Origin of the sequence: Saccharococcus thermophilus (assembly GCF_011761475.1) — a bacterium.
Classification (GTDB): Bacteria; Bacillota; Bacilli; order Bacillales; family Anoxybacillaceae; genus Saccharococcus; species Saccharococcus thermophilus.
In genome coordinates this window covers 517800-575069 of record NZ_JAASRS010000001.1, presented here as the reverse complement: position 1 = coordinate 575069, position 57270 = coordinate 517800, and the positions used below count along the sequence as shown (strand labels likewise).

Annotated in this window: 59 protein-coding genes, 1 tRNA gene, 1 other RNA gene, 3 pseudogenes and 1 riboswitch (2 of these 65 running past the window's edge); of the genes and pseudogenes, 8 read left to right on the top strand and 56 right to left on the bottom strand. The window is 44.9% G+C overall.

Going from position 1 to position 57270, the window contains the following annotated elements:
- From BDD39_RS03080 to BDD39_RS03040, 9 genes are all read right to left on the bottom strand, one after another.
- A protein-coding gene (locus BDD39_RS03080; protein ID WP_166912236.1) for a 5'-nucleotidase C-terminal domain-containing protein crosses the window boundary here: on the bottom strand, positions 1-1071 show its 5' portion. It extends 303 nt beyond the left edge of the window; the window shows 1071 of its 1374 coding nt (coding positions 1-1071); the start codon lies at positions 1069-1071; its stop codon lies beyond the left edge, outside the window.
- Positions 1072-1101: 30 nt separating this feature from the next.
- Positions 1102-1920 carry a sulfite exporter TauE/SafE family protein gene (locus tag BDD39_RS03075; protein ID WP_166908015.1) on the bottom strand — a complete coding sequence of 273 codons (819 nt, stop codon included), beginning with the start codon at positions 1918-1920 and terminating at the stop codon, positions 1102-1104.
- A 16-nt stretch (positions 1921-1936) separates the two neighbouring features.
- Positions 1937-2785 (bottom strand): DUF72 domain-containing protein, encoded by an 849-nt coding sequence (locus BDD39_RS03070; RefSeq protein ID WP_166908013.1) that lies wholly within the window; start codon positions 2783-2785, stop codon positions 1937-1939.
- Positions 2786-2917: 132 nt separating this feature from the next.
- The gene (gene sufB, locus BDD39_RS03065) at positions 2918-4315 is read right to left on the bottom strand and encodes a Fe-S cluster assembly protein SufB (protein ID WP_166908011.1); all 1398 of its coding nucleotides are present in this window, start codon (positions 4313-4315) and stop codon (positions 2918-2920) included.
- Between the two features lie 30 nt (positions 4316-4345).
- Positions 4346-4780, bottom strand: a complete 435-nt coding sequence (sufU, locus tag BDD39_RS03060) for a Fe-S cluster assembly sulfur transfer protein SufU (protein WP_166908009.1) — start codon at positions 4778-4780, stop codon at positions 4346-4348.
- Positions 4770-5990, bottom strand: a complete 1221-nt coding sequence (locus tag BDD39_RS03055) for a cysteine desulfurase (RefSeq protein WP_166908007.1) — start codon at positions 5988-5990, stop codon at positions 4770-4772. The genes sufU and BDD39_RS03055 overlap by 11 nt, the downstream gene beginning before the upstream one ends.
- Entirely contained in the window at positions 5987-7300 is a 1314-nt protein-coding gene (sufD, locus tag BDD39_RS03050; protein WP_166908005.1) for a Fe-S cluster assembly protein SufD, read from the bottom strand. The genes BDD39_RS03055 and sufD overlap by 4 nt, the downstream gene beginning before the upstream one ends.
- Positions 7301-7318: 18 nt before the next feature.
- A complete protein-coding gene (gene sufC / locus BDD39_RS03045) occupies positions 7319-8098 on the bottom strand; it encodes a Fe-S cluster assembly ATPase SufC (protein WP_166908004.1) in 780 nt (259 codons plus the stop codon).
- Positions 8099-8335: 237 nt separating this feature from the next.
- Positions 8336-8698: a carboxymuconolactone decarboxylase family protein gene (locus BDD39_RS03040; RefSeq protein WP_166908003.1), complete on the bottom strand. Its 363-nt coding sequence runs from the start codon at positions 8696-8698 to the stop codon at positions 8336-8338.
- Between the two features lie 100 nt (positions 8699-8798).
- Between BDD39_RS03040 and BDD39_RS03035 the strand changes: the two genes are divergently transcribed.
- Positions 8799-8990 carry a hypothetical protein gene (locus BDD39_RS03035; RefSeq protein ID WP_166908001.1) on the top strand — a complete coding sequence of 64 codons (192 nt, stop codon included), beginning with the start codon at positions 8799-8801 and terminating at the stop codon, positions 8988-8990.
- A gap of 25 nt (positions 8991-9015) precedes the next feature.
- Here the strand turns inward: BDD39_RS03035 and BDD39_RS03030 are convergent, their stop codons facing one another.
- The 13 genes and pseudogenes from BDD39_RS03030 to BDD39_RS02970 form a co-directional block, all read right to left on the bottom strand.
- Positions 9016-9855: a MetQ/NlpA family ABC transporter substrate-binding protein gene (locus BDD39_RS03030; RefSeq protein WP_166907999.1), complete on the bottom strand. Its 840-nt coding sequence runs from the start codon at positions 9853-9855 to the stop codon at positions 9016-9018.
- A gap of 18 nt (positions 9856-9873) precedes the next feature.
- A complete protein-coding gene (locus BDD39_RS03025; RefSeq protein ID WP_166907997.1) occupies positions 9874-10542 on the bottom strand; it encodes a methionine ABC transporter permease in 669 nt (222 codons plus the stop codon).
- Positions 10532-11560, bottom strand: a complete 1029-nt coding sequence (locus tag BDD39_RS03020) for a methionine ABC transporter ATP-binding protein (protein WP_166907995.1) — start codon at positions 11558-11560, stop codon at positions 10532-10534. Before BDD39_RS03020 ends, BDD39_RS03025 begins: the two co-directional genes overlap by 11 nt.
- A 97-nt stretch (positions 11561-11657) precedes the next feature.
- Positions 11658-11766: riboswitch (SAM riboswitch) on the bottom strand.
- Positions 11767-11883: 117 nt separating this feature from the next.
- Positions 11884-12057: pseudogene (locus BDD39_RS03015) on the bottom strand (PLP-dependent transferase); the annotation flags it as partial.
- Between the two features lie 184 nt (positions 12058-12241).
- A complete protein-coding gene (locus BDD39_RS03010) occupies positions 12242-12589 on the bottom strand; it encodes an SCP2 sterol-binding domain-containing protein (protein WP_208404323.1) in 348 nt (115 codons plus the stop codon).
- A 206-nt stretch (positions 12590-12795) separates the two neighbouring features.
- A complete protein-coding gene (locus tag BDD39_RS03005) occupies positions 12796-13128 on the bottom strand; it encodes a thioredoxin family protein (protein WP_166907991.1) in 333 nt (110 codons plus the stop codon).
- Between the two features lie 7 nt (positions 13129-13135).
- The gene (locus BDD39_RS03000; RefSeq protein ID WP_166907988.1) at positions 13136-13486 is read right to left on the bottom strand and encodes a toprim domain-containing protein; all 351 of its coding nucleotides are present in this window, start codon (positions 13484-13486) and stop codon (positions 13136-13138) included.
- A 148-nt stretch (positions 13487-13634) separates the two neighbouring features.
- Positions 13635-13880, bottom strand: a complete 246-nt coding sequence (locus BDD39_RS02995; RefSeq protein ID WP_166907986.1) for a YusG family protein — start codon at positions 13878-13880, stop codon at positions 13635-13637.
- Positions 13881-13952: 72 nt separating this feature from the next.
- Positions 13953-14336 carry a glycine cleavage system protein GcvH gene (gene gcvH / locus BDD39_RS02990; RefSeq protein ID WP_166907984.1) on the bottom strand — a complete coding sequence of 128 codons (384 nt, stop codon included), beginning with the start codon at positions 14334-14336 and terminating at the stop codon, positions 13953-13955.
- Positions 14337-14414: 78 nt separating this feature from the next.
- Positions 14415-14774, bottom strand: a complete 360-nt coding sequence (locus tag BDD39_RS02985; RefSeq protein ID WP_166907982.1) for an arsenate reductase family protein — start codon at positions 14772-14774, stop codon at positions 14415-14417.
- 55 nt (positions 14775-14829) lie between these two features.
- Entirely contained in the window at positions 14830-16614 is a 1785-nt protein-coding gene (locus BDD39_RS02980) for an acyl-CoA dehydrogenase family protein (RefSeq protein WP_166907980.1), read from the bottom strand.
- A 64-nt stretch (positions 16615-16678) separates the two neighbouring features.
- A complete protein-coding gene (locus BDD39_RS02975; protein WP_166907978.1) occupies positions 16679-17851 on the bottom strand; it encodes an acetyl-CoA C-acetyltransferase in 1173 nt (390 codons plus the stop codon).
- Between the two features lie 48 nt (positions 17852-17899).
- Complete coding sequence (locus BDD39_RS02970) at positions 17900-20284, bottom strand: 3-hydroxyacyl-CoA dehydrogenase/enoyl-CoA hydratase family protein (RefSeq protein ID WP_166907976.1); 2385 nt, start codon at positions 20282-20284, stop codon at positions 17900-17902.
- Positions 20285-20470: 186 nt separating this feature from the next.
- Between BDD39_RS02970 and BDD39_RS02965 the strand changes: the two genes are divergently transcribed.
- Positions 20471-20620, top strand: coding sequence for a YuzL family protein (locus BDD39_RS02965; protein WP_166907974.1), 150 nt, complete (start codon positions 20471-20473; stop codon positions 20618-20620).
- Positions 20621-20747: 127 nt separating this feature from the next.
- Here the strand turns inward: BDD39_RS02965 and BDD39_RS02960 are convergent, their stop codons facing one another.
- Complete coding sequence (locus BDD39_RS02960) at positions 20748-21665, bottom strand: proline dehydrogenase family protein (RefSeq protein ID WP_166907973.1); 918 nt, start codon at positions 21663-21665, stop codon at positions 20748-20750.
- Positions 21666-21824: 159 nt separating this feature from the next.
- On the opposite strand from BDD39_RS02960, the gene BDD39_RS02955 reads away from it, so the two are divergent.
- Both BDD39_RS02955 and BDD39_RS02950 read left to right on the top strand, forming a co-directional pair.
- Positions 21825-22094: a hypothetical protein gene (locus BDD39_RS02955; RefSeq protein WP_166907970.1), complete on the top strand. Its 270-nt coding sequence runs from the start codon at positions 21825-21827 to the stop codon at positions 22092-22094.
- An 18-nt stretch (positions 22095-22112) separates the two neighbouring features.
- On the top strand, positions 22113-22445 hold the full coding sequence (locus BDD39_RS02950) for a spore coat protein (RefSeq protein ID WP_166907968.1): 333 nt from the start codon (positions 22113-22115) through the stop codon (positions 22443-22445).
- Between the two features lie 44 nt (positions 22446-22489).
- On the opposite strand, the gene BDD39_RS02945 is transcribed toward BDD39_RS02950, so the two are convergent.
- The 6 genes from BDD39_RS02945 to BDD39_RS02920 all read right to left on the bottom strand — a co-directional run bounded on the left by BDD39_RS02945 (position 22490) and on the right by BDD39_RS02920 (position 26512).
- Complete coding sequence (locus BDD39_RS02945) at positions 22490-22744, bottom strand: DUF2573 family protein (RefSeq protein WP_166907966.1); 255 nt, start codon at positions 22742-22744, stop codon at positions 22490-22492.
- A gap of 416 nt (positions 22745-23160) precedes the next feature.
- Positions 23161-23313 (bottom strand): hypothetical protein, encoded by a 153-nt coding sequence (locus BDD39_RS02940; RefSeq protein ID WP_166907964.1) that lies wholly within the window; start codon positions 23311-23313, stop codon positions 23161-23163.
- 178 nt (positions 23314-23491) lie between these two features.
- Complete coding sequence (locus BDD39_RS02935) at positions 23492-23737, bottom strand: hypothetical protein (protein WP_166907963.1); 246 nt, start codon at positions 23735-23737, stop codon at positions 23492-23494.
- 135 nt (positions 23738-23872) lie between these two features.
- On the bottom strand, positions 23873-25240 hold the full coding sequence (gene bioA, locus BDD39_RS02930; RefSeq protein ID WP_166907961.1) for an adenosylmethionine--8-amino-7-oxononanoate transaminase: 1368 nt from the start codon (positions 25238-25240) through the stop codon (positions 23873-23875).
- Complete coding sequence (bioD, locus tag BDD39_RS02925) at positions 25230-25949, bottom strand: dethiobiotin synthase (RefSeq protein ID WP_166907959.1); 720 nt, start codon at positions 25947-25949, stop codon at positions 25230-25232. The genes bioA and bioD overlap by 11 nt, the downstream gene beginning before the upstream one ends.
- Positions 25949-26512 (bottom strand): biotin transporter BioY, encoded by a 564-nt coding sequence (locus tag BDD39_RS02920; protein ID WP_166907957.1) that lies wholly within the window; start codon positions 26510-26512, stop codon positions 25949-25951. The genes bioD and BDD39_RS02920 overlap by 1 nt, the downstream gene beginning before the upstream one ends.
- Before the next feature lie 560 nt (positions 26513-27072).
- Between BDD39_RS02920 and BDD39_RS02915 the strand changes: the two genes are divergently transcribed.
- A complete protein-coding gene (locus tag BDD39_RS02915; protein ID WP_166907955.1) occupies positions 27073-27636 on the top strand; it encodes an FAD-dependent oxidoreductase in 564 nt (187 codons plus the stop codon).
- A 32-nt stretch (positions 27637-27668) separates the two neighbouring features.
- Here BDD39_RS02915 and BDD39_RS02910 read toward each other — a convergent pair whose 3' ends face one another.
- Positions 27669-28139, bottom strand: a complete 471-nt coding sequence (locus BDD39_RS02910) for a flavin reductase family protein (RefSeq protein WP_166907953.1) — start codon at positions 28137-28139, stop codon at positions 27669-27671.
- 488 nt (positions 28140-28627) lie between these two features.
- On the opposite strand from BDD39_RS02910, the gene katA reads away from it, so the two are divergent.
- Both katA and BDD39_RS02895 read left to right on the top strand, forming a co-directional pair.
- Positions 28628-30094, top strand: coding sequence for a catalase KatA (gene katA, locus BDD39_RS02900; protein ID WP_166907951.1), 1467 nt, complete (start codon positions 28628-28630; stop codon positions 30092-30094).
- A 124-nt stretch (positions 30095-30218) separates the two neighbouring features.
- Positions 30219-31616: pseudogene (locus tag BDD39_RS02895) on the top strand (IS1182 family transposase).
- Between the two features lie 61 nt (positions 31617-31677).
- Here BDD39_RS02895 and BDD39_RS02890 read toward each other — a convergent pair.
- The 17 genes and pseudogenes from BDD39_RS02890 to BDD39_RS02810 all read right to left on the bottom strand — a co-directional run bounded on the left by BDD39_RS02890 (position 31678) and on the right by BDD39_RS02810 (position 49179).
- Positions 31678-32241 (bottom strand): 3D domain-containing protein, encoded by a 564-nt coding sequence (locus BDD39_RS02890; RefSeq protein ID WP_166907949.1) that lies wholly within the window; start codon positions 32239-32241, stop codon positions 31678-31680.
- Between the two features lie 262 nt (positions 32242-32503).
- Complete coding sequence (locus tag BDD39_RS02885) at positions 32504-33670, bottom strand: IS256 family transposase (RefSeq protein ID WP_166907797.1); 1167 nt, start codon at positions 33668-33670, stop codon at positions 32504-32506.
- A 314-nt stretch (positions 33671-33984) separates the two neighbouring features.
- Positions 33985-34336: a transfer-messenger RNA gene (gene ssrA, locus BDD39_RS02880) on the bottom strand.
- A 106-nt stretch (positions 34337-34442) separates the two neighbouring features.
- Positions 34443-34910: an SsrA-binding protein SmpB gene (gene smpB / locus BDD39_RS02875; protein WP_062678964.1), complete on the bottom strand. Its 468-nt coding sequence runs from the start codon at positions 34908-34910 to the stop codon at positions 34443-34445.
- 87 nt (positions 34911-34997) lie between these two features.
- The gene (gene rnr / locus BDD39_RS02870; protein WP_166907947.1) at positions 34998-37277 is read right to left on the bottom strand and encodes a ribonuclease R; all 2280 of its coding nucleotides are present in this window, start codon (positions 37275-37277) and stop codon (positions 34998-35000) included.
- 21 nt (positions 37278-37298) lie between these two features.
- On the bottom strand, positions 37299-38039 hold the full coding sequence (locus BDD39_RS02865; protein WP_166907946.1) for an alpha/beta hydrolase: 741 nt from the start codon (positions 38037-38039) through the stop codon (positions 37299-37301).
- Positions 38040-38119: 80 nt separating this feature from the next.
- Entirely contained in the window at positions 38120-38353 is a 234-nt protein-coding gene (gene secG / locus BDD39_RS02860) for a preprotein translocase subunit SecG (protein ID WP_166907944.1), read from the bottom strand.
- Positions 38354-38520: 167 nt separating this feature from the next.
- On the bottom strand, positions 38521-40026 hold the full coding sequence (locus BDD39_RS02855) for a carboxylesterase/lipase family protein (protein ID WP_166912234.1): 1506 nt from the start codon (positions 40024-40026) through the stop codon (positions 38521-38523).
- Positions 40027-40208: 182 nt separating this feature from the next.
- A complete protein-coding gene (gene eno / locus BDD39_RS02850; protein ID WP_166907942.1) occupies positions 40209-41501 on the bottom strand; it encodes a phosphopyruvate hydratase in 1293 nt (430 codons plus the stop codon).
- A 19-nt stretch (positions 41502-41520) separates the two neighbouring features.
- Entirely contained in the window at positions 41521-43059 is a 1539-nt protein-coding gene (gene gpmI / locus BDD39_RS02845) for a 2,3-bisphosphoglycerate-independent phosphoglycerate mutase (protein ID WP_166907939.1), read from the bottom strand.
- The gene (gene tpiA, locus BDD39_RS02840) at positions 43052-43813 is read right to left on the bottom strand and encodes a triose-phosphate isomerase (protein ID WP_166907937.1); all 762 of its coding nucleotides are present in this window, start codon (positions 43811-43813) and stop codon (positions 43052-43054) included. The genes gpmI and tpiA overlap by 8 nt, the downstream gene beginning before the upstream one ends.
- A gap of 38 nt (positions 43814-43851) precedes the next feature.
- A complete protein-coding gene (locus BDD39_RS02835) occupies positions 43852-45036 on the bottom strand; it encodes a phosphoglycerate kinase (RefSeq protein WP_166907935.1) in 1185 nt (394 codons plus the stop codon).
- A gap of 123 nt (positions 45037-45159) precedes the next feature.
- Positions 45160-46167, bottom strand: coding sequence for a type I glyceraldehyde-3-phosphate dehydrogenase (gap, locus tag BDD39_RS02830; protein ID WP_166907933.1), 1008 nt, complete (start codon positions 46165-46167; stop codon positions 45160-45162).
- A gap of 45 nt (positions 46168-46212) precedes the next feature.
- Positions 46213-47231, bottom strand: a pseudogene (locus BDD39_RS02825) (sugar-binding transcriptional regulator).
- A gap of 126 nt (positions 47232-47357) precedes the next feature.
- A complete protein-coding gene (locus BDD39_RS02820; RefSeq protein WP_166907931.1) occupies positions 47358-47603 on the bottom strand; it encodes a glutaredoxin family protein in 246 nt (81 codons plus the stop codon).
- Positions 47604-47618: 15 nt separating this feature from the next.
- Positions 47619-48929, bottom strand: a complete 1311-nt coding sequence (gene rpoN, locus BDD39_RS02815; protein WP_166907929.1) for an RNA polymerase factor sigma-54 — start codon at positions 48927-48929, stop codon at positions 47619-47621.
- A 178-nt stretch (positions 48930-49107) separates the two neighbouring features.
- Positions 49108-49179 (bottom strand) — tRNA-Arg (locus BDD39_RS02810).
- 239 nt (positions 49180-49418) lie between these two features.
- Here BDD39_RS02810 and clpP point away from each other — a divergent pair.
- Positions 49419-50009 (top strand): ATP-dependent Clp endopeptidase proteolytic subunit ClpP, encoded by a 591-nt coding sequence (clpP, locus tag BDD39_RS02805; protein WP_166907927.1) that lies wholly within the window; start codon positions 49419-49421, stop codon positions 50007-50009.
- Positions 50010-50052: 43 nt separating this feature from the next.
- On the opposite strand, the gene BDD39_RS02800 is transcribed toward clpP, so the two are convergent.
- From BDD39_RS02800 to hisF, 9 genes are all read right to left on the bottom strand, one after another.
- Positions 50053-50310: an HPr family phosphocarrier protein gene (locus BDD39_RS02800; protein WP_166907925.1), complete on the bottom strand. Its 258-nt coding sequence runs from the start codon at positions 50308-50310 to the stop codon at positions 50053-50055.
- Between the two features lie 22 nt (positions 50311-50332).
- Positions 50333-51295, bottom strand: coding sequence for a DNA-binding protein WhiA (whiA, locus tag BDD39_RS02795; protein ID WP_166907923.1), 963 nt, complete (start codon positions 51293-51295; stop codon positions 50333-50335).
- Between the two features lie 33 nt (positions 51296-51328).
- Complete coding sequence (locus BDD39_RS02790; RefSeq protein ID WP_166907921.1) at positions 51329-52300, bottom strand: gluconeogenesis factor YvcK family protein; 972 nt, start codon at positions 52298-52300, stop codon at positions 51329-51331.
- Positions 52297-53193 carry an RNase adapter RapZ gene (gene rapZ, locus BDD39_RS02785; protein WP_166907918.1) on the bottom strand — a complete coding sequence of 299 codons (897 nt, stop codon included), beginning with the start codon at positions 53191-53193 and terminating at the stop codon, positions 52297-52299. Before rapZ ends, BDD39_RS02790 begins: the two co-directional genes overlap by 4 nt.
- 19 nt (positions 53194-53212) lie before the next feature.
- Entirely contained in the window at positions 53213-53671 is a 459-nt protein-coding gene (locus tag BDD39_RS02780; RefSeq protein WP_166907916.1) for an NUDIX hydrolase, read from the bottom strand.
- 345 nt (positions 53672-54016) lie between these two features.
- Positions 54017-54964 (bottom strand): thioredoxin-disulfide reductase, encoded by a 948-nt coding sequence (gene trxB, locus BDD39_RS02775; protein ID WP_166907914.1) that lies wholly within the window; start codon positions 54962-54964, stop codon positions 54017-54019.
- A gap of 75 nt (positions 54965-55039) precedes the next feature.
- Positions 55040-56521, bottom strand: a complete 1482-nt coding sequence (locus BDD39_RS02770) for a tetratricopeptide repeat protein (protein WP_166907912.1) — start codon at positions 56519-56521, stop codon at positions 55040-55042.
- Positions 56522-56623: 102 nt separating this feature from the next.
- The gene (gene hisIE, locus BDD39_RS02765) at positions 56624-57256 is read right to left on the bottom strand and encodes a bifunctional phosphoribosyl-AMP cyclohydrolase/phosphoribosyl-ATP diphosphatase HisIE (protein ID WP_166907910.1); all 633 of its coding nucleotides are present in this window, start codon (positions 57254-57256) and stop codon (positions 56624-56626) included.
- Positions 57253-57270, bottom strand: partial view of an imidazole glycerol phosphate synthase subunit HisF gene (gene hisF, locus BDD39_RS02760; RefSeq protein WP_166907908.1) — the final stretch only. Its footprint extends 741 nt past the window's final position; 18 of the gene's 759 nt are visible here — the last part of the coding sequence; its start codon lies off the right edge, out of view — the gene reads right to left on this strand; its stop codon occupies positions 57253-57255. The genes hisIE and hisF overlap by 4 nt, the downstream gene beginning before the upstream one ends.

Sequence of the window (57270 nt, the reverse complement as noted above, 5' to 3'; positions counted from 1 at the left end):
ATTTGCTTGTAAAATAATCTCCTTTAATTCCGCGCCGCGCAGCTGGACTTTGCAAGGATTGATCGGATGCGGGCAAATGCGGTGCAAATCCTTTCTAGTGACTATTCCTTTCGGAAGCGGCTCTAACAGGACTCCCGCATTCACCATGCCAATTTCCGCATCGCACCATTCTTTTAACGCCGATGCGAGCAGCTTAGCAAACGGAGATGGCGAAAACCATTGCAACGGCAAATCTTCTTTTAGTTCTACAATTTGCTCCGCTTCGAGCTTTGCTAGGCTTTGCTGCTCCCATATCGATAAAGTGCGCTGCATTCGCTCCGAGTTTGGAAAACTCTCGGCATCAACTACCGTCGCTAACGCTTCATATGTACGGTCGCTTTCCTCGATTTCCAGCTTTACTACCCCAATATACTTTCCATATTTTCCTGCCCCACATAGTAACGTATCATGAATTCTTTTTCCTTCTGGAAACAAGTGGTGCGTATGGCCGCCTAGGATAATGTCAATGTCCAGCATGGTCTGTGCAATTTTTTCATCCTCATGAATGCCTAAATGCGACAATAAAATGACAAGATCCGCTTGTTTTTTTACTTCTGCCGCAATGCTCTCGAGCATTTCAAGCGGCGGTGCCACTTTCCAGCCAAGCAGCTCATAAGATTCGGCGAAATACGCTGTGACACCGATAACGCCGATGCGAAATGCATCGGAAATCGGAATAATCGAATAGGGGCGTACCCATGAAGGGCGCGTGCCGTCTTTGTGAAATAAATTGGCGACAAGCACGGGGAAACGAGCGTTTTCATACAGCGTATTTAAATCTTCGTAATCAAGGGTAATTCCTTCATTATTTCCGATTGTGACCGCATCATACTGAAGCGCATTCAGTAAATCGACATTCGCTTTTCCCTTTGTCGCCTCGGTAATCGGGTGAAAACGGTCAATAAAATCGCCGATGTCAAATAACAGCATCGCCTCATTCCGCTGTTGATGCTTTTGTCTTTGCTCGGACAAAAAATAGGAAATTCTTGGCCAATACTCAAAATGGCTATGCACATCATTCGTATGATATATATACTGTCCGTTTCAATGGACGTCCCCCTCTTATGAAAAGCTTTGGTAAATAAGGCGGATTCCTAAAAGAACAAGCACAATCCGCAAAACGATGACAACGGTTTTACTGCGCAGACGTTTATTAATAAAAGCGCCTGTTTTGGCTCCGAACCAAACCCCCGGGATTAAGGCGAGCGCAAATAGCCATTGCACATTTCCCATAAACACATGTGTAAGCGAGCTGACCATTGAGGATAAAAAGATCATAAACATCGAAGTCGCTACCGCTACATGAGGCGGGAAGAGAAACAATATAATCATCGCCGGCACCATTAGCGAACCGCCGCCAATGCCAAACATGCCGCCAAAAAAGCCAACGACAAAAGAGATGACAATAGCGACGAGCGGATGATACCCATACGTCACCGTTTCCCCTTCATTCGTTACATACGTGCGGGTAATAGGAAAAGCCTTCCGCTCTGAACGCGCCGCGTTCTTTTTATTGAAAGATAAAAAGAATGCTATAGACACTAAAAAAAGACCAAAATATAAAGAAAAATGCTGCAAGCTTAATGTGTTATTAACCCACGCGCCAATGATCGCCCCGGGACCGCTTCCGATAAAAAACAAAAGCCCGCTTTTATAATCGACCATTTTTTCTTTCATATACGACAAAGTCGAGGATAGACCATTGAAAATAATGACGACGAGCGAAGTGCCAACCGCCAATTGCGGAGTGACGTGCGGCAGCCAATGCATCGCTCCTAAAAATAGCAAAGAGGGAACAATAATGACGCCACCGCCTAAACCGACCAAACTTCCAATCGTGCCTGCTAAAAAGCCGACCATGACCAGCAATATATACTCCATTCTCTCATCCCCAATCCTAAAATAAATCGAGCTGGCGCGGGGCTAAATCCGTATATTCAATCCCGAGCAAACGGATCAATTGTTTCGCATTATCGGCCGCATCCCCGCCAGAGTTGTTGTTAAACAACACATAAATATCTTTCGTCTTCGCTTTTAACATCTCGATATGATTGACCCATTCGCGCAATTCTTCTTCCCGATACCGGTACAAATATCGGACCGCCCGCCAATTTTCCCCGCTTGTCGCCTTATTCCAGCCATGGATGTTGCGGCCATGAAAACGAATAAACGTTTTTTCCTCATCCGTCGGATAAAGCACGGTCGGAATCGATCCTTCTCCAGCTTGTGGTTCGTCACAAATGCTGTGGATCCATCCTTCCTCTTTCATAAATTGTAACGTCTTTGCATAAAAACGTGGGGAAAACCAGGAGCGGTGGCGAAATTCCAACGCTGCTGGAATATCTTTCATTTGCGCCTTGCACCAGCGCAAATACGCGACATGCTCGCGGCGGCAATCAAACCATGGCGGAAATTGAAACAATACCATCGCCAGTTTTCCCGACTGGATAAATGGATCAATCGAATCCAAAAACGCGGCAAACATTTCTTCCTTATTGGAATACGGAATCGGACCACGCTCATGTCCGGTCATTCCTTGATACGCTTTGACAACAAAACGAAAAGAATCGGGAGTTTCGCGAATCCACTTTTCGACATTTTGCCGCGGCTGAATGGCATAAAAATAGGAGTCGACTTCTACCGTAGGAAAATAGGCGGCATATTCTTGCAGTTTATCTTTCGCGGCAAGACCAGGCGGGTATAAGCTATCGTGGTCGCCCCAACCTGTCAACCCTATATAAATCATACGTATCACCTAGCATCATCATATCACAAATGACAAAAAAATGGAGAACCATTTGGTATGGATTATACATGCAGAAAAAATGGGAAAACCACCCATTCGCCATAGGCAAATGGATGGTTTTACAAAACGACATTAACCGATAGACCCTTCCATTTCGAACTTAATGAGCCGGTTCATTTCGACCGCATATTCCATCGGAAGCTCTCTTGTAAACGGCTCGATAAAGCCCATAACAATCATTTCTGTTGCTTCCTGTTCGGAAATACCGCGGCTCATAAGATAGAACAGCTGCTCTTCCGACACTTTCGATACTTTCGCTTCATGTTCGAGAGAAATATTGTCATTTAAAATTTCGTTATATGGGATCGTATCTGATGTCGATTGGTTATCAAGAATCAGCGTATCGCACTCGATGTTCGAACGCGAACCGGACGCTTTACGGCCAAAGTGCACCATTCCGCGATATGTCACTTTACCGCCTTGTTTCGAAATCGACTTCGATACGATCGTCGACGAGGTGTTTGGCGCAAGGTGAATCATTTTCGCCCCTGCGTCTTGATGCTGCCCCCTTCCGGCAATCGCAATCGATAAGGTCAAGCCGCGAGCTCCTTCTCCTTTTAAAATAACAGCTGGATATTTCATCGTTAATTTGGAACCAATGTTGCCATCGATCCATTCCATCGTTGCGTTTTCTTCACAAACCGCACGTTTCGTTACAAGGTTAAACACGTTGTTTGCCCAGTTTTGAATGGTCGTGTAACGGCAGTACGCACCTTTTTTGACAATAATTTCAACGACCGCGCTATGCAGTGAGTTTGTTGTGTAAATCGGCGCCGTACATCCTTCGACGTAATGAACGTGCGCCCCTTCATCAACGATAATCAGCGTGCGCTCAAATTGTCCCATATTTTCCGAGTTAATACGGAAATATGCTTGCAACGGCGTTTCCACTTTTACCCCTTTCGGAACGTAAATGAACGAACCGCCCGACCATACGGCCGAGTTTAGCGCAGCAAATTTATTGTCGGTAGGAGGAACGACTTTAGCAAAATATTCACGGAAAAGATCTTCGTTTTCTTTTAAAGCCGAGTCCGTGTCTTTAAAGATAACTCCTAGTTTTTCCAAATCTTCTTTCATATTGTGGTATACCACTTCGGATTCGTATTGCGCCGATACGCCGGCTAAATATTTTTGCTCGGCTTCAGGAATCCCCAGCTTATCAAATGTTGCTTTAATTTCCGCCGGCACTTCATCCCAAGAACGGCCCGATTTTTCCGTCGGTTTTACATAATACGTAATTTCGTCAAAATCTAGGCTTGATAAATCGCCGCCCCATTGCGGCATTGGTTTGCTATAGAAAATATCTAACGCCCTTAAGCGAAATTCCAGCATCCATTGCGGCTCGTTTTTCATACGGGAAATTTCTTCAACCACTTCCCGTGTCAACCCGCGCTGCGCGCGGAATACCGATACGTCTTTATCGACGAACCCATACTTATATTCGCCGATTTCTGGTGCTTTCTTCGCCATGCGGTTCACCCTCCTTTTTTCTCCTTACCATTAATGTTGATGCAAACCTTTTTCCATTGCCTTCCATGCTAACGTAGCGCATTTAATGCGGGCCGGAAACTTCGAAACGCCTTGCAACGCTTCAATATCGCCTAAATCGACCGAATCGTCATATTCTTTTCCCTGCATCATATCCGAAAAGATATGGGCTAGCTTTAACGCTTCTTCCACTGTTTTTCCTTTAATCGCCTGCGTCATCATCGATGCCGATGACATCGAAATCGAACATCCTTCGCCTTCAAACTTTACATCAGCGATTTTCCCATCTTCCACTTTCATCGTTAAATGAATGCGGTCACCGCAGGTCGGGTTATTCATATTGATATCGACGCTGTTTCCTTCTAGGACACCACGATTTCTCGGATTTTTATAATGATCCATAATGACTTGGCGATAAAGTTGATCTAAAGGATTATTAGAAGACATAGCCAAAATACTCCTTCGCTTTCTGTAATGCAGCAGCAAGCTGATCAATTTCTTCTTTTGTATTATAGAGATAAAAACTTGCCCGCGCTGTCGCGGTTACGTTCAGCCATTTCATTAACGGCTGCGCGCAATGGTGGCCGGCCCGGACGGCGATGCCTTCCGCATCAAGAACCGTTGCTACATCGTGCGGATGAACGCCATCTATATTAAATGTAACTAATCCGCCGCGTTGTTTCGGGCCGTAAATCGTAAGTCCTTTAACCGCGGACAATTGCTCTAACGCATATTGCGCCAGTTCATGCTCATAGGCAGCGATGTGATCGAGTCCGATATCTTCGAGAAAATCAATCGCCGCGCCTAAGCCGATCGCTCCAGCAATAATTGGAGTCCCACCTTCAAATTTCCAAGGGAGTTCTTTCCATGTTGAATCATACAGCTCAACAAAATCAATCATTTCTCCGCCAAATTCTACCGGCTCCATCCGCTCTAATAAATCTCTTTTACCATATAATACGCCAATTCCGGTCGGACCGCACATCTTATGCCCAGAAAACGCCAGAAAATCACAATCAAGATCTTGAACGTCAATTTTCATATGCGGAGCGCTTTGCGCGGCGTCGACCACAACAACCGCCCCATGTTGATGGGCGATTCGCGCAATGTCTTTGATTGGATTAATCGTTCCTAAGACGTTAGACACGTGGGCAACGGCAACGATTTTCGTGTTTGCGGTCACCGTTGCTTCCACATCTTTCATATCGATAGTTCCATCCGCTTGCAGTGGGATGTATTTTAATTTGGCCCCTGTCTGTTTCGCAACTTGCTGCCATGGAATCAAGTTGCTATGGTGTTCCATATACGTGATGACAATTTCATCGCCTTCCTGCAAATTGGCGCGGCCATAGCTGGCGGCAACGATATTTAACGCCGCTGTCGTCCCTCTTGTAAAGATCACTTCCTGGGTAGACTTAGCGTTAATAAATCGCCGCACTTTTTCCCGCGCCCCTTCATACGCATCTGTCGCCTTCGTGCCAAGCGTATGCACGCCGCGATGGACATTCGAATTATATTGGCGATAATATTGGTCCAACGCTTCAATGACAGGGAGCGGTTTTTGCGATGTCGCTGCATTATCAAGGTATACGAGCGGCTTGCCGTTGACTTCCTGATTTAAAATAGGAAATAGCTTCCGGATTTCTTTCGCATTCATGATTGAACTTTCCTTTCAATAACTTCAATCAATTGTTTTTTCACGCTTTCAATCGGGATCGCTTCTACAACGGGAGCTAAAAATCCATGAATAATCAGACGTTCTGCCTCATGTCTTGGAATGCCGCGGCTCATTAAATAGTATAACTGTATTGGATCCACTCTGCCGACTGATGCCGCATGGCCTGCCATCACATCATCTTCATCGATCAATAAAATCGGGTTGGCATCACCGCGCGCTTTTTCGCTTAGCATCAAGACGCGCGATTCTTGTTGGGCGTTCGATTTCGAAGCGCCATGCTCAATTTTGCCGATGCCGTTAAAGATCGATGTCGCGCTGTCTCTTACCACGCCGTGTTTTAAAATGTAGCCTTCCGTATGTTTTCCATAATGAACAACACTGGTTGTAAAGTTTTGCACTTGCTCGCCACGGCCGACAACAACGGTTTTTGTATCGCCAAACGAACCGTCGCCAATTAAGCGGGTGACGTTTTCGGAAACAGTATCCCCATCGTTCATTAAACCGAGCGCCCATTCAATGCGCCCATCACGCGCGGCAATGCCGCGACGATTGACATACGTTGTGACCCCTTTTGCCAAATTATCAACAGCGGCAAAAAACACGCGCGCATTTGTATTGGCAAACACTTCAGCGACAATATTGACAACCGCTTTGCTTGTTTCTTTCGTGGAAATATAGTTTTCCACATAAACGACGCGGCTATTATCTTCCGCAACGACAATGACATGATTAAACAAGGCGATATCATCGTTTTCTTGAATATACACCGCTTGAAGCGGAACATCAACCTCGACGTTTTTCGGCACGTAGACAAACACGCCCCCATTTAACAGCGCCGCGTGCAATGCTGTTAGACGATGTTCGTCTACTTTGACGCCGTCTTTCATCAAATATTTTTGCAATAGCTCTCCATGTTCGCGCGCCGCGGTGAAAATATCGGTGAAAATAACTCCTTTCGCTTTCAAGTCCTCCGATAAAGATAGATACGCAGGTGTATGGTCACGCTGCACATATAAGTTTTTCGTTTCCTCTCCTGCTTCAATCAGCGCTTTTACCGGCTCAGGCAGTTCGTCTAACGAAGCATATGGCGCACTTTCAACAACATGGTTGGCAAATTGGGTAAAATTCCATTTGTCGATTTTCGTTTTGTCCGGTTTCGGCAGCGGGAGCGCTTCTGCTTTGGCAAGAGCTTGTAAGCGAAGCTGCAACAGCCAGTCCGGTTCGCCGCGCTCGCTAGAAAATGCGCGCACATATTGTTGATCGAATGGTATTTTTGTTTCTGTCGTCATAACACGTCCTCCTAACGCTTACGCTTCTTGCTCAACCGTTTCGTCTTCAATGCCAAGTTCTTTTTTAATCCAGTCGTATCCTTCCGCTTCAAGACGTTGCGCTAGTTCTGGACCTCCGGATTTTACAATGCGTCCTTGCATCATCACATGCACATAATCAGGAGTAATATAGTTTAATAAACGTTGATAGTGCGTAATGATCAGACAGCCAAATTCGCTGCTGCGCATTTCATTAATGCCTTTGGCAACGATTTTCAACGCGTCAATGTCAAGGCCGGAGTCAATCTCGTCCAAAATCGCGATTTTCGGCTCCAGCATCATTAATTGGAGAATTTCGTTGCGTTTTTTCTCCCCGCCCGAGAATCCTTCGTTCAAATAACGATGCGCCATATCTGGATTCATTTCCAGGAATGCCATTTTTTCATCCAGCTTGCGGATAAATTTCATTAACGAAATTTCATTGCCTTCGCCAAGGCGGGCATTAATAGCGGCGCGAAGGAAGTCGGCGTTCGTTACCCCGCTAATTTCGCTTGGATATTGCATCGCCAAAAATAATCCGGCACGCGCTCTTTCATCGACTTCCATCTCCAACACGTTTTGCCCGTCTAACGTAATGCTTCCTTTTGTTACTTCATACTTTGGATGTCCCATAATCGCGGACGATAACGTCGATTTTCCTGTCCCGTTCGGACCCATGATTGCGTGAATTTCTCCGCCTTTTACTTCCAAATTCACGCCTTTTAAAATTTCTTTTCCTTCTACCGATACGTGAAGATCTTTAATTGTCAACACTGCCATGCAGAATACCTCCAATTTCCGCTAAAAATGTATATATCAGTATACCACTGACTTTCTTGCCTTCCATTCTCACTTTATTCTCATTACAATCTTATAACAAATGAAAAGTATTGGCAACCTTTTCACTATCATACCACTATATTGATAGTGAATTTTATCGCAATGCTTTTATTGTATACTAAAATACACTATTTGCGTTTAAAAATTAAGATAAAAAAGACTCCGATGTGGAGTCTTTTAATGGGTTTGGGATAATTCGCGAATGCATTCCTGCACTAGCGTTACCGCTTGGCTCACCGCCGCGCCGCCGGCAAATGCCGCCGCTACCCCGCACGCTTCTAAAATTTCTTGTTCCGAAGCCCCTTCGTCTAAACATCCTTTCGTATGATAAATCGTGCAATATTCATCTTGCGTGGCGAGGCTGATTCCGAGCGCGATAAGCTGTTTTTCTTTTTTCGTTAACGCACCTTCTTTAAAGCACGCTTCTGTGAAGGCATTAAAGCTGCCAGCAATGTCCGGCAGTTTTTGTGTAAACGTACCAATCCCCTCTTTATAATGGCGAAGAGCCGCTTCAACCGACGTATGTTGCTGCTGGTTCACTCCTCAACACCTCTTTCCATGTTATATCGGTGTTAGTATGCGTGAAGAAAAAGGAATTAAACCAAAGAATTTTAAATATAGACAAAATGGGAGGAAAACAATGGGAAAATGGATTCCCATGTTCCTCATGATAATAGTGATGGTCACGTTTTTCGTGTGTTGGGGATTAGCATGGTTGATCGGAGGAGGACCTGACGATTTCTTCGTTATCGGAATTGTCCTTTCCCTGCAATGTTCTTTAATCATTACGCTGTTGATCGCCATTCTCGAAAAGCTGCCAAAAAAGAAATAACAGAAGCGAATCGCTTCCGTTATTTTTATTGTGCCGCCGGAATGACAGCGCCATGATATTTTTTCTTAATAAAGTCTTGAATTTCTTTCGAGTGCAGCACTTCGACAAGCGTTTTAATTTCTTTGCGGTTTTCATCACCTTTGCGCACCGCAATAATATTGACATATGGGTTATTTTTCGGAGACTCGACAGCAATTGGGTCTTTGGCAGGATCTAAACCAGCATCTAGCGCATAGTTCGCGTTAATCACCACCGCATCGCCTTCGCCGTTTTTATAAATTTGCGGCAGCAATCCCGGATCCACATCGGTTTTAAATTTTAAATGTTTCGGATTCTCGACAATATCTTTCACCGTTGCTTTCGTTTTGTCCACGCCGTCTTTTAACTTAATCAATCCTTTTTCTTGCAGCATCGATAAAATGCGGCCATGGTCGGCAACCGAGTTGCTCATGATGATCGTTGCACCGTTTGGAAGTTCATCCAAGCTTTTATATTTTTTCGAGTAAATACCGATTGGCTCAATATGGACGCCGCCAGCGTTGACAAAATCATATCCGTATTCTTTTTTCTGTTCTTCTAAATACGGAATGTGTTGGAAATAGTTCGCGTCAATTTCTTTATCCGCCAACGCTTTGTTTGGCAATACATAATCTTGGAAAGTAATAATTTTCAAGTCAATGCCTTTTTCTTTTAAAATTGGTTTTGCTTTTTCTAAAATTTCCGCATGTGGCACATTGGAAGCTCCAACTACTAGCTTCGTCAATTTTCCATCTTTGTTGTCATTGGCGGCGTTGTTATTGCCTCCGCATGCTGCCAGCGCCAACACAAGCACCGCCGCAAATAAGGCACTAATCCATTTTTTCATATTGATTTTCCCCCTTTTTTATCGTTTATCTATTTTGGAAGTGACAAAGTCACCGATAAACTGAATGACAAAGACAATCACTAAAACTAAAACGGTAGCAACAAACGTGACATCATTATGATTGCGCTGGAATCCTTCCAAATAGGCTAAGTTTCCAAGACCGCCGGCACCGACAACCCCTGCCATCGCCGTATATCCCACTAAAGCAATCGCTGTTACGGTAATTCCGGACACAAGAGCAGGCAATGACTCCGGAAGAAGCACTTTCCAAATAATCGTTGCCGTTGATGCCCCCATCGCTTTTGCTGCTTCAATGACGCCTTTGTCAATTTCACGGAGCGCAATTTCTACCATTCTCGCGTAAAATGGCGCTGCTCCGATAATCAAAGCCGGCAATGCGGCGTTGGCGCCAAGAATCGTTCCGACAACGAATTTCGTAAACGGGATTAACAAAATAATTAGGATAATGAATGGGATGGAACGAAAGATGTTCACAAGAGCCGCGATGACCATATTTGCCAGACGGTTCTCCCACAGGTTTCCCTTTGACGTTAAAAATAAAAGCAATCCAAGAATCGTACCTAATATAAATGTTGCAACGACAGCAATTCCTGTCATATAAAGCGTTTCAACCGTAGCCGCCCAAATCATATCCCACTGTACATTCGGTAAGAGGCTAGCGAGCATTCGAGATCACCTCCACCGCCACTTGCTGCTTTCGAATGTAATCGATCGCGCGGGCAATTTCCTCTTTCTCTCCATCCATATGAACGAATAAGACACCATAAGAACCTTGATGGGTTTGCGAAATTTTCCCTTGCAAAATATTCGCATCGACGTGGAACTGGCGAACGACATTGGCGATGAGCGGCTGTTCGGCAGCTTCTCCGACAAACGTCAATTGGATAACCGTTCCGTTTGGGTATTTATCGAGCAGATGGATAATCGTTTCTTTTGTTTCCTCCGGTTCGATAACTTGTTGAACAAATCGTTTCGTAATCGCTTGTTTTGGTTGCCGAAATACTTGCAGCACTTCGCCTTGTTCGACAATTTTTCCGTTTTCCATCACCGCGACGCGGTCGCAAATTTTGCGAATCACATGCATCTCATGAGTAATTAATACAATCGTTAACCCTAGGCGTTTATTAATATCTACTAAAAGGTCCAAAATAGAATCGGTTGTTTGCGGATCTAACGCAGATGTCGCTTCATCGCATAATAACACTTTTGGATTATTTGCTAAAGCGCGCGCGATGCCAACACGCTGCTTTTGCCCGCCGCTCAGCTGCGACGGATAAGCGTGTTCTCTTCCTTGCAGCCCGACAAGCTGAATGAGCTCATCAACCCGCTTTTTCCGCTTTTCTTTCGGAATGCCGGCGATTTCCAACGGAAACGCGATATTTTCATGAACGGTTCTTGACCATAGCAAATTAAAATGCTGGAAAACCATTCCGATTTCTTGACGAGCCTTTCGCAATTCTTTTCCTTTAATATTAGCCATATCCCGTCCGGCGACAATGACTTTGCCGCTTGTCGGTTTTTCCAATCCGTTAAGAAGACGAATAAGCGAGCTTTTTCCCGCACCGCTATATCCGATAATTCCAAAAATTTCGCCTTCCTTAATTTGTAAAGAAACATGATCGACCGCAGTGACCGACCCGTTTGCCGCTTCATATATTTTTGTCACATCTTCCAATGTAATCATGCACATTTTCACCTTCCTTCATTTAGCAGGGCGGCTCATTCCAAAAAGAAAACCTTTCTGCTCGAGGAGAACAGAAAGGTAATCATTACCATTCCGTCTCTTATCTCTCAAAGCAGACGCTTTGTGTGAATTGGCACCATTTCAGCGTACGCGCTGACGGTTGCCGGGTTTCATTGGGCACATCCCTCCACCTCTCTTGATAAGAGCACATCACCACATTATTCAATTGCCAATCCTCAATGAATTACAAGTGTGATTGTATCACCCTATGTCGAAGCATGTCAATAAAAAATTTTCACGTCCATATTTCGGCAATCTTCTTTTTATAATGAAACGGAAATATTGGAAGTAATCCCTGTCGCAGCGGCAATGGCCTGCTCTAAATCTTCGATTAAGTCATTGATGTTTTCAATACCGACCGATAAGCGAACTAAATCCTCCGTCACTCCGGATGACTTGAGTTCTTCTTCATTTAGCTGCTGATGCGTCGTGCTTGCGAGAGTTTTTTCTACACCTTCGTGTAAACATTCGCTCTTGTTCTGCACGGCTTTCATGGACAAACGTCCTGTTAGTGTCGCTTCATCCAATGACTTCAATCACAAGTTCCATTTTTCTGAATATTTTAACACTGTTTATTGCACTTGTCAATTCTTTTTCACCGAAAAACAAGCCGGCAATCATTTAGCAAACGTAACGGTATGGCTTGGCTAAGTGAAGCAATGACTCAAGCAATAACATATGCCGAAAACTTCCCGAAATATGTAATTCCCGCAAACGAATTTGTTGCTGTAATTTTAACCTTCCGTTTAATAGAGATTCCAATACCTCTTTTGATCCGCGCACCGTTAATACCCGCCGCTCGTCTACTTCCACCGCTGGGCTGATTCGATGTTTGGAAATCGCTACGACTGCTGTTTCCGTTTCACACTCAAAGCGAATGTACAGTTCTTCCTCTGGTAAAATCGGCAATAGATGATTTAATGTTTGCATTCGTTCGGCAAGCTGTTTGACTAGTTCACGCATATTCATATTCCCCTCTCCCCCAGTTCTCTGCTGTTTCATTTATTTCCATATCCAACGGGAAGAATCCTTTACAAAAATCTCGACAAATAATCCGGGAAAAAGCAAAATTCTTGTCATTTCCCAAGAAATATGTCAAATGAAGTCAAAATAACGGTTGTTTACAACAAGAATCACGGAGGGAAGAGGAAATTCGTGCGAAAAGCGTTTCACCATTAGTCTCTCTTTCGATAATCATTTGGCAGCATCTCTTTGATGGTTTCATATAAATAAGGAACAGAATGAAACGCATACCACTTTTTAATGATATTGCCATGTTGAAATAAAAGAAGGCATGGAACACTTTCGATTTTCCATGCAGCCGCTCGCTTCGGTATATAATTAATATCCGTCTGGTAAAACGGAAGTAACGGAAACAATTCCTCGACTACTTCCAGCATTCGTTTGGCAAGCTGGCAAGTGCCGCACATCGGCGTATATAAATAAAGGCAAACAATCTCTTCGCTGCGAATGACCTCATCGATTTCGATCGGCTCTATTTTTTTCATTGCCTACTCACCTTTTCAATAAATAATTCATATGCACATCAAAATTCGCGCGCAATAATACTTGCGCAACATGCCAATTTGGCGCTGCCGCCACTTCGCGGTAAGCACGATCGATATAAATATGCTCCGCTTCCGGAAACTCGCGGCGAAACTGCTTGCGTAATTTTTCGCCCGCCTCATCGGCATCGACCAATATATAAACATCTTTATAATAAAGCTCGTCGATCAGCTCCTCCAGCCTGGCATCGCTAATCGTCCCATTGGTGCAAATAATTTCCACCGGTTCATTTAGAATATTGGCGATTTTTTGTTTATCAGAGCGTCCTTCAACAATAATCACTTTTTCGCTTTCCGTCATAAACCATCACCTGTAAATGTCGTTGTACTATTATTTATATGACAACGGCGACCATTGTTTCCGCCGTAGAGACAGGCGGGGCAAGCGCCGTTTTATGAACTACATCTCATAAAAACAAGAAGAAAGCAACGGCATCACACCGTTGCTTTTAGCACCAACCAGCCTCACCGTCGCAATCGACATATTTTTGATCTGGCTCAACGGTGACGGTCATATCCTTATAAATTTGTCCATTTTGCTGATCGTATCCATCTTTTAATTGCATTAAATGGCTTACTTGTGAAAGAGGAAGATGACCAATTTGCCTGTTCCCCTCATATAGCTCAATAGAATCACCATTGATTTTGCCAATCACGCGATCGGTGACTTTGACTTGTTTCGTTTCTAATGCCATAGGAGCACCCCTCTTTATCCATCTTGTTATGTATAGGGTGCCCATCCTTTGGATGATTCATTGCAGAAAGGTTTAACCTTCTTTTACCATCGCCTCATATTGTTCAGCTGTCAGCAAATTATCGACCTCGCTCATATCTTTCGGTTCAACGACAATCATCCATGCTTTTTCATACGGCGATTCATTGACATATTCTGGGTTATCGTTCAATTCTTCATTCACTTCGACGACTTTGCCGCTAATTGGCGCGTAAAGCTCAGATACCGTTTTGACCGACTCTACGCTGCCAAATGGTTCGTTGGCGGTAATTTCCGTTCCTACTTCCGGAAGTTCGACAAACACGATGTCTCCTAGTTCCGATTGCGCAAAATCCGTAATGCCGATGCGCACTTTGTCTCCTTCTACTTTTACCCACTCATGCTCTTCCGAATAGCGTAATTCCTTTGGCGTATTCACGTTTGTATCCCTCCATATTGACAAAATATGCTCTTTTTCATCATAACCAATTTTACCAAAAAACTCACTGAATTCGTCTTATTTGTTGAAAAATTTTTCATATTGTTCCTCTTGAAAACCTACGAGGACACGGGTTCCATCGGTTAAAATCGGCCGCTTGATCAGCATGCCATCAGAAGCAAGGATTTCTAGAAGCTCTTCCTCGGAAGCGGTATTCACTTTTTCTTTTAGCCCTAACTGCCGATATTTCATACCGCTTGTATTAAAAAATTTTTTCAACGGCAGCCCGCTTTTGTGATAAAGCTCTGTCAATTCTGATTTTGTCGGAGGATTTTCGACGATATGCACTGCTCGTACGTCTATTCCATGTTCGTCAAGCCATTTTTTTGCTTTTCGGCACGTGTTGCATTTTGGATACCAATAAAACGTTAACGCCATCTTCACCCATCCTTTATAAACAAAGTACCAGGACAAGGCCTGGTACTTTCCATTATTACACAATATAACGTTCTGCTTCAATGAGCGCGGCTGCGGCTTCACGTTTTTTCGCAATGATGTTGATTGGAATGTAGCGTGTCAACTTCCGCAAAGCCGCCAGCATCATGCGCAAGGCGTCGCCTTCTTCCACAGCAATGAGCGTTTCTTTTGCATGCGCTTCGATTTCATTAAACGCTTCTTGGCAGAAGATTTGCGTATAAAGGATTTTTTGTTTGTTTTTCTCTTCGCCAGAGTTTTTGATCGCTTTTTCCGTGCGAAGCAACGCCGATTCCATCGCATAAATATTGGCAACGATATCCGCAATATTGACTAAAATTTCTTGCTCTTCTTCGAGCTTCGGACCAAATTTTTGCGCTGCCAATCCTGCCACCATGAGCGCAATTTTTTTCGCGTTGCGCACTAAATATTTTTCTTGTTCAAGCACGCCGTCGCCGATTTCTTCTGGCGCGAGCATCATTAATTCTTCTTGCAGCTGCTTGGCTTTTTGCAAAAGCGGCAACTCGCCTTTCATCGCTTTTTTCAAATACATTCCCGGAACGAGCAGACGGTTGATTTCATTTGTCCCTTCAAAAATGCGGTTAATGCGGGAATCGCGATATGCGCGTTCAATTTCATATTCTTGCATAAATCCGTAGCCGCCGTGGATTTGTACGCCTTCGTCCACGATATAATCCAATGTTTCCGTCGCAAAGAATTTATTCAGCGAACATTCAATCGCATATTCGGCAATCGATTTGGCGATTTCCTTCCCGTCTTTTGCTTTTTCTTCGTCCAAAAGACTCATCCGTTCATCAAATAGGCCAACTGTACGATAAACAGAACTTTCGGTCGCATACAAGCGGGAAGCCATCGTCGCGAATTTTTCTTGCGTTAACGTAAATTGCGAAATTGGCCGTTTAAATTGCTGGCGCTGATTTGCGTATTGAAGCGTAATTTCGAGCGCTCGCTTCGCGCCGCCAACCGCGCCGACGCCAAGTTTATAACGTCCGATATTGAGAATGTTAAACGCAATCACATGTCCCTTGCCGACTTCGCCAAGCAAGTTTTCTTTCGGAACAGGAACATCTTGCAAAATCAGCGTCCGTGTCGACGAGCTTTTAATTCCCATTTTCTTTTCTTCCGCACCAGTCGATACGCCCGGGAAGTCACGTTCCACGATGAATGCGGAGAAATGTTCGCCGTCTACTTTCGCATACACGACAAAGATATCCGCAAATCCCGCGTTCGTAATCCATTGTTTTTCCCCGTTTAAAATATAATGAGTGCCCTCAGCGTTTAATTTCGCCGTCGTTTTTGCTCCTAATGCGTCGGAACCAGAACCAGGTTCTGTCAGCGCATAGGCGGCGATTTTTTCACCTGTCGCAAGCGCCGGCAAGTATTTTTTCTTTTGTTCTTCCGTTCCGAACAGAACGATTGGAAGCGACCCGATTCCGACATGGGCGCCGTGGGAAATCGAGAAACCGCCAGCGCGCGCCATTTTTTCCCCAATTAACGCGGAGCTGATTTTATCCAACCCTAATCCGCCGTACTCTTCCGGAATATCGGCGCTAAGCAATCCGAGCTCGCCCGCTTTTCTTAATAATTTTACAGAGCGGTCAAATTCATGATTTTCTAAATGTTCAAGTTGCGGAAGCACCTCATTGACGACGTAATCTTCCGTCGTTTTCGCAATCATTTTATGCTCGTCGGTAAAATCCTCCGGTGTAAACACGCGTTCGCAAGGAATATCTTCGACAAGGAAGCTGCCACCTTTAATCGCGTTTTCCAACGTTTTTGCCATTTTTGTACTCCTCCCCTTAGATTTATATGGTCAGGCGGCGAACTACGCCGCCCGCTAGATTCGATTAGATTAATTCAAATACTCCCGCTGCTCCCATACCGCCGCCAATACACATCGTCACAATGCCAAATTGCACGTTGCGACGGCGCATTTCATAAAGTAGCGACAATGTCAGTTTCGCTCCCGTGCAGCCGAGCGGATGGCCTAGTGCAATCGCTCCGCCGTTGACGTTGACTTTGTCTTCATCCAATCCAAGTTCACGAATGACTTGAATCGATTGCGAAGCAAACGCTTCGTTCAGCTCGATTAATCCGATGTCGGAAAGCTCCAGGCCAGCTAGTTTCAGCGCTTTCGGAATCGCTGCCACCGGACCGATTCCCATTACTTCCGGCGGCACTCCGGCAACGGCAAACGAACGGAATTTCCCCAGTGGTTTTAAGCCGAGCGATTCTGCTTTTTCGCGGTCCATCACCATCACCGCCGCCGCGCCATCGCTCATTTGCGACGCATTTCCGGCCGTTACCGTTCCATTAATGGAAAATGCCGGACGAAGCTTGGCTAGTGTTTCCATATTCGTGTCTGGACGGACTCCTTCGTCCTCCTCAAAAAGAATCGTCTTCTCGACTAGTTTGCTGTTTTCAATTTTGCGCACCGTCACTTCGACGGGAACAATTTCCTCTTTAAACTTACCTTCACGAATCGCTTTGGCCGCACGTTGATGGCTGCGCACCGCAAACGCATCCTGGTCTTCGCGGCTGACGCCGTATTTCATCGCGACTTGCTCTGCCGTATGTCCCATCGACATGTAGTATTCCGGCGCTTCTTCAGCCAGCTTGGCGTTTGGACGAATGACGTGCCCCATCATCGGCACCAAGCTCATCGATTCGACGCCGCCGGCGATCACCGTGTCGGAATGGCCAAGCATGATGCGCTCTGCCGCATACGCGATTGCTTGCAGTCCAGAAGAACAATAACGATTAATCGTAATCGCCGGAACCGTGTATGGAAGCCCGGCAAGCGCCCCGATGTTCCGCGCAATGTTCAAACCTTGCTCCGCTTCCGGCATCGCGCAGCCAATAATTAAGTCATCGATATTTCCTTCATAATTTCCTGCGCGTTTCAACGTTTCTTTCACAACAAGCGCTCCTAAATCATCCGGCCGTACATGGGCAAGCGTTCCTTTTTTCGCCTTTCCGACCGGTGTGCGCGCTCCAGCTACAATCACCGCTTCTCTCACGATCTTCCCCCCTGTTTTTCTCCAGCGTTTATTTCCAGGTCCCCTGCATTAGTTGCGGAGCGGTTTTCCTTTCACAAGCATATGCTGCATTCTCGCTTGTGTTTTCGGCTCGCCGATCAAGCTTAAAAACGCTTCCCGCTCTAGATCGAGCAAGTATTGTTCGTCTACTTCCGTTCCGTACGGAACTTTGCCGCCGGCAATGACATAGGCGAGTTTTTTCGCGATTTTTAAATCATGCTCGCTAATATAGCCGGAATGGAACATCGATTGTGCTCCTAAGAGCAGAGCCGCATATCCTGTTTCTCCGACGACCGGCACTTTTTTGCGCACCGGCGGGCGATAGCCTTGATCATACAAGGAAATGACCGCTTGTTTTGCTTCATAAATCAAATGGTCGCTGTTCATCGTAATGCCATCGCGCTGATTTAAAAAGTTTAGTTCGCGCGCCTCCGCAGCTGATCCGGATACTTTTGCCATCGCAATCGTTTCAAATACTTTATTGGCGATTTTTTGCAGATCAAAATCGACGCCGTTTGGCAGGCTGTTTAAATGCTTAATATACAGCTCTTTATTTCCGCCGCCGCCCGGGATGAGACCGACACCGACTTCCACCAGCCCCATATACGTTTCCGCTGCCGCTTGAATGTGCGTGGTGGCAAGGCATACTTCCGTACCGCCGCCGAGTGTCATCGCAAACGGCGCCGCCACAACTGGCTTCGGGCTGTATTTAATGTTCATCATCGCTTGCTGGAACTGACGGACAGCAAACTCAAGTTCAAAGTAGTTCTCATCTTGCGCTTCCATCAGCATCATCGCGAGATTAGCGCCGACACAGAAATTTTTTCCTTGGTTGCCGATGACAAGCCCTTTATAATTACGGTCCACTTCTTCCAACGCGTAATTAATCATTTGTACGATATCCGTGCCGATTGCGTTATTTGGCGAATGGAACTCTAATAAGGCGACGTCATCGCCAAGATCGATCAAGCTGGCGCCGCTGTTTTTCTTAATGACGCCTTTTTGCTCTTTTATGCGCTTAATATGAATGACTTTCGGATTCTCTTCAATAGGTTTATACTCTCCTCGATCGTAATAGAACACTTGCCCTTTTTCCGATTTATAAAAAGATGTAAATCCGTTGGCAAGCATATCAGTTACCCATGAAGGAATTTCCATGCCTTCGGCTTGCATTTTGCGAACCGATTGCTCAACGCCAATCGCGTCCCACATTTCAAATGGTCCAAGCTCCCAGCCGAATCCCCATTTCATCGCCCGGTCGATGGCTACGATGTCATCGGCAATTTCACCGAGCAATTTCGCCGAGTAAAGCAGAGCTGGGGCTGTAATGTTCCAAAGGAACGTTCCAGCGCGGTCATCGGCATATACAAGCGCTTTCAACTTGTTGGCAAGACCTTTTGCTTGCTTGCTCATTTCCACCGCTGGAGTCGTTAATTTTTTCCGTGGTTCATACTCCAGCGTTTCATAATTCAGCTCGTAAATCTCTTTTCCTTGTTTGACAAAAAAGCCTTGTCCGGATTTACTGCCAAGCCAGCCTTTTTCCAGCATCGCTTTCATAAAGTCCGGAACGCGGAACGCTTCTTTTTCTTCCCCCTCAACTTTTTCAAAAACGTTGTTGGCAACATGGATAAACGTATCCAAGCCAACGACATCGAGCGTACGGAACGTTGCGCTTTTTGGTCGGCCGATCAGCGGTCCGGTAATCGAATCCACTTCCCCGACGCTATATCCGCCTTTCATCATTTCTCTGACCGTGACTAATAAGCCGTAGGTGCCGATACGGTTGGCAATGAAGTTTGGCGTATCTTTCGCCATGACCACGCCTTTGCCGAGCACTTCTTCGCCAAATGTCTTCATGTAAGAAACGACTTGTGGATCGGTATCTTTTGTCGGAATAATTTCTAACAATTTCAAATAACGCGGCGGGTTAAAGAAATGCGTTCCTAAAAAGTGCTTTTTAAAGTCTTCCGAACGTCCTTCCGCCATCTCCTCAATGGAAATGCCGGAAGTGTTCGAGCTGACGATCGTTCCCGGTTTTCTTACTTCATCCACTCTTGCAAACACGCTTTTTTTAATGTCTAAATTTTCGACAACGACTTCGATAATCCAGTCTACTTCGGCGAGCCGGTGGAAATCGTCTTCGAAGTTGCCGGCTTCAATCAGCGACAAATTCGCCTTGGACATAAGCGGAGCCGGCTTTTGTTTCAACAGTTTTTGCAGCGCCTGATTGACAAGACGGTTGCGCACTTCTTTATGTTCAAGCGTTAAACCTTTCGCTTCCTCTTCCTTCGTCAACTCACGCGGCACAATATCAAGAAGCAATGTCGGTATGCCTACGTTCGCCAAATGGGCCGCGATTCCTGAGCCCATCACGCCGGATCCGAGCACCGCGGCGCGTCGAATGCGTTTCACCATTCCTCTTCCCCCTTACCCATATTGAATGAATCATCATTCATTTTATTGTGAAAAAAAATACGCCATGAAAATATTTCTATATTAAATATAAAGTATGTTAATAATTTTCGCAATATATAAACTTAACAATTTTTTCATTTATCATAACTTCTTTTTTTGGTGACGCTATAAAAAGGGGGTGATACGATGGCAAAAATGAAAAAAAATCCTTCGCAGCGCGGAATCAGCGCGGCAAGCGTCAAGGGCAACGCTGGCCCGACGGTGGAAAGGGACGGCGGCGGCAAACGCACGAGCCAGAATCAGCAATATAAACGGCATAATATGCAAGGAGAATAATCTTCTCGATACAGCGAAAAAAACGCATCACGGACTGAAACATGCCGTGATGCGTTTCTCTTTCTCTTCAGACAAGTTGGAATGACGCAACTTTATAATTATTCCTTTTTTAGCAATTATCGGAATCCTATTTGCGGAAAATTCCTTTTAACACAAAGGCAACGTTAGCCGGCCGCTCGGCGAGACGACGCATAAAGTAGCCGTACCAGTCCGTGCCGTACGGAACGTAAACGCGCATCGTATATCCTTCACGCACAAGCTGCTCTTGCCGCTCTGGACGAATCCCGTATAACATTTGGAATTCGAACTGGCTATTTGGAATATTATATTCTTTTACAAGTTGCTTTGTATACTCGATAATCGCATCATCATGAGTGGCAACTGCCGTATAGTTTCCATTTAATAAATGCATTTTAATGATTTTTTTGAAGTTTTCATCGACATCTTTTTTATCCGGAAACGCCACTTCCGGCGATTCTTTATATGCTCCTTTGACAAGGCGCAAATTCGGATGGTAATCTTTTAAATCTTCAATATCCGCCGCCGTACGGTATAGGTACGCTTGCAATACCGTTCCGACATTATCGTATTCCGTTTTCAGCTGTTTAAAAATATCGAGCGTTTTTTGGCAACGAGAATAATCTTCCATATCAATGGTCACAAACACACCATGTTCTTTCGCCGTCTCTAAAATGCGGCGCATGTTTTTCATCACAAGGTCATCGGAAATATCGAGACCCATCGATGTCATTTTTAACGATAATTGCGAATTCAGCTTTTCTCTACCGATCGCTTGGATCGCTTCGATGCAATGGTTCGCCATTTCGTTCGCTTCTTTTTCGTTATCTACGAATTCGCCTAAATAATCGACCGTAACAGCAAGTCCTTTTTTATTTAATTGTTTAATCACTTTGACAGCCTGTTCGATCGTTTCCCCTGCAACAAATCGGGAGGCACCAAAGCGCAATCCATATTTTTTCGCTAATTTGGTTAATGTCTTATTTTTCGATAAAAACAAAAAAAAGTCGCGCATCAACTGCTCCATCATTGTACCCCCTTATTCCGTAAACGCATTCATATTTTCATTGTAACATGTTTTCTTATTGTTGAATATCTTTTTTCGACAAAATTCTCGCTGTGTATAGTTTTCCACAAAATGAACAATCTACAATTGAAATATTCAATCTGGAAAGGAGCATGATGTATGCAACAACAAATGAACATGCAACAACAACAAACGGCCATGCCGCAACCGCCGCAAATGGTTTCAACAAAAGATGCGCTTTATTTCACGGATATGCTGTCGTGGAATTTGCTTGCGATGAAAAAAGCACATTTTTTTGCATCGCAATGCCAAGATAAAGAAGTCATAGCTGCGTTGGAAAAAGCAGGACAAATGCACCAGCGTCATTATCAAAAAATTTTAAGCCACCTACAACCAAATCCAAACCAGCCTAAAACGCCATTGCAATAACAATAGGGAGGAATGATCATGAACCAAAACCAAATTCAAAATCCAGAAACGCAAATACCAAAAACACCGCAAATGAATGATCGCGACTTTCTTAACGATATGTTAACAACAGAAAAATATATGACATCGGCTTATAGTGTATTTTTGCACGAGGCAAGCCATCAACAATTATATCAAGACATGCTGAACATTTTTACAGAAACCCAAAATTGCCAACGTGAACTTTACAATTTAATGTTTAAAAAAGGCTGGTACAAACTTGAAGCGGCGGACCAACAAAAATTGCAACAATCATATCAGCAATTCCAAGGATACACCAATCAATTCCCATATCAAAATACCGTTCAGTAATACTCGCTTTCCCTTTTGCAGCAAAAAAGCCATGATCACAGTCATCATGGCTTTTTCGCATTCGCACGCGCTTCATCATTCAATTTTTTGATTTCAGCGATGAGCTGCTTCATTTGTTCCTTTGCCTCTGGGTAAAGCTCATTCCAATGTTTCACAAGAGCCGGCATCGATTTTGCCACATGAGAATATAACACCCATGCTTTTACTTTTTCTTTTAACTCTTCATTCGTTTGACCAAGCAACAGCTCTGTATATTTGTCTATCAGCGCCTCAAACTGCCGGAAAAACGTTTCATCCATGCCCTTTCCTCCATACTTTTTTCAAACTTCTTACATTATAATAAAACGGGTGCATTCCTTCAAACAACAGGTGAAACAATTGCCCTGACAGAAAATGATATTCGTCACCGTAAATTCGCGATTATGTATGAAATTTCTCAGAGCTCCGACCTCCCAACTATAAAAATGATTGCCCCATTCAACATTAAAACCAAATAAATCGGCATGATACTCCCAACAATATTTGTAAAAAAATTGAAAAGTTAAGTTGTAATTGAAAGGACAAGTCAATATGCTCGTAAACAAAAACCCCTCCACATCAAATAGAAATGCTTCATGAAACCATGCCTGTGATAGACCGATTCGATGACATAAAAAGCTCATATTGCCATTTTTTCATTATAAAGCGTCCCGCATGCTACAGGGGACGCTTTTTGTTAAAACCAAAACACGCCATACGGATAATACGGAGGATATGGATAATACGGTCTTGGACGGAAGAAAAGCGGAAATGCTAGCGCACTGCCGAGCAATCCGCCTAGAAAGCCGCCTAACAACGGACCGCCGAAAAATGCTGGTGGATATACCATCACGATTCCCCCTTTACAAAATAGAACTGGACACCATTATGCTATGTTAATGAAGGACAAATGGTGCAAGGAATCAGCCTACTTTTTCATAAGTTTTTCATATGAATAATACGAATAGCCATCACTTTTGTAAAAAATTAAGGCCTGCCATGTAACCGGCAGGCTTAAGCAATGTTTATTACCACCATATTCCGCCATAAGGGAATCCGTAGCCATAGAAAGGATAGCCAAAACCGCCATAGAACGGGGCTGTTAGCGCGCCACCCAATAGTCCGCCTAAAAGGCCGCCAAAGAACGGGCTGCCAAAACCAAATCCCCATCCCCATGGGCGACCAAAACCAAATCCCCACGGACGGCCAAAACCAAATCCCCATGGGCGTCCAAATCCCCATAGTCTTGTATCTTGTAAGCTTATATCGTTCATGTTCGTCTCCCCTTTGTTGATTGTTTTGTTCCTTCCCTTTCAACATATGTAGGACAAACGCCAAGGGCATGGGCGATTGACCTTTTGGGCAAAAAAAAATAGGCACCTAGACTCGCTAGGCAGCAGTGAAAACAATTACCGAACGACTTTGGCCATTTCCGCGATCGAATCGAAGAGGATATGGACTGCTGTTTCCATCTGATCCTCTGTCATCGCTAACACTGGAATGAACGTGATCACCGGTCCGAGCGGACGAACAATCAATCCGCGCTTTCGAGCTTCTAGAATAATCCGATGTTCGATCATTTCTGAACGCGGAAAAATTTGTTTCGTGTTTCGATCTTGAACAATTTCAATTCCTACCATTAATCCTTTTTGACGAATATCCCCAACGATTGGAATTTCATAAAGCATTTCTAGCTTCTTTGCCAACATTTCTGCTTTTTTTCTTACGTTCTCTACAAGGTTCCGTTTTTCGATAAGCTCAATATTTTTTAAAGCGACAGAACAAGATAGTTGGTTCCCTGTATATGTATGCCCGTGATAAAACGTCTTATCTTCATCAACGTCTCCTAAAAACGCAGCATAGACGTCTTCTGTTGTCAATGTGGCGGCTAAAGGGAGATAACCTCCGGTAATGCCCTTTCCTAAGCAAACAATATCCGGATGAACATCTTCTTGTTCGCACGCAAACAGCGTTCCTGTTCTTCCAAACCCGACGGCGACCTCATCGCAAATAAGCAGCACACCATATTTCCGGCAAAGTGTTTCAACACCTTTTAAAAATCCTTTTGGATGTGTAATGATGCCCGCAGCCCCTTGAACAAGCGGCTCCACGATCATGCCGGCAATTTCCCCATGATGGTGTGCCAGCACATCTTCAAGCTGTTGTAAACAATAGCTGACAATCTCCTCTTCATCGCCGTATTCGTCCATGCGATACACATATGGAGAAGGAACTTCTATTCGTTCAAACAACAGCGGCTTAAAAATGCGATGGTATAAGTCCATTCCGCCGACACTCACAGCGCCGACCGTATCCCCATGATACGCTTCCTTTAAAGAAACAAATTTATTTTTTTTCGCATATTTAACTGGATCGATGTTTTTCCAATATTGGTACGCCATTTTTAACGCAATTTCCACCGCGGCGGCACCCGTGTCGGAATAAAACACTTTCGAAAGCCCCGGCCAAAGCTCAATCAGCTTTTTCGCCAATAAAATCGAAGGCACATTGGCCGACCCAAGCAAGGTCGAATGCGCGATCGTTTCGATTTGCATGTGCAACGCTTCATTTAGTTCAGGATCATTATGGCCGTGGACGTTTACCCATAATGAGGCATATCCGTCCAAATATTTGTTTCCATTGACATCAAATAAGTAGCTTCCGTTTCCTCGCTCAATAATCAGCGGATGTTCTTGCACATATGTTTTCATTTGAGTAAACGGGTGCCACACATACTCTTTATCCCATTGTTCTAGTTGTTCATAACTATACTTCAACGGACAGCACCTCCTGTAACAACTGCTTTTGCTCGTTTTTCTCTAACCAACGTTCCGCCAACGCCATCATCGTATGCTTCGTCACCTTCGCAAGGGATGGCAGTGTGGCGATGATCGGCAAATCTAACATTTTTTTTATTGTTTCAATATTATTAACATGAATGATGCTTTCGGCATTAAATTGATTAAAAATCAACCCAAGAACACGAATGCCTTGCTGCTGTGCGTAAGATACGGTTGTCACTGTATGATGGATCGCGCCAAGCCCTGCTAAGGAAACGATGATAATTGGAATGTTGTATTCTCTAATCAAATCGTTTGTCATATAAAACCCTTGTTCCTTCTCTATTAGCGGGACAGCCAAACCTCCCGCCCCCTCGACAAGAACGATATCGTATTGACGTTTCCATTGTTCAATTCTCTCCGCTATCAATGCCGGGTCAATAGTGGTATTCGTTAATGTTGCTGCTAGATGCGGCGAAACGGCAGGTTCCATATAATATAACCCTTCTGATTGCGGCAGTCCCACAACCTTCTCGTACCAATATTGATCGGCAAACGAAACTCCATCTTCCGCTAAGCCTGTTTGAATTGGTTTAAATACTTTGGTATTCAACCCCATCTTTTGGAAAACGAAAGCAAGGAAAGAGGTTGCCACCGTCTTACCAATCTCTGTTCCCGTTCCGGTTATAAATATTGCTTTTCCCATTAGGAAACCACCTCCTGTTTACGAATGACGATGTGAATACGCGGTAATATACGTGCAACAAGCACAGAACAAACAGCACATAACAATAGATCACCAGGTACAGGAAGCACAAAGCCAAACCACAACGTTTGTCCAATGGTAAGCGGCTTTTCCACAATCCATTTCATCGCTATGTATAACCAGGCGCATCCAAAGAAATAAACAACCAAAAGAGTAGATAAATTCGCCAGAAAAATAGTCACTGCCCTGCGAAATTGAAAGGCTTGCATCATCCACCCGTTGACATAGGCCCCCAAAACAAAACCGATCAAATAACCAAACGTCGGCTGAAACACATAGCTAGGTCCCCCTCCTTCCGCAAACACGGGTGCTCCTGCAAGACCGATAAGCACATAGACAAGCTGGCTCAGCATTCCCAGCTTCGGCCCTAATAAACATCCCGCTAGATAAACGGAAGCGATTTGTAATGTAAACGGCACATATGGAACCGGAATTTTGATAAACCCGCCAATGGCCGTAAGCGCGGCAAACATCGCTGCTAACAAAAGCGATTTCGTTTTCATCCCTTTCCCTCCAATCCCATATTTTTCTCTTATTTTGCCTGACAATCTATTAATTGTCAACCACATTTTATATATAGGTTTACATATAGATACATTTTCCTACGAATGGATCGAAATCACAGTAATAGGAATAGTTACAAAAAATAAAACAGCTAACCAAGATTTTTAGGTTAGCCGTCGAAATGATATGATTCAATCCTTTTTCTACTTCGTTTATCAATAACGCCAGAAATTTTGCTGGTCATGTTTATCTATGACTTTAGTGCCGTCTATTCCAATTCCCTTACTTATGTTGAACCATCTTCATTCCGCATTGACAAAGAATCGAATGTTTTAACCGGCGAATCGGCTGATGGCATTGTTCGCAAATAAGCGGTTTTTTCATTTTTGCTTCTCTCCTTATTTCCGTTTCTATATTCAATTATATATTTTATTTAATTAAAATGAATATAAAATTATAATTATTATAATTTAAATGAGCATCTTGATTGGATGAATTTTCTAATCGTGTTATAATAAATATTGTTTAAATATTCTAAACCATGGGGAGGATAAAAAAGATGTATGACATCGCGATTATCGGCGCAGGACCAGCGGGGGCTAGCGCGGCTATTTTTACGGCGAAAGCGGGAAAGAAGACGTTATTGATTGACAACGATAAAAGCATAACAAAACGCGCTTGGATCGAAAACCACTATGGGGTTATGGAAATAACAGGTCCGGATTTAGTTGAAATCGGAAAAAAACAAGCGACAAAATTCGGCGCGGAGCTAGTAAACGCCCAAGTAACAGATATAGAAAAATTGGAAAACGGATTCCGCATTCAAACGGACAATGATTCATTTGAAGCGAAGCATGTGATTTTAGCAACCGGAGTGGCAACCGATCTCGCCGCGAAAATCGGGGTCAACACCAAACCAGGAACGGAACCGCGCATTAAGACGATCATCGATGTAGACGCAAACGGAAAAACAAACATCGATGGCATTTGGGCGGCAGGAACGGTAGCCGGCGTCAGCGTACATACGATCATCACCGCCGGCGACGGAGCGAAAGTGGCCATTAACGTCATTAGCGAACTGAACGGCGAACGGTATGTTGACCATGATGTATTGAAAAAATAAAAACTGCCCCTTTCCGGGCAGTTTTTGCTTTCTTATTCTTTCGCGATGCTCCGATATTTGCCTTCAAAGAATAATAACGGATCTCCAGCTTCATCTTTCATCAAGATGTCCGTCACTTCACCGAAGTACAGTGTATGATCCCCTGCCACATAGGAGCTGTGCACGTTACATAAAATATTGGCCAGCGCGTCAGGCAAAATCGGATGCCCATCTACCCATTGGAAATCTACTTTTTTCTCTTCCTTTAATTGTCCGGCAAACAGACGGGAAAGATCTTCTTGCTCTCTTGCCAAAATGTTGACGGCAAATTTGCCCGTTTGCTTGACAATCGGATTCATCCGTGCCTTTTCTCCGATGGAAACGACTACTAACTTTGGATTCAAGGAAACAGACATAAAGGCGTTGGCCGTCATTCCTTTGACTTCCCCTTGGAATTCCGTAGTCACCACCGTGACGCCCGTCGCGAATTTCCCCATCGCGTTGCGAAACGTGCGATCGTCCATTTTTTCACTTCCTTTATTTTTAATTATTAAAACGAGATAATGACACGATACAGCAAGCACGAATGGAATGTTCTCCCACAACACAATATTAACATTATTCAATCTATTTTGTAAAAACAATTCCTAATATGCTCTTTACAGGAAAGGATTGAATGTTCGTTCACGCCTATTTAGCGACGTTATATCCCCCTATCGATTCGTATCATTATGAAATAATTTGCTTGCCAAACGATCAAGCAATGGAACGTTTCTAAATCGTATATGTATATGAAAGAGTTTGCGGATGTTCCCCCTAAAGCGTCCATCACTTTTAGAGATTTTTCATGAAAAATTTGGCGGTTAAATGAAAAAACTAATATTTTATGCTAATTATTTTCTTTTTATTATATATATTTATTTAAAATAATTATAAAAAAGTATTGAATTTTGTTTGATAAATGTTATCATTTATTAGTGAAAGGAAAATGGAAACGGAGGGAGAAGGAAGGATGGCAGAGCAAAAAAAATTGACGACTAGCTGGGGAGCTCCTGTTGGCGATAACCAAAACTCGATTACAGCCGGCTCTCCTGGCCCAACATTAATCCAAGATGTACATCTTCTTGAAAAATTAGCACACTTCAATAGAGAGAGAATTCCAGAACGCGTCGTTCACGCGAAAGGCGCAGGTGCACACGGCTATTTTGAAGTAACAAATGATATGTCCAAATACACGAAAGCGAAAGTATTTAACGGCGGCGGCAAACGCACGCCTGTGTTCGTCCGCTTCTCTACCGTTGCTGGCGAGCTTGGCTCCGCTGATACCGTTCGCGACCCGCGCGGTTTTGCCGTCAAATTTTATACGGAAGAAGGAAACTATGACATCGTCGGCAACAACACACCGATTTTCTTCATTCTCGACGCAATTAAATTCCCTGACTTTATCCATACACAAAAACGCGATCCACGCACGCACTTAAAAAACCCGACAGCGGTATGGGATTTCTGGTCTTTATCGCCGGAATCGCTGCACCAAGTAACGTATTTGTTCGGCGACCGCGGCATTCCGTTCACTTACCGTCATATGAACGGCTACGGCAGCCATACGTTCAAATGGGTGAATAAAGGCGGCGAAGCGGTTTGGGTGAAATATCATTTTAAAACCAACCAAGGCGTCAAAAACATGGACCCGGAACTGGCGGCAAAAATCGCTGGCGAAAATCCGGATTACCATACGGAAGATTTATTTAACGCGATTGAAAACGGCGATTATCCGTCCTGGACGTTATATGTGCAAATCATGCCGCTCGAAGACGCAAAAACGTACCGTTTCAATCCATTTGACGTCACAAAAGTTTGGTCGCATAAAGATTATCCGTTAATCGAAGTCGGCCGTATGGTATTAAACCGCAATCCGGAAAACTATTTTGCCGAAGTCGAACAGGCAACTTTCTCACCTGGAAATCTGGTTCCTGGCGTAGAACCATCGCCGGATAAGATGCTGCAAGCACGCTTGTTCGCCTATGCGGACGCACACCGCTACCGCGTCGGCGTCAATCATAACTTGCTGCCGATCAACCGTCCGCGCGTCGAAGTCAACAACTATCAACGCGATGGCTTTATGCGCTTTGACAATAACGGCGGCGGCTCGGTCTATTATGAACCGAACAGCTTCGGCGGACCAACGGAAGTGCCGGAGCATAAAACAACACCGTTCCCGGTGTCCGGCTTGGCGGAAAGCGTGCCATATGATGACGATGACCATTACACACAAGCCGGCGATTTGTACCGCCTCATGAGTGAGGAAGAAAAAGCCCGCTTAGTGAAAAACATCGTTGAATCGATGAAACAAGTCACGAAAGAAGATATTAAATTGCGGCAAATCCGCCACTTCTATAAAGCCGATCCTGACTACGGCCTCCGCGTCGCCGAAGGGCTTGGCTTAAGCGTCCCAGACGATGTGATTACAAAAGCATAATCAAAAAGGATAGACGTCGCAAACGTCTATCCTTTTCAGACTGTTGAAAAACGATTTTGTCAAGCGACAAAATCGTTTTTTTATGATATATGTTGAGAAAACAACTGATTGGGAGAAACCGCTTATGTACTACTACCAACCGAACTTAAAGATTCAACAAAATCGTCAAGCTTATGAATCCATGTATGATCCTAACCATATCTTGGTTCAAATCGACAAATTGATGGATTGGAATCATGTATATCAGTTACTTGAACCTTTTTATCCAAGTACCATTGGCCGCCCCACGATTGATCCGTTGATTTTTGTAAAAATCCTCATGATTTAATATCTGGAAGGGTTTCGATCCGTTCGGTTTACCTGTAAACAAATCCAGCAACACGCCACGTATCGCTGGTTTTTAGGCATTTCCCCCACCGATAAAGTCCCTTGCCACTCCAGCGTTTCCAAGTTTCTTCGCCATCGGGTCGATCCCGGTGTATGGGAAGCGTTATTTGATCATGTCCTTCAACGGATTCAAGAAGATGGGTTCTTGTCTCCAGAGACATGGGCAGCGGATGAAACAGAGTTAAAAGCCAATGCCAATAAACGGAAACGCATCCAAGTGATTCAGACGATGGTGGTGAAAGAAGACGAGGACGTGTTACAACTGGTCAATGAAAAACGACAACAGCATGGAAAAAAACCGTTGGCTCCCAAAGCAGAGAAGCTGGTAACCAAAAAGATAATATGTAGCGCCACAGATCCAGATGCTGGGCTATCGGTCAAACATGATCCGCGTGGTCTCTTTGCGTTCCACGATCATCGAATCGTTGACACCTTGCATAATTTTATTTTGGATGCTTACGTAACTGCCGCCACCGTGCCTGGTCATCGTATTTTAATGGAGCGAATCGAGCGTGTTCAACATCGAGTAGGATATTCTCCTAAAGAAATCGTGTTAGACGCTGGCTATTATAACGCCCGACTAGCAAGAGAATTAGAGAGAAAAGGGATTTCCGCGTATATGTCGTATCGACGCTTTCATCGAAAGGAACATCCCGATTGTCGTTCCGTGAAATTCCAGCAAGTCACAGACGATGTGTATACGTGTCCCTGTGGCGTAAAGTTCACCTATTCCACGTCCACCCGTTCTGGATATCATGAGTACAAGCCAGCAGTGAAAGGAAGTTGTGTGGGATGTCCTGCCGCAAAAGGCGCGAAGGATCGTGTATTTCGAGCTTCTGTTCATCAAGATATCTACGAACGAATGCGGAAACAACGATTATCGATGAGAGGAAAAGTGTTGCGATCGGTACGTCCATCGACGATGGAGCGAAGTTTCGCCGAAGGCAAAGAACTCCACGGTCTTCGTTTCACACGATACCGTGGAGTCCAGCAAGTACAAATTCAGGTTTGGATCACCGCCATAATCCAAAACCTCAAAAAGTGGACCAAATTGCGATCACTTCAACAATATGGTCTATATCTAACCTACCAAATGGAAGAGAAAAAGAAAAGAAAAAGTTCACACTCCTCGTGAACTTTTTCTTGACGTCCGACTTTTTCAACACTTTGAAGCCGGCATCATGCCGGCTTCTTGATTATTTATATACTGTAACTTTTACTGTTCTGACGCCCCATTGAATAGCTTTTGCTTTTGTAGGCATGAGTACGTCAATTTTGTAGCCTTTGATTCCGCCTCCTTTATCAGCTGCAACCGCATAGCCGTAACCTTCCACATAAACCTTTGAACCTAACGGAATTACCTTTGGATCAACGGCAATTGCTTTAATCGAAGGGTTTTTCTTTAAATTTAAGCCTGTAGCCGTTATTCCGCTGCAACCTTTGCAGTTTACTGTATAAGCATATGCCTTAACGGTGATTGTTTTGTACGCTGCTGTTTTGGCTGCCGCCTTTTTTACTGTCGTTTTCGCAGCCGCTTTGGTTACCGGTCCTGAAATCTTTAAAACCTGATTTGGTTTGATCAAATCGCTTTTAAGGTGATTCCAGCTTTTTAGCTGGCTGACAGTCACTTTATATTTTTTAGCTATGCCCCAAAGAGTGTCGCCACTTTTTACCTGATATGTACCAGCTGCCGATGCAGCTCCTGAAAATCCGAATGCTAGAAAGATTGATGAAGCAATATATAATAGTAATTTTTTCAAGATACTACTCCCCCCTTGCTTAAATTCATAACAATAGAATATCAATAAAATATAACAATTATGTTTCATAGAATTATTAATTATGTTACAAAATGAATACATGGTACCGTCAAGAATTTTGTGTAATATAATGGGGGTAGGGTTTCTCTGAAATGGATTTGGAATGAATAGGGAACTAGTTTCCTCCACACAGGAGACTGAATATTCAGTCTCCTGTGTGGAAAGGGAGAATCCCCCTATTTTGTTTATTTACAGTATTTGGTTAATGATAACGTTCTTCAAACATTCGCTCGAGGGCTTCCTGTGCTTCGGCAAATCCTCGCAACTTTCGCCCTGCCCATTTCTCATTAAAATCTTGAATGGTCAAATATACGATTTTTTCAGCGGCTTCTAAACTATTCAAACTGTTCATCGGCTTTAGACGTTTCCGAATCTCCTTGATCGTTCGTTCAATGGCATTCGTCGTGTAAATCACACTTCGAATACTGCTTGGATAATCCATAAATGTAAGGAGGACATCCAACTCATTGGCCCAAGATTGAACTTCTCTCGGATACTTGCTTGACCATTTCGACTCAAACTGTTGAAACATCTGTAACGCCATCTCCTTATTCGGCGCGCGATAAATCAGCCTGAGATCCTCGGCCACTTCAAATTGGTCTTTTTTCCGAACACGATGGAGCGTGTTACGGACTTTGTGAACGACACAACGCTGCACATCGGCTTTCGGATAAACCGCCTTAAAGGCTTCCTCCAACCCTGGTAGTCCATCGAATATGCCCAGAAGCACTTCCTTGGCGCCTCTTTGGTAGAGGTGTTGAAGAATTTCCTGCCATACATAGGCGCTTTCTTGTCCTCCCACAAAGAAATCAAGAATTTCGCGATATCCTTCTTCGTTCACCCCTAACACCACATAAATGACTTCTTTCTCCACGGTTTCGCGACGAAGTTTTACGTATAAACCATCCAAATATAAGACGGAATAACGCTTGTGCAGTGGACGAGTGTGCCATTTCTCGATGTCTTCCTTCACGACATCGGTAATACGGCTGATCGTCGCAGGAGAATAGGTGCTTCCTAGAATTCGTTCGATAAACTTGCCAATTTCCCGTGTACTCATGCCACTTTGGTACATCCTAATGATTGCTTCCTCCAGCCAGCCGGTGTGCCGTTGGTAAGGGGCAAACAACTGTGTTTGAAATTCTCCGTTTCGGTCTCTAGGGACCAAAAGACCTTCAATCCGGCCATATTGCGTATCTAGATTTCGTTGATAGTAGCCGTTTCTCATATTTGATGTTCCGGCCTGTTCTATTTCGAGGAAATTCTTGATTTCTTCCCGCATGATCAGTTCTAATTTTTCCTTTACAAACTGACGAATGACACTTTCCAGTTGATTTGCCCAGTCGACATTCGGTATACTTTTAGACATAGGTAGGGTTCTCCTTTCTCTGGAATGTTTGGGTTCAATCAGAGAATACCCTACCTTTTTTATTTTGATCTAGTAAAATGCTTTACACAAAATTTTATACATCATCGAATACATAATCGTATCATCCTACTAACTCTAAAAAAGTTGTGTGATCGATATGGAAAACCAAAGTTTATTCAAATATTAAAAAAGGTGCACTTCATATCAAGTGCCCCCCAACCATTGACATAGAAACCAATAAAAAACGGACTTGCCATATCGGCAAATCCGTTGATTTATTCTTTAAGCATATGATTATGAAGCATATGATTATGATATGGAGACGGTGGGAGTCGAACCCACGTCCAGAGATATCGCCACTTAAGCATCTACGAGCGTAGTCGGTATATTTGGTTTCGCTGCATCTTCCGCCTACCGACAGGCCTCCGAGCAGCTAGCCTGATAGTTCTCTTCCCTCGTCCTCAGGCGGCGGACTCGGGCGTATCCCACTCGTTATGAGCCCCTGAACCGCCACGTGGGCGATGGCGGGAGGAGCTAGCTGCGGTTATTAGGCAGCTAAAGCGTAGTTTTCTTTGCCAGTTATCTTTAGGTGACGTTTTTACGAGGACGTCCCCCTCGGCTCGCAGCTTAAGCTCGATCTATCCCTGTCGAATCCGTATCGTCCCCGTGTTGGAGAAACGATGACGAAATAAGCTTAAGCTTTGGATAACTGGCTGTTGACATTATTCATTATAGCATAATGCGCGGCAATTTCAATTGTGAAGTTTTGGAATTATATTTTTTGCCGTTCACGAAACGCCCGTTCGATTTCCCGTTGTGCTTCTCTTCGTTTCATATCTTCGCGCTTATCATATTTTTTCTTTCCTTTGCCGACACCTAACAATACTTTGGCAAAACCATTTTTTATATATAGCTTTAGCGGAACGAGCGTATAACCTTGTTCCTTGGTGTAGCCAATCAGCTTATTGATTTCACGACGATGAAGAAGAAGCTTTCTTGTCCGCAATGGGTCATGGTTATAGCGGTTCCCTTGTTCATACGGGCTAATATGCATATTATGAAGAAATACTTCCCCTTTTTCGACTTTGGCGAATGAATCTTTTAAGTTCACTTTTCCAGCGCGGATCGATTTAATTTCCGTTCCTTGCAGAACAATCCCTGCTTCATACGTTTCTTCGATAAAATAATCGTGATGCGCTTTTTTGTTTTGGGCAATCAGTTTCCCTTCACCTTTTGGCATACGCTGTTCTTCCTCCTCATATCGTGCAACTACCATTTTAACAAAAAACGTGAAGAAGGAAAAGTCTCCTGCTATCGAGACTTTTCCTTACCGTTTTTTCTTTTTCTTCTTTTTTGCCTTTAGCCGTGGGACGTCTTCGTAAAACTTCTTCGTTTTTCCATTTTGTTTATTCGCTTTTTTCTGCTTTTTCCCTTCGATCACGACAGGAGCGCTTTTTGCCTTTGGAGAGCGGCGCCCCTTCATGCCGACAATTTCAAAATCAACAATCCGCTCGTCCTTGTTCACGTTAATGACGCGGACGGTAATCTCGTCGCCGATACGGTATACTTTTCCCGTTCGTTCGCCAATCATGGCATAATGCCGCTCATCATAACGGTAATAATCGTCCGTTAAGTAGCTGACATGAACGAGCCCTTCGATCGTGTTCGGCAGCTCGACAAAGAGGCCGAAGTTCGTCACCGAACTGATAATTCCATCAAACTCCATGCCGATTTTATCTTCCATAAACTCCGTCTTCTTCAAATCGTCCGTTTCCCGCTCGGCTTCCACCGCGCGACGTTCCATATCGGATGCGTGCTCGGCGATATCCGGAAGCTTTTCCGCCCATTTTTGTTGCGTCTGTTCATCCATTTGCCCGTTGATCAAGTACGTGCGAATGAGACGATGCACGATCAAGTCCGGATAACGTCGGATTGGGGAAGTAAAGTGCGTATAAAAATCGGTTGATAATCCATAGTGGCCGAGACTTTCCGCATCATATCGCGCCTGTTTCATCGAACGAAGCATGACCGTCGAGATGACCATTTCTTCCGGCTCGCCGCGCACCGCCTCTAAAATTTCTTGGAGCGCGCGCGGATGAATTTGGTTTCCTGTTCCTTTTACGACGTAACCAAAATTTGTAATAAATTCAAGAAACCGCTGCAGCTTTTCCGGTTTTGGATCTTCGTGCACGCGATAAATAAACGGAACGTTCAGCCAGTGAAAATGTTCGGCGACCGTTTCGTTCGCCACAAGCATAAATTCTTCAATAAGCCGTTCCGCCACCGAACGTTCGCGCAGCACGACATCATACGGCTTCCCGTTTTCATCGACGAGCACTTTCGCTTCTTTGAAATCGAAATCAATCGCACCGCGCTTCATCCGTTTGTTGCGCAAAATTTCCGCCAGTTCCGCCATCAGTTCAAACATAGGCACAAGCGGCTCGTATTTTTTACGCAATGCTTCATCTTTATCGACGAGAATTTTGTTCACATCGGAATACGTCATCCGCTCGGTCGTGCGAATGACACTTGGAAAAATTTCATGGCTGACGACTTCGCCACGTTCGTTAATTTCCATTTCACACGAAAGCGTTAGGCGATCCACTTTCGGATTTAAGGAACAAATGCCGTTCGATAAACGGTGCGGAATCATCGGAATGACGCGGTCGACCAAATACACGCTTGTTCCGCGTTCGTACGCCTCCCGGTCAATCGGAGACCCTTCTTCCACATAATAGCTGACGTCAGCAATATGAACGCCAAGCTTGTAATTTCCGTTCTCGAGCTTGGTGACCGTTACAGCGTCGTCTAAGTCTTTCGCGTCTTCACCGTCGATCGTGACAATCATCTGATCGCGCAAATCACGGCGCCCTTGCAAGTCTTTCTCTGTAATCGTATCGGAAATACTATTGGCATGTTCGATAACTTCTTCCGGAAATTGCAAAGGAAGGCCGTGTTTATGGATGATCGATAAAATATCGACCCCAGGGTCATTTTTATGGCCGAGAATTTTAACAACTTCCCCTTCGGCGCTCATTCGCCCTTGCGGATACGAGGTGAGCCGCACTACCACTTTGTGGCCTTCCACAGCGCCGTTTGCCGCATGCTTCGGGATGAAAATATCGTTGACAATTTTTTTATCATCCGGGATGACAAATCCAAAATACTTGCTTTCTGTGTAGGTTCCGACCACTTCGGTAACGCCGCGCTCTAAAATGCGTACGATTGTTCCTTCCCGGCGCGCGCCTGACGAATCGGAATGCACGCGCACTAACACCGTATCGCCATGCATCGCGTTTTTCATTTCCGACGGTGGGATGAAGATATCATCCAGTGTCGGGTCTTCCGGCACGACAAACGCAAAGCCTTTCGCGTGCCCGGACACTTTCCCGCGCACTAAGTTCATTTTTTCCGGCACGCCGTAGCAGTTGCTTCTCGTCCGTACGACAAGGCCTTGCTCTTCCATCTCCACCAGCGTTTTGACAAACTCTTTAAATTGTGCGGCATCGGTAATGGCAAAGGCCGTTTCCAGCTCCTGGACGGTTAACGGTTTGTACGCCTCATCCCTCATAAACGTTAAAATTCGTTCCGCTAATGATGGATCCATCATTTCCCCTCCTTTCAACGGTTACCAATCTAACGACTCTAAAAACTCATAAATATCCCTATGCAGCTGTTCTTTTTCTTTGTCTAGCGTAATGACATGACCTGACTCTTCATACCATTTGATTTTTTTCACTGGTGATTCAACGCCGTTATAAATAATATTTGCACTATCCGTGTTAATCATGTCATCATTCCGAGCTTGCACGACAAATGTCGGCGCATAAATGAGATCGATATGATCACGGACGTCGGCAATCAGCTCCTGTAATGCTTTTAATGTGCGCATCGGTGTCTTTTTAAACTCTTCCATTTCTTTTTCAATTTGCTCTGCTGTTTTTCCTTCCCGCTTTTTATATTCGCGCGCATATTTCAATACGCCCTGGTACATCGTTTCCTCGCTTTTAATATACATCGGCGCGCACATCGGAATAATTCCCACTACAGGTACAGTGTAACCTAATTTCAAGGAAAATACGCCGCCAAGCGATAATCCTGCGACTGCAATTTTTTCGTACCCTTTATTTCTTAAAAATTCATAGGCGTTCATGACATCTTGCCACCAATCGTCCGGTCCGGTATGTACAAGCTCTTCCGGAGGCACACCGTGTCCTTTATAAATCGGCGCATGGCATGTATATCCTTTTGCCTCTAGAAAACGGCCCAACATTCTTACATCGGATGAGTTTCCAGTAAAACCGTGCAGCAATAACACGGCACGCTCCCCTGCTTCAAAGAAAAATGGCTTTGGTGGAACGATCTTCATGTTGCATAGCTCCTTTCTTGACTGCAAAATAGAAAAGGCAGCCCGAGTAGATCGATGGACCGCCTCCATTGTTTTTTCCATTAAAGTTGCGCGTACGTCACGGCAATCGTCAGCACAAAAAACAATACGGCCAATACTACGGTGATGCGCTGAAATACCGCATCCAACCCACGCGCTTTCTGCTTTCCAAATAGCTGCTCGGCGCCGCCGGTAATCGCACCGGAAAGTCCCGCGTTTCTTCCCGACTGCAACAAAACAATAGCAATAAGCGCAATCGAAACGATCACCAGCAATGTAACAAGCAATGTATGCATGCGTCCTCCTCCTTTAAACCACGCCCTACAATGCTTTCAGTGTACCATAAGTACAAAACTTTCACAATAGAGTCGGGAACAAACATTATTATAGCAAATTTGCATGAAATGAAAAAACAAGCCATCCTTCACGAAAACACGGGATGGCTCACAAGGTGGATGTACCTCTATTTTGCTATTGAGGTCTCCCAAACGGCTCTTTCTTTGCCAAATGGATTTTCCGCCACATGGCTGGATGCGTCGAAAATCATCACCGCCCGCTTCCCAAAATCATATGCTTGCCACTTTTCCGGCAGCGAATCATGATTCGGATCACCGCTACGGGCAAACGAAATCCACGCGTGATGCATTTGTTTAGAAATTCGTTCTCGATTTGGGCTATCGCCGGTAAAGTTCGCAATCCCTGGCTGGTGAAGGTTTGCAAATACAAATGGCAACTCCAGCGTATGGCACGCTTTTAATTTGCCGCCAAGCACTGGCGTTTCATAGTCAAAGCGGTACATCCAAACTTTGGCACCTTGTTCCACTTGATAATCGGCGGTACGCAACATGCCGTTAGTAAATACGCGGTAAGTCATAATGCGCAGCAACTTTTGCCAAGTTGGCTCCGATTCATCCCCTGCATGAAGATAATAATCTACTACTTGTTGCGGAACCGGGCCAACTTCTCTATAAATACGCTGCAACAGTTGTTGTTCGCTAAGCGTCGTCCATGTCGGGTCTGTTATCGCAAATAAATTGTACTCGTCTTTCGTGACGCCAATCAAGATCGGAATATCGCGGGCTGCCCCTTCTTTTAGCGCTTCGATCGGATGATGGGGTAGCGCTTTTCCGTCTACCACCGGTCCGTAAGACACTTGCGAGCCAAGCGACAGCGCTGCTTGAAGCAGCTGTTCTGCCGGAATCGTCAGCAATCGGTCACGATCTCCCGGACGGATGCCAGCTTGATGCAGTATCTTTTCTGCCATCACGCTCGCCTTGGCTGCAGAATTCAACAAAAGCGCGCCTGAACCGCTTTGTAAAATCGCTTTTTGAAATAACCCTTTTGCCTCAGGCATGGCTAACAATGTGCCGACGCTCGCTGCTCCTGCCGATTCGCCAAAAATCGTAACTTGTTTCGGGTCTCCTCCAAACGCCTCAATATTTTCCTGCACCCATCGCAATGCCGCTATTTGATCCAAAATACCGCAATTTCCGGAAGCAGCATAATCTTCACCAAATAAATCCACTAAATGGAGAAAGCCAAATACGTTCAGCCGGTAATTGATCGTCACGACAACGACATCACCGTGTTTCGCAAATTGGGTGCCGTCATACCATGGCATCGAGCCCGAACCAAATAAAAATGCTCCTCCGTGAATCCAGACCATGACAGGCCGTTTCTTGCCATCTGCTCCCGACGACCAAATGTTAAGGAACAAACAATCTTCGCTGCCAGATTCCGCAACACGCCCCAATCCCCCACCAAACAGCGCATCAGCTGGCTGCATCGCAACAGAACCAAACTTTGTCGCGTCGCGCACTCCCGTCCAAGGCTCAGGTGGCTGTGGCGGCTGAAAACGAAGTTCTCCTACTGGCGCTTTTGCGTACGGAACTCCTTTCCAACAGTAAACGCTTCCATTTTTGCTCCCTTGCAATTTTCCATAGCGTGTCTCGACTAACGTGTTGGCCATGCCCTCACCCCATTTCATTTTTTCACCCCCGCAAATGACTGAAAATGGTGATGAATAACCGATTATTTCTTGTTTCTGACACGATCTAGACAAAAAGGACCTAGCTAGACAGTCAGCTAAGCTAGGTCCTAAGCTTGTCGACAAGCTGAGAACTAACCTCTCACCGGTTAGGTCTTGCCACATTATTTTTTCAAGTTATAGAACGATTTGATACCGTTGTAAATCGCCGTGTCGCCAAGCTGATCTTCGATGCGGAGCAATTGATTGTATTTCGCGACGCGGTCGGTGCGGGAAGGAGCCCCTGTTTTGATTTGGCCGGCGTTTGTCGCTACCGCGATATCAGCGATCGTGCTGTCTTCCGTTTCACCAGAGCGGTGGGAAACAACCGCCGTATATCCAGCGCGTTTTGCCATCTCAATCGCATCGAACGTTTCGGTTAATGTACCGATTTGGTTTACTTTAATCAGAATCGAGTTGCCGACGCCTTTTTCAATTCCTTCGGCCAGTTTTTTCGTATTCGTTACAAACAAGTCGTCACCGACAAGCTGTACTTTTTTGCCAAGGCGCTCTGTTAATAGCTTGTGGCCTTCCCAGTCATTTTCATCTAAACCGTCTTCAATCGAAATAATTGGATATTTGGAAACAAGTTCTTCATACCATGCGACCATTTCTTCCGACGTTCTTACAACGCCTTCACCTTCAAGATGGTATTTGCCATCTTCTTTGTTGTAAAGCTCGGAAGATGCAACGTCCATCGCCAGCATGACTTCTTCGCCTGGTTTGTATCCCGCTTTTTCAATCGCTTCAATGATCGTTTGCAGCGCTTCTTCGTTGGATTTCAAGTTTGGCGCAAATCCGCCTTCGTCACCAACCGCCGTGTTGTAGCCTTTTGCTTTTAATACCGCTTTTAAGCTATGGAAAATTTCTGCTCCCATGCGAAGCGCTTCGCGGAAGCTTTTCGCGCCGACAGGCATAATCATAAATTCTTGGATGTCGACGTTGTTATCGGCATGTGCGCCGCCGTTTAAGATGTTCATCATCGGCACTGGCAATGTTTTTGCGTTAAATCCGCCAAGATATTGGTATAATGGCATGTCTAATTCATCTGCAGCTGCGCGCGCTACTGCCAAAGATACACCTAAAATAGCGTTTGCCCCTAATTTGCCTTTGTTTTCTGTGCCATCTAGTTCAATTAACGTTTTATCAATGCCGACTTGGTCTGTCACTTCAAAACCGATAATCGCTGGTGCGATGACTTCATTGACGTTTTCCACCGCTTTTAATACGCCTTTGCCAAGATAGCGGCTTTTATCGCCGTCGCGCAATTCCACTGCTTCGTATTCTCCTGTTGATGCACCGCTTGGTACTAATGCGCGGCCAAAGCCGCCATCTTCTGTATATACTTCGACTTCTACTGTCGGATTGCCGCGAGAGTCTAATACTTCACGTGCGTATACATCAATAATTGCAGACATGTTCACACTCTCCTTTTAATTATTTTTTTATAATTAACGTTTTTCCTGTCATTTCTTTCGGTTGAGGCAGGCCAAGCAAATCAAGCATCGTTGGTGCTAAATCGCCTAAAATGCCGTCCTTGCGGAGTTCGATTCCTTTTTTCGTTACGATGACCGGAACCGGGTTCGTCGTATGTGCCGTTTGCGGTTTGCCATCCGGCGTCAATACTTCATCCGCGTTTCCGTGGTCTGCCGTAATAATCGCGATGCCACCTTTGGCTAAAATCGCGTCGACGACTTTGCCAAGACATTCATCGACCGCTTCGACCGCTTTAATGGTCGGTTCCAGCTTGCCGGAGTGGCCGACCATGTCTGGGTTCGCATAGTTTAAAATGATTGCGTCATATTTATCTGCTTCAATTTCTTTGAGGAGCGCATCCGTTACTTCGTAAGCGCTCATTTCCGGTTTCAAGTCATATGTCGCAACTTTTGGTGAGTTGATTAAGATGCGGTCTTCACCTGGAAACTTCTCTTCCCGTCCACCGCTCATAAAGAACGTAACGTGCGGATATTTTTCCGTTTCCGCGATGCGAAGCTGGCGCAATCCATGTTGCGATAGGACTTCACCGAGCGTATTATCCAAATTCGTCGGTTTAAACGCGACATACCCTTTTACGGTTTCACTAAAGTGTGTTAAGCATACAAAGAACAAGTTTTTCGGATGTTTCGGACCGCGGTCGAACTCGCGGAAGTCTTCGTTCGTAAACGTATTGGAAATTTGAATCGCCCGGTCTGGACGGAAGTTGTAAAAAATGATTGCGTCTTCGTCTTTAATCGTCGCCACCGGCGAGCCGTCTTCGCGCACGATGACCGACGGAAGCACGAATTCATCGTAAATGCCATGTTGATAAGAGTCTTCAATGCACTCAAGCGGATCGCGATAGGTTGGTCCTTCCCCATATACCATCGCGCGGTACGCTTTTTCGACGCGCTCCCATCGTTTATCTCGGTCCATCGAATAATAACGGCCCGATAAGGTCGCAATTTCCCCGACGCCATACTCTTTTATTTTTTGTTGCAATTCTTTGATATATTTTGGCGCCGTTTGCGGTCCGACGTCGCGGCCATCTAAAAAGCCGTGGATATAGACGTTTTTGACGCCTTCTTTCGCCGCTAACCGCAATAGTGCATATAAATGGTTAATATGGCTATGCACGCCGCCGTCGGAGAGAAGGCCGAAAATGTGCAAATTCGTGCCTTTTTCTTTCACATGATTCATCGCCGCTAAAAACGTTTCATTGCGGTCAAACTCTCCTTCGCGAATCGCGATGTTGACGCGCGTTAAACTTTGATAGACAATGCGGCCGGCGCCGATGTTTAAATGGCCGACTTCCGAGTTGCCCATTTGTCCTTCCGGCAACCCGACCGCCTCGCCGCATGCAGTTAATGTAGCATGCGGATATTCATTCCAATACCGGTCAAAGTTTGGTTTTTTCGCTTGCGCAACCGCATTGCCATATGTTTCTTCGCGAAGCGCAAATCCGTCTAAAATAATTAACGCCACTGGTTTTTTACTCATGTTGTCCAGCCTCCACTAGTTGTAAAAATGATTTCGGATCGAGGCTTGCACCGCCGACAAGGGCGCCATCAATATGTTCTTGCGCTAAAAATTCGCGAATGTTTCCCGGTTTTACGCTGCCACCGTACTGAATGCGTACGGCTTGGGCCACTTCTTCTGAAAAAATGTCTGCAAGAATCGAACGGATATGACCGCATACTTCATTTGCATCTTCAGCGGTCGACGATTTGCCAGTGCCAATCGCCCAAATTGGTTCATAAGCAATGACCACTTGTTTTGCTTGTTCTACGGTTAAACCGGCAAGCGCTTTTTTTACTTGCACGCCAACAATGTCATTTGTTTTGCCGCTTTCCCGTTGTTCTAACGTTTCACCGCAGCAAACAATTGGAATAAGCCCATGTTTGAAAGCAGCAAGTACTTTTTTATTCACCGTTTCATCCGTTTCCGCAAACATTTCGCGGCGCTCGGAGTGACCGATAATCACGTAAGTAACACCGATATCTTTCAGCGCAACTGGGCTAATTTCGCCAGTAAACGCTCCTTTGTCTTCAAAATGCATATTTTGCGCGCCGATTTTTAAATCAGATCCTTGTACGTTTTGGACAAGCCGGTCCAAAAATAAAAATGGCGCACAAATGACAGAGTCTACTCGTTCCGCCGGTGGAACAAGCCGTTTTACTTCTTCCACGAAGCTTACTGCCTCCGGCAATGTTTTATGCATTTTCCAGTTTCCTGCGATAATGCGTTTTCTCATCATCTGTCCCTTCCTTTCTCAAGAAAGGAGTTAGCGCGTTATTTATCGTTTAACGCAACCACTCCAGGAAGTTGTTTTCCTTCCATAAATTCAAGCGATGCACCGCCGCCGGTAGAGATATGGTCCATTTTTTCGGCTAAGCCGAATTTTTCTACCGCCGCTGCGGAATCGCCGCCGCCGATGACCGAATATGTATCGACAGCATCCGCTAACGCTTGAGCTACTGCTTTCGTTCCTTCGGCAAAGGCATCCATTTCAAATACGCCCATTGGACCGTTCCATACAACCAACTTGGATTTCATAATGACATCGCGATATAGTTCGCGTGTTTTTGGACCGATATCAAGCGCTTCCCAATCGCTTGGAATCGCATCAATCGCAACGACTTTCGTATTGGCGTCTTTCGCAAACCGATCAGCTACGACGGCGTCAACCGGCATATAGAAGTTAACTCCTTTTTCTTTCGCTTTTTCCATAAACGATTTGGCCAGTTCAATTTTATCTTCTTCCAGCAGTGATTTGCCAATTTCATGGCCGAGCGCTTTCACAAACGTATACGCCAGTCCACCGCCGATAATAAGGTTGTCCACTTTATTAAGTAAGTTTTCAATAACGCCAATTTTATCTTTTACTTTCGCCCCGCCAATGATCGCCGTAAATGGACGATCTGGATTAGACAACGCTTTTCCTAACACTTCAATTTCTTTTTCCATTAAAAATCCGGCAACCGCTGGTAAGTAGTGTGCAATTCCTTCTGTAGAAGCATGTGCCCGATGGGCAGCACCAAACGCATCGTTCACATAAATGTCCGCTAATTCAGCAAAAGCTTTCGCCAGCTCCGAATCGTTTTTCTCTTCGCCCGGATAAAAGCGGACGTTTTCTAGAAGCAATACATCGCCTTCATTCATTTTCGAAATTGCTTCTTTTACTGCATCACCGTATGCTTCGTCTGTTTTTGTCACATTTTTTCCAAGCAGTTCACTTAAACGCCGAGCAACAGCATTTAAGCGTAATTCTTCGACGACTTTTCCTTTCGGGCGGCCAAGGTGGCTCGCTAAGATCACTTTTGCGCCTTGTTCCATTAAATAACGAATCGTCGGAAGCGCGGCGCGGATGCGCGTATCATCTGTAATTGCGCCATTTTCCATTGGCACGTTAAAGTCGACGCGGCAAAATACTCGTTTTCCTCTCACATCGACATCCCGAACCGTCTTTTTGTTCATGGCCCTATGCCCCCTTTTTGATGATATTGTTCCCACAAATGAAGAGGAGTGGGGATCATTTCCCCGCTCCCCCTCCACCATCCTATTATAGACTTGACCAGGTGCGAAAAACAACGGCTATCCTTATAGGCCTTTTGAAGCAATATATTCGGCAAGATCCACAACGCGATGGGAGTAGCCTGTTTCGTTATCGTACCAAGAAATGACTTTTACCATTTTTCCTTCTAGGACCATTGTGGAAAGCGCATCGATTGTCGAAGAAGCAGTGCTGCCGTTATAATCGCGAGATACTAGCGGATCTTCGCTGTAAGCTAGGATGCCTTTTAATTCGCCCTCCGCTGCTTCTTTCAATACTGCGTTGACTTCTTCAACGGTTACTTCTTTTTCAAGTTCCGCAACAAGGTCGACAACAGATACGTTTGGTGTCGGTACGCGCATTGCCATACCGTTTAGTTTGCCTTTTAGTTCAGGAAGTACAAGCGCAACCGCTTTTGCCGCACCAGTAGTTGTCGGAATAATCGACTCAGCAGCGGCGCGGGCACGGCGTAAATCTTTATGAGGCAAGTCTAAAATTTGTTGGTCGTTCGTATACGAGTGAACCGTTGTCATCATGCCGCGCACAATGCCAAATTTTTCATGAAGCACTTTCGCAAATGGCGCTAAGCAGTTTGTTGTACAAGAAGCGTTAGAAATAATGTGATGGTTGGCCGGATCGTATTTGTCTTGGTTTACACCCATAACGATCGTAATATCTTCGTTTTTCGCCGGCGCGGAAATGATGACTTTTTTCGCTCCAGCTTCTAAATGTTTTGCCGCATCTTCACGTTTCGTGAAGCGTCCTGTTGATTCAACGACAATGTCTACACCTAATTCGTTCCATGCTAATTGGGCTGGATCGCGCTCTGCTTTCACCACGATTTCTTTTCCATTGACAACGATATTATTACCGTTGACGGATACTTCGGCATCTAATTTTCCATGAACCGAGTCATATTTCAACAGATGTGCCAATGTATTGGCGTCCGTTAAGTCATTTACCGCCACTACTTCAATGTTTGGATTTTTTAATGCAGCCCGAAATACGTTACGGCCGATACGGCCAAAACCGTTAATACCAATTTTTACAGCCATGGATAGCTCCTCCTTAAAATATAATTTGTATATGATAAAGGGATATTACTCCCCTAACAACGCTTTTGCCGCACCTTCATCGGTAATTAAAATGGAGTGCGGGGCTCGTTTCATATACGCTTGAATTGCTTTCGCCTTCGACGCCCCTCCAGCGACCGCAATGACGTGCTCGACATGCGGGAGGTCTTCAAGCTGAATGCCGACCGTTTTCACTTTATGAACAACTTCTCCTGCTTCGTTAAAGTAATAGCCAAATGCTTCGGCAACCGCATGGCGTGCTTTTATTTTCTCCATATCCTCTTTTTTCGTTTTCCGGCGCTCTGCCATAGTGATAGCATCTCCAATTCCATGTACAACCATGCGGCACGACTTAATGAGTTCTAGCATTTCTTTCACAGTCGGCTCTTCAATTAACGATTCATACGCCTCGCGGCTGAGATGGTCAGGAACGTGAAGAAGCGGTAATTCCCTAGCGCTTTTTCCGCCATTTTCGCGCAAATGGTATTGGCCTGGTTTTCTACATTCTCCCCTAGACCGCCTCGTGCGGGAACAAATAAAAGATCGTTTAACTTCGCATCCGGCGTCATCATTTCGGCCACTGCAGCCATTGTGGTGCCTCCTGTTACCGCCACAATGTCGCCATTTTTCAACCGCTCTTTCATACAGATGACGCAAGCTCTTCCCATTTCTTTTTTTACCCAAGGAGAAAGGTCGCTATCCCCTGCCACAACGATGGCTTTTTCAATATGCAGCTTTTGTTTTAACGCTGCTTCTAAATCTTTTAGCCCTAGCACTTCCCTCATGACATCTTCGAGCGTACGTAGCAATTCCTTTCCTTCAGGCGTTAAGCTCGTGCCGATCGAGCCGACTGCCAACAAATTTTGCTCTTTTAAAAACTGCACCTCGGAACGAAGCACACGCTCGCTCATTCCCAAACTGTTTGCCAGCACCCGGCGACCGACTGGCTGCATGAGGGAAATATAGTGCAATATTTGATAGCGTTTTTGCATCACTTCCAGAAGATCGGGTAATAATTTTTTTTGCGCCTCAATTAACGATTGCATGACCCCTTCTCCTTAGCTATGGATATCACATGGACATTAATTGTCCCGGTGTGACTTATTATGTCCCACCATTGCAAAAAGAATTCCTCCCGCACAATTTCATTGTAACAGGAGGAATACGATTGTTCAACTTTTTCGCGCCTCTAGTAAGCGCTTTCTTATGACATCTTTTTGAACAAGGCCAAAATCTACTTCTTCCCCGTCGATCTCGACTACAGGAATCATTAATTGATATTTTTCCAGCAGCGTGTCATCTTGATAAATATCGATTTCATTGATTTGAAAGGAGAACTCGTTTTGTAGCTCTTGCAGGACTTGCTTCGCTTTGTCGCATAACGGGCAGTTCGTTTTGGAATATAAATTAATCTTCATTTGTTTGTCCCTTCCTTATCCATACTGTTTTCGCTTTGCCGATGATGGAATATGCAGCTGCTCGCGGTATTTGGCGACCGTTCTCCGCGAAACGACGATGCCGTATTGCTCCTGTAACAACTCAGCAAGCTTTTGGTCGGAGAGGGGCTGTTTTTTGTCTTCTGTCTCTATTAACTGCTTCATCACCATTTTTACTTTTACCGAAGAAGCCGCATCCTCCTCTGCATAAACAGGAGAAACAGAACTGGCAAAAAAGCGGCGCAGTTCCACGGTGCCAAACGGCGTTTGCACGTATTTATTTTTCACCGCACGGCTGACAGTAGATTCGTGAATGCCTAGCTCCTCGGCCACTTCACGCATCGTGAGGGGCTTTAACGCAGCAAACCCCGTTTCCAAACATGGCAGCTGCTTATTGACAATGACGGCCATAATATTTAACAACGTTTGTTTGCGTTGCTCTAAGCTTTTAACAAGCCATAAAAACTGCCGATATTTATCTTTGACAAAACCGTGAACTTGGCTATCGTAGGAATAGGAAATTCTCTGTTCATACTCCCGATTCCAGACTAATTCCGGATGCACATCGTCGTTAAAGAAAATGCGCCATTCTCCTTTTTCCGCGCCGCGTTCGATGATGATATCCGGAATGATAAAATGCGGCATCTCCTTTGTGTAATGAATGCCAGGACGCGGTTCAAGCGTGCGGATTAAATCCCATACGCGCTGCAACGAGGCGATATCGACCCCAAGCTGCTTCGCCAATGTTTTCCATGACTTTTCCGCAAATAAGGAAAAATGATGTTTGATGATTTGTTCAGCAAATTCATCCCGCTCTGGCAAACGTCGCAACTGCAAATATAAACATTCTTCCAAGCTGCGCGCTCCAACGCCAGCCGGCTCTAATGACTGAACGATTTCAAGCGCCTTTTCCGCTTCCTCCCTTGAAATAGCTAATCGATTAGCAATTTCTTCTAGATCGATCCGCAAATAGCCGTCTTCATCAAGGGAAGCGATGAGGTAACGCACGGCGCGTTCTTCCCGTTTTGCAAGCGAAAGCGCCGGCAACTGTGCCATTAAATGCGCCGAAAGCGTTTCGGAGCGCGCGCTCATATTTTCCAGCCACTGCTGTTTGTCTTTGTCCGATAAGCGGCGCCCGCTTCGCTTCCAACGATGATCACGAACCTCCAAAAAAGGATTATCGAGTGACTGTTCGTATAAAAAAGATTGCAGTTCCACGGCAGAGTACTGCAATAGTTCAATCGCCTGCGTCAGTTCTTTTGTCAGCGCCAGCTTCAACCGTTGCTCTTGCAATAATTCCGTCCTCATCATCCATCCCCCTTTTCTTTTATTGTACACTACTGCCCCCTCGGCATGGTATAGAAATAATTTAGCAACGCAGTGAGGGACATTTCCATGCCTGTTGTGGCCGAACATGACCTGTAGCAATATATATATTCCATAAACGCAAAAAACCTGCCGCTTTTCGCGGCAGGTTTTTTTCATACGCCCTCGGCAGGATTCGAACCCACGCTAAGAGAACCGGAATCTCTCGTGCTATCCACTACACTACGAGGGCATCATGTTCAGTTGCATGTTCAATTATAGTTGAAACTTCTCTAAATTGCAAGAGGAAAAATGCGTTTAAAAAATGGAAAAGAGGTTATGATGAAAAGAGGGATGTTTGACATCGTTCACGAATAATTATAAATGTAAGGTCAAAAGTAGTAAGGTCAAAGATGTTTCGTTTGACCTTCATTGACCATTCAGGTATGATAAAAATACATATGATTAGTCAATGGCAAAGGAGGAAACTTCATGTATTTAATCCCTACCGTTATCGAACAAACAAACCGCGGTGAACGTGCGTACGACATTTATTCCCGCTTATTAAAGGACCGTATCATTTTTCTCGGCACTCCGATTGATGATCAAGTAGCGAACTCAATCGTCTCGCAGCTGTTATTTTTAGCCGCGGAAGATCCGGAAAAAGACATTTCGCTTTATATTAACAGCCCAGGCGGTTCGATTACAGCCGGCTTAGCGATTTACGATACGATGCAATTTATTAAGCCGGACGTTTCGACGATCTGCATCGGCATGGCTGCGTCTATGGGCGCATTTTTGCTCGCCGGCGGCGCCAAAGGAAAACGATTCGCTTTGCCAAACAGCGAAATCATGATCCATCAACCGCTTGGCGGCGCCCAAGGTCAAGCAACTGAAATCGAAATTGCCGCTAAACGCATCCTTTTCTTGCGTGATAAATTAAATCGCATTCTCTCTGAAAATACGGGGCAACCGATTGAAGTGATTGAACGCGATACAGACCGCGACAACTTTATGACGGCGCAAAAAGCGCAAGAATACGGAATTATTGACCGCGTATTAACGCGCGCGGACGAAAAATAAAATAAAAGGGCTGCTTCGCCATCGTTGTGAAGCAGCCGCTTTTTTATTTTTCTTTTTGTACATAGCTGGCCAGCTTTTCAATCGCTGCCTTTTCGTCGGGACCGTCCGCAATCAACGTAATGACGGAACCGCTACTAATCGCTAGGCTCATTAGCCCCATAATGCTTTTGGCGTTTACCCGTTTTCCATCTTTTTCTAAAAAAATATCAGAAGAAAAGCGGTTCGCTTCTTGCACAAACAACGCAGCCGGGCGCGCTTGCAATCCCGTTTTTAATTTTACTTCTACTTGTTTCTCTATCATTCCCCATCTCCCCTTTTTATTTTTATAACGATTTATGAAAATCAACAGGCTTTCCAGCCCGCAGCCGGTCGGCAATTTCATCGATTTTGCGCAAGCGGTGGTTAATTCCCGATTTGCTGATCTTGCCCCCGGATACTAATTCGCCTAATTCTTTTAATGTTACATCTTGATACTTTATCCGCAATTCGGCAATTTCCCGCAGCTTATCCGGAAGGGAGCTTAATCCGATCGTTTCGTCAATGTAGCGAATATTTTCGACTTGACGGAGCGCGGCGCCAATCGTTTTATTGAGATTAGCGGTTTCGCAGTTGACAAGCCGGTTGACCGAATTTCTCATATCACGCACAATGCGAATATCTTCAAAGCGCAACAGCGCTTGATGGGCACCGATAATATTTAAAAACTCGGCAATTTTTTCTGCCTCTTTTAAATACGTAATAAACCCTTTTTTTCGTTCCAACGTTTTCGCATTCAGAAAAAAATGACTGTTCATTAATTCACATAATGAATTATTATGTTCTTCATAAAGGGAAAAAATCTCTAAATGGTACGAGGACGTCTCTGGATTGTTGACCGATCCGCCGGCAAGAAACGCCCCACGCAAATAAGAACGCTTACAGCACTTTTTTTTCACTAATTCTGGCGAAATCGCGTGAATTAGCGAAAAATCCTCCTTCAATATTTTCAAATCTTGTAACAGCTCATGCGCGCCATCAACAACGCGGACAATGTATACATTATTTTTTTTCAAACGCATTTTTTTGCGAACAAATAGTTCAACCGTGACGCTATACCCTTTCTTTAACAAGGTGTAAATTCTCCGCGCAATGGCAGCGTTTTCCGTTTGTACATCGACAATCATTTTCCGGTTGGAAAACGACAAGGAGCCGTTCATGCGGAGAAGGGCAGACAATTCCGCCTTTAAGCAGCACGGCTTGACTTCTAAATTGGTCAGCTCTTTTTTTGTCTCTGACGCAAACGACATCTATCGTCACCTCCATTAGTTCAACGCGCGCCATTAGGAAGAAGGAGGTGCTGTAATCAGCGAGAGAAGCAATGACGCCACTTTTTTCGTATCATGGCGGATGACCTGATCCTCGTAGCTGACGATATGATCGCGAATCACTTCTATTCCTAATTCCGCAAGCCGATCACTGTCATCTTGCACCGGTTCCGCCAACTCTTGTGCATAGCGCTGTTGAATGTCTTCCGGAATTTGGCCGCTATTGACAATAACCACATCAAGAAAAGAACATCCCATATGGTCATGCAGGGCTTTTACATGATCACTAACCGTATAATGCAGCGTTTCACCCGCTTGGGTCATAATGTTGCATACATACACTTTTTTCGCCTTTGCCTGGCAAACTTCTTGGCCAATTTTCGGCACGAGCAAGTTCGGCAAAATGCTCGTATATAAACTTCCCGGACCAACAACGATTAAATCTGCCTGACGAATCGCTTCGATCGTTTCTGGAAGCGGTTCAATATCTTCCGGAGTCAAAAACACTCTTTTAATTTTTTTTCCGGAATAAGGGATTTTTGACTCTCCGGAAACAATGGCACCGTCCTCCATCTCGGCATGAAGGACAACGCTTTTATTCGCTGCCGGCAGCACTTGCCCGTGTACGTTCAACACCTTGCTCATCTCACGGATCGCTTTGACAAAATCTCCCGTGATCGACGTCAGCGCTGCCAAAATTAAATTCCCCAATGAATGGCCTGACAATCCATTGCCGTTTTGAAACCGATGTTGGAACAATTCGACGATAAGTGGTTCGACATCCGATAGCGCCGCCAATACGTTGCGCACATCCCCCGGCGGCGGAATCCGCAATTCATCGCGCAATCTCCCTGAGCTGCCTCCATCATCGGCGACAGTGACGATCGCCGTAATATCAATATCATGATGTTTCAAACCGCGCAGTAATACAGGAAGTCCTGTGCCGCCGCCAATGATGACCATCTTCGGTTGCGTTTTCTCTTTCATTTATGCTTTTCCTTTCTCCTCTCCATGTCGCGATGGGACACAATCGTTTTATAATCAGCGGAAAAATGACGGGCGATATATTCAGCGATCGCTACCGAGCGATGCTGTCCTCCCGTACAGCCAATGGCAATAACAAGCTGGCTTTTGCCTTCCCGCTTGTAATGCGGGAGCATAAAGGTCAATAGATCGATCAGTTTTTCCAGAAATTTTTGCGTTTCTCCCCACTTTAGCACATACGAAGCCACTTCTTCATCCAATCCCGTTTTCGGCCGCATATGATCAATATAGTGCGGATTCGGCAAAAAGCGCACGTCAAACACTAAATCGGCGTCAATCGGAATGCCGTATTTAAAACCAAACGACATGACATTGACCGTAAATGTTTGTTGTGCGTGGGAAGAAAATTGCCGCAAGATTTTTTCGCGCAATTCCCGCGGCTTCAAATCGGATGTGTCATAAATAATTTGCGCCCGCCCCTTCAGCTCCTCGAGCAACTCGCGCTCTAAACGAATGCCTTCAAGAGGCAGACCGTTTGGTGCGAGCGGATGCGTCCGTCTCGTTTCTTTATACCGCGCCACAAGCGTCGAGTCTTTCGCATCCAAAAATAAAATTTGCGGCGTTATCCATTGCTGCTCGGCCAGCTCATCTAACGCCGTAAACAAGCTGTCGAAAAAGTCGCGGCTTCGCAAATCCATCACTAATGCCACTTTATTCATTTTATTCCCCGACTCTTTCATTAGCTCCAAAAATTTTGGAAGCAAGGTCGGCGGCAAATTGTCGACACAAAAAAAACCTAAGTCTTCAAAACTTTGAATCGCAACCGTTTTCCCCGCACCGGACATTCCAGTAATAATCACCATTTGGATATGGTTGTTCGCCGTGCCTTTGTCCATCCTTCCCCCTCCCTCTCCATCAACTAGGATCTAACCGATAGGAAAGCAGCTCGAAATCTTCCGTATATATAAACGTTCCGTACATAATGTCCGATCCCTTTAAAGCATATTCCAAAATATGATAGTCTCCCGGCGCCATCGGCAGTTCGTGGATCGTTTCCACCGACTGCCACTCCAGCTTGCCTTCTTCACAATACGGAACGTTTTCACCGTCAAACTGGTCGGCAAAAAAGGTAAACATCATCCATTCAGAAACGATTTGTTCCCCATCTTTCATAACAACCGTAAAAACCCCTTTAAGCTTTGGGTTTTTTAAGTAAATCCCCGTTTCTTCGCGATATTCGCGAATGCAAGCTTCACGGATCGATTCTCCTTGCTCCATCTTTCCGCCTGGAGCCACCCACCATCCTCGTTTCGGCTTTTGCAGCAGCAGCACTTTCCCGTCTTTCAATAAAACGCAGTTCGTTACGCGTTGCAACACGCTCACCTCAACATTGCTTCATCGAAAAGCACTTTGATTCCTATTTATTATATTATACTATTTCTCCCAATCCACTACAATGAAGAAGCAGGGGGGGGGAAACAGCGCCGTCTCCAACAACGGGGGTTTGACGGTTTGACGGCAAAAGCGCCCGCGCAGTACGGGGCTTCCTATTGGACAAGGCAAAAAACAGGGAAAATGGTCGCAAAAAAAGAAGCACGGGAAAGGGTACCCGTGCTAATCAAAAAGATCTATATAAAAGGGGGTCAATTACTATCTTTAGCATACAAAAAAAATGTTTCATACGTGTTACAGACGGATTAAACATCCATTACGATTTGATTACTTTATGTTTAATTTTTCCTTCAGCTCTTCCACGTAATGTTGCGCGCTTTGCGCCGCAATGCTTCCGTCGCCGGTTGCCGTCACGATCTGCCGCAGCGATTTTTCGCGGACATCGCCAGCGGCAAAAATGCCTGGCACTTTTGTCTCCATCCGTTCATTTGTTTCAATATACCCATTTTCGTTCGTAATGCCAAGGTTTGCGAATGGCTTCGATAACGGAAGCATGCCGATGTAAATAAATACCCCATCGCACGGAAACTCGCGCTCTTCTCCCGTCTGCGTATGAACGAGCGTCACACTGCCGACTTTTCCGTCTTTCGCATTAATTTGTTTCACGGTATGATTCCAGATGAAATCAATTTTCTCGTTCGCAAACGCGCGGTCTTGCAATATTTTTTGCGCGCGCAGCTGATCGCGGCGGTGAACGATCGTCACTTTATTGGCAAAGCGGGTTAAATATACCCCTTCTTCAACCGCAGAGTCGCCGCCACCGACCACAACAAGGTTTTTTCCTTTAAAGAACGCCCCGTCACAGACAGCGCAATAAGAAACACCGCGGCCGCCAAGTTCCGCTTCACCAGGTACGCCAAGCTTCTTATATTCTGCTCCGGTCGCAATGATGACGGCACGCGCTTTATATTGCTTATCGCCAACGACGACCGTTTTATATTCTTCACCATCAATAATTTCTTTCACATCGCCATACGCATATTCGGCGCCAAACTTTTTGGCGTGCTCAAACATTTTTGTCGCCAGTTCCGGGCCTAAAATATTTTCAAAGCCTGGATAGTTCTCGACATCTTCTGTATTGACCATTTGTCCGCCCGGAACACCGCGTTCAATCATCAGCGTTGACAAATTGGCGCGAGATGTATAGACAGCGGCAGTCATTCCTGCTGGTCCGGCCCCTGCGATAATGACGTCGTAAATTTTTTCTTCTGACACGTCGTTCCACTCCTTCGTTAATTAATCTTTTACCATTATGGTATAGAAGTTCTAGATTAGCGTCTATTGATTTGCTCACGACAATAAGCTTTTCACTCTTTTTACATATTTTTGCACCGTTGACGGCGAAACATGATATTTTGCAGCTACCGATTTTTGCGTGACATTCATTCCTTGTTGCCTACGCCATACATATTCCACGGCCGCCGCCCAAGCCGCATGGTTCGCAAACAGCTCATTGTCTCTAATGGCGTTAATGGCTACCGAAAACCATGAAATATACAACGTTTCCTCTATTTCATCATTGTTCGCCATCAATATTTTCACAATTTGATCGATATTAGCGACATAAGAAGGCAACGTTTCCTCCATACGAAATAGAAAATAATCCATAAATGGGCGAAGGAGCGGATGGGCAGGCAAATAGCGGCGAATCGCTAACGAGACCGCAATGTCGTTTTTATATGGCGACTGACTAAACAAATAAAGCCCATATAACATTTCAGCGGTGTTTTTGCGATAAAACCAGCGGATAATGCGTTGAAGCTCTGCATCAAGCGGCGGAGCGGAGAGTGCCCACGGTTCCTCCCCTTGTTTATCCGGATTTAAGGTGACAACTTTTTCCCAAATGTGTTTCGCGAACAGCTCATGCCCAGTATAATAAGCGGCATTCGCAAGCCAATAATAAAAGGCTTCATCGCCATCGTAACCGATTTTATATAAATGGTATAGCCAGCGAAAAGCAAGGTCAAAACGACCGACAAGGGCAAATGTCGCCCCAAGCTTGTAACGATGTTCGATAAAAAATGGATATACGCATGACAACGTTTCACAAAGATCATCGACTTGCCGTCCATCACGCAAATAATAATAAAAAACAAGCAGATTGCAAAGCGCATGCAAATTGCCTGGATTGCGATCGAGCACTTGTGCGACCATTTCTTGCGCTTTTTGCACATTTCCGCTGTAAAAATAGGCAAGCGCTAAGTTGTTATACGCCGCCCAAAATTCAGGGTAGTTGGCCACCATCGTTTCTAACAAAACGATCGCTTCTTCAAACGCTTCCTTTTCTAGCAAATACCGCGCCCGTTCCTGCATGGCAATTAAAGTTTCCTGTTCGTCATTTTCTACATCTTCTCGATCTATTTTCAGCAATTCCAATAAGTCTTTCAGGTCCTCGGCGAAATCGCCGTCCGGATCATGCATTAAATACATCTCCGCATACTTCATTGCCTCGCGAAACAGACCGAGATAGGCAAAGTTATTCGCTAAAAAATAAAAACATTCATACATCGTTTCATCCAATTCATGGATGATTTTCAACAGCCATTGGTTGGAGAACTGATACTCCCCAAGCTCCGCCAGCACCAAGGCAAGCTGAAAGGCGAAGGAAGCATCGTTTCCATCGTATTGGACGGCGCGTTCGAAGTATTTTTTCGCTTTATATAAATCGCCGAGCTGATACGCCTTCATTCCTTTTTTAAAAAAGTATTCTCCACTTTGGATAAATGGTACAATCGTTGCTTTTCGTTGCGTTGGCTTTAGTTGTTTTCCCATTGAACCCTCCATCTTTTGTTGAATTCACCGAAAAAAGTATACCATATTCTGCAGAAAAGCGAATAAAAAATAAGCTGGCTTTCCTAAAAAGCCAGCCCGCTATCACTTTTTTGCGTCATGGCGCTCCGCTAGCACCTCCAGCACCGCATCGAGCGGCAGCTTTTGCTCGCGAAGCAGTACAAGCAAATGATACAATAAATCGGCTACTTCCCATTTCAACTCGTCATGGCTGCGGTTTTTCGCGGCGATAATCACTTCCGCCGCTTCTTCACCGACTTTCTTTAAAATTTTATCGACGCCTTTTTCGAACAAATACGTCGTATATGCGCCCTCCGGACGTTCCGCATCCCGTTTCGCGATAACCTCCTCTAATGTGTTAATAATCGCAAACCGATTTGGCAAAGCTTCATGTTTTTCTCCGTTCATACGGTTTGAAAAACACGAATAGCTTCCTGTATGGCAAGCGGGCCCGGCTGGCTCGACAAGCACCAAAAGCGCGTCACTGTCACAATCGTAGCGCATCTCGACAATGCGCTGCGTATGTCCGGAAGTGGCGCCTTTATGCCAAAGCTCCTGGCGCGAACGGCTGTAAAACCATGTTTCGCCTGTTTCAAGCGATTTTTTTAGCGATTCTTCATTCATATAGGCGAGCATCAATACTTCTTTGCTTTGCGCATCTTGGACAATCGCGGGAACAAGTCCTTTTTCGTCAAAGCGAATGGCTGCGAGGTTCATCGTACATTTACCCC

Excerpts from the sequence above, each read along its gene's own strand:
- sufB (WP_166908011.1), bottom strand. The coding sequence starts at position 4,315 with ATGGCGAAGAAAGCACCAGAAATCGGCGAATATAAGTATGGGTTCGTC.
- whiA (WP_166907923.1), bottom strand. The coding sequence starts at position 51,295 with ATGTCGTTTGCGTCAGAGACAAAAAAAGAGCTGACCAATTTAGAAGTC.
- rpoN (WP_166907929.1), bottom strand. The coding sequence starts at position 48,929 with ATGAGGACGGAATTATTGCAAGAGCAACGGTTGAAGCTGGCGCTGACA.
- bioD (WP_166907959.1), bottom strand. The coding sequence starts at position 25,949 with ATGGGAAAAGCAATATTTATAACCGGAACGGGAACAGAGATTGGTAAG.
- BDD39_RS02940 (WP_166907964.1), bottom strand. The coding sequence starts at position 23,313 with ATGGTATATCCACCAGCATTTTTCGGCGGTCCGTTGTTAGGCGGCTTT.
- BDD39_RS02820 (WP_166907931.1), bottom strand. The coding sequence starts at position 47,603 with ATGAAGATTAATTTATATTCCAAAACGAACTGCCCGTTATGCGACAAA.
- BDD39_RS02995 (WP_166907986.1), bottom strand. The coding sequence starts at position 13,880 with ATGGCATTAGAAACGAAACAAGTCAAAGTCACCGATCGCGTGATTGGC.
- rnr (WP_166907947.1), bottom strand. The coding sequence starts at position 37,277 with ATGGATCCATCATTAGCGGAACGAATTTTAACGTTTATGAGGGATGAG.
- BDD39_RS03020 (WP_166907995.1), bottom strand. The coding sequence starts at position 11,560 with ATGATTACATTGGAAGATGTGACAAAAATATATGAAGCGGCAAACGGG.
- BDD39_RS02935 (WP_166907963.1), bottom strand. The coding sequence starts at position 23,737 with ATGAACGATATAAGCTTACAAGATACAAGACTATGGGGATTTGGACGC.
- BDD39_RS02950 (WP_166907968.1), top strand. The coding sequence starts at position 22,113 with ATGAACCAAAACCAAATTCAAAATCCAGAAACGCAAATACCAAAAACA.
- BDD39_RS03025 (WP_166907997.1), bottom strand. The coding sequence starts at position 10,542 with ATGCTCGCTAGCCTCTTACCGAATGTACAGTGGGATATGATTTGGGCG.
- tpiA (WP_166907937.1), bottom strand. The coding sequence starts at position 43,813 with ATGAGAAAACGCATTATCGCAGGAAACTGGAAAATGCATAAAACATTG.
- BDD39_RS03010 (WP_208404323.1), bottom strand. The coding sequence starts at position 12,589 with ATGAATATGCGTGAACTAGTCAAACAGCTTGCCGAACGAATGCAAACA.
- sufU (WP_166908009.1), bottom strand. The coding sequence starts at position 4,780 with ATGTCTTCTAATAATCCTTTAGATCAACTTTATCGCCAAGTCATTATG.
- sufC (WP_166908004.1), bottom strand. The coding sequence starts at position 8,098 with ATGGCAGTGTTGACAATTAAAGATCTTCACGTATCGGTAGAAGGAAAA.
- BDD39_RS02910 (WP_166907953.1), bottom strand. The coding sequence starts at position 28,139 with ATGGACGATCGCACGTTTCGCAACGCGATGGGGAAATTCGCGACGGGC.
- BDD39_RS02970 (WP_166907976.1), bottom strand. The coding sequence starts at position 20,284 with ATGGTGAAACGCATTCGACGCGCCGCGGTGCTCGGATCCGGCGTGATG.
- BDD39_RS02980 (WP_166907980.1), bottom strand. The coding sequence starts at position 16,614 with ATGGCAAAAACGTTGGAAAACGCGATTAAAGGTGGCAGCTTCCTTGTC.
- BDD39_RS02965 (WP_166907974.1), top strand. The coding sequence starts at position 20,471 with ATGGCAAAAATGAAAAAAAATCCTTCGCAGCGCGGAATCAGCGCGGCA.
- BDD39_RS03075 (WP_166908015.1), bottom strand. The coding sequence starts at position 1,920 with ATGGAGTATATATTGCTGGTCATGGTCGGCTTTTTAGCAGGCACGATT.
- BDD39_RS02865 (WP_166907946.1), bottom strand. The coding sequence starts at position 38,039 with ATGAAGATCGTTCCACCAAAGCCATTTTTCTTTGAAGCAGGGGAGCGT.
- BDD39_RS02790 (WP_166907921.1), bottom strand. The coding sequence starts at position 52,300 with ATGAAAGAGAAAACGCAACCGAAGATGGTCATCATTGGCGGCGGCACA.
- BDD39_RS02915 (WP_166907955.1), top strand. The coding sequence starts at position 27,073 with ATGTATGACATCGCGATTATCGGCGCAGGACCAGCGGGGGCTAGCGCG.
- BDD39_RS02985 (WP_166907982.1), bottom strand. The coding sequence starts at position 14,774 with ATGGCGTTAACGTTTTATTGGTATCCAAAATGCAACACGTGCCGAAAA.
- BDD39_RS02945 (WP_166907966.1), bottom strand. The coding sequence starts at position 22,744 with ATGGATGAAACGTTTTTCCGGCAGTTTGAGGCGCTGATAGACAAATAT.
- BDD39_RS03030 (WP_166907999.1), bottom strand. The coding sequence starts at position 9,855 with ATGAAAAAATGGATTAGTGCCTTATTTGCGGCGGTGCTTGTGTTGGCG.
- BDD39_RS03000 (WP_166907988.1), bottom strand. The coding sequence starts at position 13,486 with ATGACGGAAAGCGAAAAAGTGATTATTGTTGAAGGACGCTCTGATAAA.
- gap (WP_166907933.1), bottom strand. The coding sequence starts at position 46,167 with ATGGCTGTAAAAATTGGTATTAACGGTTTTGGCCGTATCGGCCGTAAC.
- BDD39_RS02800 (WP_166907925.1), bottom strand. The coding sequence starts at position 50,310 with ATGATAGAGAAACAAGTAGAAGTAAAATTAAAAACGGGATTGCAAGCG.
- BDD39_RS02920 (WP_166907957.1), bottom strand. The coding sequence starts at position 26,512 with ATGAAAACGAAATCGCTTTTGTTAGCAGCGATGTTTGCCGCGCTTACG.
- BDD39_RS02770 (WP_166907912.1), bottom strand. The coding sequence starts at position 56,521 with ATGGGAAAACAACTAAAGCCAACGCAACGAAAAGCAACGATTGTACCA.
- gpmI (WP_166907939.1), bottom strand. The coding sequence starts at position 43,059 with ATGAGTAAAAAACCAGTGGCGTTAATTATTTTAGACGGATTTGCGCTT.
- BDD39_RS03055 (WP_166908007.1), bottom strand. The coding sequence starts at position 5,990 with ATGAATGCGAAAGAAATCCGGAAGCTATTTCCTATTTTAAATCAGGAA.
- clpP (WP_166907927.1), top strand. The coding sequence starts at position 49,419 with ATGTATTTAATCCCTACCGTTATCGAACAAACAAACCGCGGTGAACGT.
- BDD39_RS02960 (WP_166907973.1), bottom strand. The coding sequence starts at position 21,665 with ATGGAGCAGTTGATGCGCGACTTTTTTTTGTTTTTATCGAAAAATAAG.
- hisIE (WP_166907910.1), bottom strand. The coding sequence starts at position 57,256 with ATGAACCTCGCAGCCATTCGCTTTGACGAAAAAGGACTTGTTCCCGCG.
- BDD39_RS02855 (WP_166912234.1), bottom strand. The coding sequence starts at position 40,026 with ATGGCCAACACGTTAGTCGAGACACGCTATGGAAAATTGCAAGGGAGC.
- BDD39_RS03035 (WP_166908001.1), top strand. The coding sequence starts at position 8,799 with ATGGGAAAATGGATTCCCATGTTCCTCATGATAATAGTGATGGTCACG.
- smpB (WP_062678964.1), bottom strand. The coding sequence starts at position 34,910 with ATGCCAAAAGGTGAAGGGAAACTGATTGCCCAAAACAAAAAAGCGCAT.
- BDD39_RS03070 (WP_166908013.1), bottom strand. The coding sequence starts at position 2,785 with ATGATTTATATAGGGTTGACAGGTTGGGGCGACCACGATAGCTTATAC.
- BDD39_RS02835 (WP_166907935.1), bottom strand. The coding sequence starts at position 45,036 with ATGAACAAAAAGACGGTTCGGGATGTCGATGTGAGAGGAAAACGAGTA.
- eno (WP_166907942.1), bottom strand. The coding sequence starts at position 41,501 with ATGTCTGCAATTATTGATGTATACGCACGTGAAGTATTAGACTCTCGC.
- katA (WP_166907951.1), top strand. The coding sequence starts at position 28,628 with ATGGCAGAGCAAAAAAAATTGACGACTAGCTGGGGAGCTCCTGTTGGC.
- rapZ (WP_166907918.1), bottom strand. The coding sequence starts at position 53,193 with ATGGACAAAGGCACGGCGAACAACCATATCCAAATGGTGATTATTACT.
- BDD39_RS02955 (WP_166907970.1), top strand. The coding sequence starts at position 21,825 with ATGCAACAACAAATGAACATGCAACAACAACAAACGGCCATGCCGCAA.
- BDD39_RS03005 (WP_166907991.1), bottom strand. The coding sequence starts at position 13,128 with ATGAAAAAAATAGAGCCGATCGAAATCGATGAGGTCATTCGCAGCGAA.
- sufD (WP_166908005.1), bottom strand. The coding sequence starts at position 7,300 with ATGACGACAGAAACAAAAATACCATTCGATCAACAATATGTGCGCGCA.
- BDD39_RS02885 (WP_166907797.1), bottom strand. The coding sequence starts at position 33,670 with ATGTCTAAAAGTATACCGAATGTCGACTGGGCAAATCAACTGGAAAGT.
- secG (WP_166907944.1), bottom strand. The coding sequence starts at position 38,353 with ATGCATACATTGCTTGTTACATTGCTGGTGATCGTTTCGATTGCGCTT.